50 protein-coding genes, 3 tRNA genes and 1 other RNA gene (1 of these 54 cut by a window edge) are annotated in these 56,661 nt (G+C 70.5%); 26 read left to right on the forward strand and 28 right to left on the reverse strand.

Annotated features, from left to right (window positions below; translation table 11 throughout):
• A protein-coding gene (locus ADK66_RS12690) for an ArsA-related P-loop ATPase (protein WP_053654855.1) crosses the window boundary here: on the forward strand, nt 1-847 show its 3' portion. Its footprint begins 302 nt before the window's first position; only the last 847 of its 1,149 coding nucleotides appear in the window; its start codon lies beyond the left edge, outside the window; the stop codon is at nt 845-847.
• A gap of 6 nt (nt 848-853) precedes the next feature.
• Here ADK66_RS12690 and ADK66_RS12695 read toward each other — a convergent pair whose 3' ends face one another.
• The gene (locus tag ADK66_RS12695) at nt 854-1,174 is read right to left on the reverse strand and encodes a WhiB family transcriptional regulator (protein ID WP_053654856.1); all 321 of its coding nucleotides are present in this window, start codon (nt 1,172-1,174) and stop codon (nt 854-856) included.
• A 404-nt stretch (nt 1,175-1,578) separates the two neighbouring features.
• Between ADK66_RS12695 and ADK66_RS12700 the strand changes: the two genes are divergently transcribed.
• Nucleotides 1,579-4,032, forward strand: a complete 2,454-nt coding sequence (locus ADK66_RS12700) for a transglycosylase domain-containing protein (protein ID WP_053655073.1) — start codon at nt 1,579-1,581, stop codon at nt 4,030-4,032.
• 120 nt (nt 4,033-4,152) lie between these two features.
• Here the strand turns inward: ADK66_RS12700 and ADK66_RS12705 are convergent, their stop codons facing one another.
• The gene (locus ADK66_RS12705) at nt 4,153-4,608 is read right to left on the reverse strand and encodes a GatB/YqeY domain-containing protein (protein WP_053654858.1); all 456 of its coding nucleotides are present in this window, start codon (nt 4,606-4,608) and stop codon (nt 4,153-4,155) included.
• A 25-nt stretch (nt 4,609-4,633) separates the two neighbouring features.
• Here ADK66_RS12705 and ADK66_RS12710 point away from each other — a divergent pair, with 25 nt between their 5' ends.
• The 4 genes from ADK66_RS12710 to ADK66_RS12725 all read left to right on the forward strand — a co-directional run bounded on the left by ADK66_RS12710 (nt 4,634) and on the right by ADK66_RS12725 (nt 9,704).
• The gene (locus ADK66_RS12710) at nt 4,634-5,527 is read left to right on the forward strand and encodes a metallophosphoesterase (protein ID WP_053655075.1); all 894 of its coding nucleotides are present in this window, start codon (nt 4,634-4,636) and stop codon (nt 5,525-5,527) included.
• 225 nt (nt 5,528-5,752) lie between these two features.
• A tRNA-Pro gene (locus tag ADK66_RS12715) sits at nt 5,753-5,829 on the forward strand.
• A 389-nt stretch (nt 5,830-6,218) separates the two neighbouring features.
• Nucleotides 6,219-8,804: an AAA family ATPase gene (locus tag ADK66_RS12720; protein ID WP_053654860.1), complete on the forward strand. Its 2,586-nt coding sequence runs from the start codon at nt 6,219-6,221 to the stop codon at nt 8,802-8,804.
• A gap of 75 nt (nt 8,805-8,879) precedes the next feature.
• A complete protein-coding gene (locus ADK66_RS12725; RefSeq protein ID WP_053654862.1) occupies nt 8,880-9,704 on the forward strand; it encodes a class I SAM-dependent methyltransferase in 825 nt (274 codons plus the stop codon).
• Between the two features lie 55 nt (nt 9,705-9,759).
• Here ADK66_RS12725 and ADK66_RS12730 read toward each other — a convergent pair whose 3' ends face one another.
• The 3 genes from ADK66_RS12730 to ADK66_RS12740 all read right to left on the reverse strand — a co-directional run bounded on the left by ADK66_RS12730 (nt 9,760) and on the right by ADK66_RS12740 (nt 13,052).
• Complete coding sequence (locus ADK66_RS12730; RefSeq protein WP_231640010.1) at nt 9,760-10,233, reverse strand: hypothetical protein; 474 nt, start codon at nt 10,231-10,233, stop codon at nt 9,760-9,762.
• Between the two features lie 194 nt (nt 10,234-10,427).
• Nucleotides 10,428-12,134 carry a bifunctional UDP-sugar hydrolase/5'-nucleotidase gene (locus tag ADK66_RS12735; RefSeq protein WP_053654868.1) on the reverse strand — a complete coding sequence of 569 codons (1,707 nt, stop codon included), beginning with the start codon at nt 12,132-12,134 and terminating at the stop codon, nt 10,428-10,430.
• 207 nt (nt 12,135-12,341) lie between these two features.
• Entirely contained in the window at nt 12,342-13,052 is a 711-nt protein-coding gene (locus ADK66_RS12740) for a hypothetical protein (RefSeq protein WP_053654869.1), read from the reverse strand.
• Between the two features lie 179 nt (nt 13,053-13,231).
• On the opposite strand from ADK66_RS12740, the gene ADK66_RS12745 reads away from it, so the two are divergent.
• Nucleotides 13,232-14,653: a diguanylate cyclase gene (locus ADK66_RS12745; protein WP_053654871.1), complete on the forward strand. Its 1,422-nt coding sequence runs from the start codon at nt 13,232-13,234 to the stop codon at nt 14,651-14,653.
• A gap of 170 nt (nt 14,654-14,823) precedes the next feature.
• Here ADK66_RS12745 and ADK66_RS12750 read toward each other — a convergent pair whose 3' ends face one another.
• Both ADK66_RS12750 and ADK66_RS12755 read right to left on the reverse strand, forming a co-directional pair.
• A complete protein-coding gene (locus ADK66_RS12750; protein WP_053654872.1) occupies nt 14,824-15,885 on the reverse strand; it encodes an aspartate-semialdehyde dehydrogenase in 1,062 nt (353 codons plus the stop codon).
• A 6-nt stretch (nt 15,886-15,891) separates the two neighbouring features.
• Nucleotides 15,892-17,157, reverse strand: a complete 1,266-nt coding sequence (locus tag ADK66_RS12755; protein ID WP_053654874.1) for an aspartate kinase — start codon at nt 17,155-17,157, stop codon at nt 15,892-15,894.
• A 266-nt stretch (nt 17,158-17,423) separates the two neighbouring features.
• On the opposite strand from ADK66_RS12755, the gene ADK66_RS12760 reads away from it, so the two are divergent.
• On the forward strand, nt 17,424-18,212 hold the full coding sequence (locus tag ADK66_RS12760; RefSeq protein ID WP_231640011.1) for a hypothetical protein: 789 nt from the start codon (nt 17,424-17,426) through the stop codon (nt 18,210-18,212).
• Nucleotides 18,213-18,296: 84 nt separating this feature from the next.
• Nucleotides 18,297-18,827: a nitroreductase family protein gene (locus ADK66_RS12765; protein ID WP_053654876.1), complete on the forward strand. Its 531-nt coding sequence runs from the start codon at nt 18,297-18,299 to the stop codon at nt 18,825-18,827.
• Nucleotides 18,828-18,839: 12 nt separating this feature from the next.
• Here the strand turns inward: ADK66_RS12765 and ADK66_RS12770 are convergent, their stop codons facing one another.
• Entirely contained in the window at nt 18,840-19,835 is a 996-nt protein-coding gene (locus ADK66_RS12770; protein WP_053654878.1) for an ArsR family transcriptional regulator, read from the reverse strand.
• Nucleotides 19,836-19,903: 68 nt separating this feature from the next.
• Between ADK66_RS12770 and ADK66_RS12775 the strand changes: the two genes are divergently transcribed.
• Together ADK66_RS12775 and leuA are read left to right on the forward strand one after the other, a co-directional pair.
• Entirely contained in the window at nt 19,904-21,175 is a 1,272-nt protein-coding gene (locus ADK66_RS12775) for an MFS transporter (protein WP_053654880.1), read from the forward strand.
• A 239-nt stretch (nt 21,176-21,414) separates the two neighbouring features.
• The gene (leuA, locus tag ADK66_RS12780) at nt 21,415-23,166 is read left to right on the forward strand and encodes a 2-isopropylmalate synthase (RefSeq protein ID WP_053654882.1); all 1,752 of its coding nucleotides are present in this window, start codon (nt 21,415-21,417) and stop codon (nt 23,164-23,166) included.
• 70 nt (nt 23,167-23,236) lie between these two features.
• Here the strand turns inward: leuA and ADK66_RS12785 are convergent, their stop codons facing one another.
• Nucleotides 23,237-24,730 carry an MFS transporter gene (locus ADK66_RS12785; protein WP_053654884.1) on the reverse strand — a complete coding sequence of 498 codons (1,494 nt, stop codon included), beginning with the start codon at nt 24,728-24,730 and terminating at the stop codon, nt 23,237-23,239.
• Nucleotides 24,731-24,838: 108 nt separating this feature from the next.
• On the opposite strand from ADK66_RS12785, the gene ADK66_RS12790 reads away from it, so the two are divergent.
• Both ADK66_RS12790 and ADK66_RS12795 read left to right on the forward strand, forming a co-directional pair.
• Nucleotides 24,839-25,498, forward strand: a complete 660-nt coding sequence (locus ADK66_RS12790; protein ID WP_053655078.1) for an HNH endonuclease family protein — start codon at nt 24,839-24,841, stop codon at nt 25,496-25,498.
• Nucleotides 25,474-25,872, forward strand: a complete 399-nt coding sequence (locus tag ADK66_RS12795) for a hypothetical protein (protein WP_053655080.1) — start codon at nt 25,474-25,476, stop codon at nt 25,870-25,872. Before ADK66_RS12790 ends, ADK66_RS12795 begins: the two co-directional genes overlap by 25 nt.
• Nucleotides 25,873-25,954: 82 nt before the next feature.
• Here the strand turns inward: ADK66_RS12795 and ADK66_RS12800 are convergent, their stop codons facing one another.
• From ADK66_RS12800 to ADK66_RS12830, 7 genes are all read right to left on the reverse strand, one after another.
• The gene (locus ADK66_RS12800) at nt 25,955-27,058 is read right to left on the reverse strand and encodes an ABC transporter ATP-binding protein (protein ID WP_053654886.1); all 1,104 of its coding nucleotides are present in this window, start codon (nt 27,056-27,058) and stop codon (nt 25,955-25,957) included.
• Nucleotides 27,055-28,068, reverse strand: coding sequence for an ABC transporter ATP-binding protein (locus tag ADK66_RS12805; protein ID WP_053654888.1), 1,014 nt, complete (start codon nt 28,066-28,068; stop codon nt 27,055-27,057). Before ADK66_RS12805 ends, ADK66_RS12800 begins: the two co-directional genes overlap by 4 nt.
• Before the next feature lie 8 nt (nt 28,069-28,076).
• Nucleotides 28,077-29,039 (reverse strand): ABC transporter permease, encoded by a 963-nt coding sequence (locus ADK66_RS12810; protein WP_053654889.1) that lies wholly within the window; start codon nt 29,037-29,039, stop codon nt 28,077-28,079.
• Nucleotides 29,036-30,040 (reverse strand): ABC transporter permease, encoded by a 1,005-nt coding sequence (locus tag ADK66_RS12815; RefSeq protein ID WP_053654892.1) that lies wholly within the window; start codon nt 30,038-30,040, stop codon nt 29,036-29,038. Before ADK66_RS12815 ends, ADK66_RS12810 begins: the two co-directional genes overlap by 4 nt.
• 82 nt (nt 30,041-30,122) lie before the next feature.
• Nucleotides 30,123-31,784, reverse strand: a complete 1,662-nt coding sequence (locus ADK66_RS12820) for an ABC transporter substrate-binding protein (RefSeq protein ID WP_053654894.1) — start codon at nt 31,782-31,784, stop codon at nt 30,123-30,125.
• Between the two features lie 325 nt (nt 31,785-32,109).
• Nucleotides 32,110-32,703, reverse strand: a complete 594-nt coding sequence (recR, locus tag ADK66_RS12825; RefSeq protein ID WP_053654896.1) for a recombination mediator RecR — start codon at nt 32,701-32,703, stop codon at nt 32,110-32,112.
• Nucleotides 32,704-32,711: 8 nt separating this feature from the next.
• The gene (locus ADK66_RS12830; RefSeq protein WP_030489880.1) at nt 32,712-33,020 is read right to left on the reverse strand and encodes a YbaB/EbfC family nucleoid-associated protein; all 309 of its coding nucleotides are present in this window, start codon (nt 33,018-33,020) and stop codon (nt 32,712-32,714) included.
• 212 nt (nt 33,021-33,232) lie between these two features.
• Between ADK66_RS12830 and ADK66_RS12835 the strand changes: the two genes are divergently transcribed.
• Nucleotides 33,233-33,967, forward strand: coding sequence for a DUF998 domain-containing protein (locus ADK66_RS12835; RefSeq protein ID WP_082377413.1), 735 nt, complete (start codon nt 33,233-33,235; stop codon nt 33,965-33,967).
• A 65-nt stretch (nt 33,968-34,032) separates the two neighbouring features.
• On the opposite strand, the gene ADK66_RS12840 is transcribed toward ADK66_RS12835, so the two are convergent.
• Both ADK66_RS12840 and ffs read right to left on the reverse strand, forming a co-directional pair.
• On the reverse strand, nt 34,033-36,936 hold the full coding sequence (locus ADK66_RS12840) for a DNA polymerase III subunit gamma and tau (protein ID WP_053654898.1): 2,904 nt from the start codon (nt 36,934-36,936) through the stop codon (nt 34,033-34,035).
• A 191-nt stretch (nt 36,937-37,127) separates the two neighbouring features.
• Nucleotides 37,128-37,217, reverse strand: an RNA gene (gene ffs / locus ADK66_RS30720) — signal recognition particle sRNA small type.
• 82 nt (nt 37,218-37,299) lie between these two features.
• Between ffs and ADK66_RS12845 the strand changes: the two genes are divergently transcribed.
• Together ADK66_RS12845 and ADK66_RS12850 are read left to right on the forward strand one after the other, a co-directional pair.
• Nucleotides 37,300-37,384: transfer RNA gene (locus ADK66_RS12845), tRNA-Ser, on the forward strand.
• Nucleotides 37,385-37,460: 76 nt separating this feature from the next.
• The gene (locus ADK66_RS12850) at nt 37,461-38,297 is read left to right on the forward strand and encodes a class I SAM-dependent methyltransferase (protein WP_053654900.1); all 837 of its coding nucleotides are present in this window, start codon (nt 37,461-37,463) and stop codon (nt 38,295-38,297) included.
• A gap of 287 nt (nt 38,298-38,584) precedes the next feature.
• On the opposite strand, the gene ADK66_RS12855 is transcribed toward ADK66_RS12850, so the two are convergent.
• On the reverse strand, nt 38,585-39,223 hold the full coding sequence (locus ADK66_RS12855; protein ID WP_053654902.1) for a DUF1349 domain-containing protein: 639 nt from the start codon (nt 39,221-39,223) through the stop codon (nt 38,585-38,587).
• Between the two features lie 122 nt (nt 39,224-39,345).
• Between ADK66_RS12855 and ADK66_RS12860 the strand changes: the two genes are divergently transcribed.
• Together ADK66_RS12860 and ADK66_RS12865 are read left to right on the forward strand one after the other, a co-directional pair.
• The gene (locus ADK66_RS12860) at nt 39,346-39,900 is read left to right on the forward strand and encodes a hypothetical protein (RefSeq protein ID WP_053654904.1); all 555 of its coding nucleotides are present in this window, start codon (nt 39,346-39,348) and stop codon (nt 39,898-39,900) included.
• A gap of 93 nt (nt 39,901-39,993) precedes the next feature.
• Nucleotides 39,994-40,485, forward strand: a complete 492-nt coding sequence (locus ADK66_RS12865; protein ID WP_053654906.1) for a hypothetical protein — start codon at nt 39,994-39,996, stop codon at nt 40,483-40,485.
• A gap of 70 nt (nt 40,486-40,555) precedes the next feature.
• On the opposite strand, the gene ADK66_RS12870 is transcribed toward ADK66_RS12865, so the two are convergent.
• Nucleotides 40,556-40,642 (reverse strand) — tRNA-Ser (locus ADK66_RS12870).
• 75 nt (nt 40,643-40,717) lie between these two features.
• On the opposite strand from ADK66_RS12870, the gene deoD reads away from it, so the two are divergent.
• The 3 genes from deoD to ADK66_RS12885 all read left to right on the forward strand — a co-directional run bounded on the left by deoD (nt 40,718) and on the right by ADK66_RS12885 (nt 42,691).
• Nucleotides 40,718-41,425, forward strand: coding sequence for a purine-nucleoside phosphorylase (deoD, locus tag ADK66_RS12875; RefSeq protein ID WP_053654908.1), 708 nt, complete (start codon nt 40,718-40,720; stop codon nt 41,423-41,425).
• A gap of 133 nt (nt 41,426-41,558) precedes the next feature.
• Nucleotides 41,559-42,197, forward strand: a complete 639-nt coding sequence (locus ADK66_RS12880) for a TetR/AcrR family transcriptional regulator (protein WP_053654910.1) — start codon at nt 41,559-41,561, stop codon at nt 42,195-42,197.
• Nucleotides 42,194-42,691, forward strand: a complete 498-nt coding sequence (locus tag ADK66_RS12885) for a thioesterase family protein (RefSeq protein ID WP_053654912.1) — start codon at nt 42,194-42,196, stop codon at nt 42,689-42,691. Before ADK66_RS12880 ends, ADK66_RS12885 begins: the two co-directional genes overlap by 4 nt.
• Before the next feature lie 26 nt (nt 42,692-42,717).
• On the opposite strand, the gene ADK66_RS12890 is transcribed toward ADK66_RS12885, so the two are convergent.
• From ADK66_RS12890 to ADK66_RS12900, 4 genes are all read right to left on the reverse strand, one after another.
• Complete coding sequence (locus ADK66_RS12890) at nt 42,718-43,194, reverse strand: nucleoside deaminase (protein ID WP_197281508.1); 477 nt, start codon at nt 43,192-43,194, stop codon at nt 42,718-42,720.
• Between the two features lie 127 nt (nt 43,195-43,321).
• Complete coding sequence (locus tag ADK66_RS12895; RefSeq protein WP_053654914.1) at nt 43,322-43,849, reverse strand: tRNA adenosine deaminase-associated protein; 528 nt, start codon at nt 43,847-43,849, stop codon at nt 43,322-43,324.
• Between the two features lie 117 nt (nt 43,850-43,966).
• Complete coding sequence (locus tag ADK66_RS31870; protein WP_167946672.1) at nt 43,967-44,134, reverse strand: hypothetical protein; 168 nt, start codon at nt 44,132-44,134, stop codon at nt 43,967-43,969.
• Nucleotides 44,135-44,248: 114 nt separating this feature from the next.
• Entirely contained in the window at nt 44,249-44,641 is a 393-nt protein-coding gene (locus ADK66_RS12900) for a hypothetical protein (RefSeq protein WP_369814781.1), read from the reverse strand.
• A gap of 63 nt (nt 44,642-44,704) precedes the next feature.
• On the opposite strand from ADK66_RS12900, the gene ADK66_RS12905 reads away from it, so the two are divergent.
• Together ADK66_RS12905 and ADK66_RS12910 are read left to right on the forward strand one after the other, a co-directional pair.
• Complete coding sequence (locus tag ADK66_RS12905; RefSeq protein ID WP_053654916.1) at nt 44,705-45,454, forward strand: M23 family metallopeptidase; 750 nt, start codon at nt 44,705-44,707, stop codon at nt 45,452-45,454.
• 29 nt (nt 45,455-45,483) lie between these two features.
• On the forward strand, nt 45,484-46,554 hold the full coding sequence (locus ADK66_RS12910) for a PHP domain-containing protein (protein WP_053654917.1): 1,071 nt from the start codon (nt 45,484-45,486) through the stop codon (nt 46,552-46,554).
• 47 nt (nt 46,555-46,601) lie between these two features.
• Here the strand turns inward: ADK66_RS12910 and ADK66_RS12915 are convergent, their stop codons facing one another.
• The gene (locus ADK66_RS12915; protein WP_197281499.1) at nt 46,602-47,615 is read right to left on the reverse strand and encodes a DMT family transporter; all 1,014 of its coding nucleotides are present in this window, start codon (nt 47,613-47,615) and stop codon (nt 46,602-46,604) included.
• A gap of 119 nt (nt 47,616-47,734) precedes the next feature.
• Between ADK66_RS12915 and ADK66_RS12920 the strand changes: the two genes are divergently transcribed.
• On the forward strand, nt 47,735-49,405 hold the full coding sequence (locus ADK66_RS12920) for a DUF885 domain-containing protein (RefSeq protein ID WP_053654920.1): 1,671 nt from the start codon (nt 47,735-47,737) through the stop codon (nt 49,403-49,405).
• A gap of 153 nt (nt 49,406-49,558) precedes the next feature.
• On the opposite strand, the gene ADK66_RS12925 is transcribed toward ADK66_RS12920, so the two are convergent.
• Both ADK66_RS12925 and ADK66_RS12930 read right to left on the reverse strand, forming a co-directional pair.
• On the reverse strand, nt 49,559-51,052 hold the full coding sequence (locus ADK66_RS12925; RefSeq protein WP_053654922.1) for a DUF6114 domain-containing protein: 1,494 nt from the start codon (nt 51,050-51,052) through the stop codon (nt 49,559-49,561).
• Between the two features lie 80 nt (nt 51,053-51,132).
• A complete protein-coding gene (locus tag ADK66_RS12930) occupies nt 51,133-51,693 on the reverse strand; it encodes a DUF6230 family protein (protein ID WP_053655084.1) in 561 nt (186 codons plus the stop codon).
• Between the two features lie 434 nt (nt 51,694-52,127).
• On the opposite strand from ADK66_RS12930, the gene ADK66_RS12935 reads away from it, so the two are divergent.
• The gene (locus ADK66_RS12935) at nt 52,128-52,862 is read left to right on the forward strand and encodes a class I SAM-dependent methyltransferase (protein ID WP_053654924.1); all 735 of its coding nucleotides are present in this window, start codon (nt 52,128-52,130) and stop codon (nt 52,860-52,862) included.
• 109 nt (nt 52,863-52,971) lie between these two features.
• Here ADK66_RS12935 and ADK66_RS12940 read toward each other — a convergent pair whose 3' ends face one another.
• The gene (locus ADK66_RS12940; RefSeq protein ID WP_053654926.1) at nt 52,972-54,012 is read right to left on the reverse strand and encodes a DUF3068 domain-containing protein; all 1,041 of its coding nucleotides are present in this window, start codon (nt 54,010-54,012) and stop codon (nt 52,972-52,974) included.
• A gap of 135 nt (nt 54,013-54,147) precedes the next feature.
• On the opposite strand from ADK66_RS12940, the gene ADK66_RS32695 reads away from it, so the two are divergent.
• Nucleotides 54,148-55,632: an acyltransferase family protein gene (locus ADK66_RS32695; RefSeq protein WP_369814787.1), complete on the forward strand. Its 1,485-nt coding sequence runs from the start codon at nt 54,148-54,150 to the stop codon at nt 55,630-55,632.
• Nucleotides 55,633-56,661 lie beyond the last annotated feature (1,029 nt).

Below are 56,661 nucleotides of genomic sequence, written 5' to 3' on the forward strand. Positions count from 1 at the left end.
CACCTTCGACGACGTGGTGCTTCAGCACACCGATCCGGCGAAGGCCGCCGAGATCTTCGCGAACCCCTTCTACCAGGCCATGAGCTCGACGTTCGCCGGCACGCAGGAATACATGGCGATGGAGAAGCTGGGCCAGCTGCACGCCCGCGGCGAGTGGGACCTGATCGTGGTCGACACCCCGCCGTCCCGCTCGGCGTTGGATTTCCTGGACGCGCCGGCACGGCTCTCCCGTTTCCTCGACGGCCGGATGCTGCGGCTGCTGCTCGCACCGGCACGCACCGGTGGGCGAAGCATGTTCAGCCTGGTCACGGCCTCGTTCGGGATGTTCTCGAAGGTGGTGCAGAAGGTGCTCGGCGCCCAGCTGCTCACCGACCTGTCCGGCTTCGTGGCCGCCCTGGATTCGATGTTCGGGGGCTTCCGGCAGCGCGCCGAGCAGACGTACCGCATCCTCCAGGCACGGGAGACGGCCTTCGTGCTGGTCGCGGCCCCGGAGCCGGACGCGGTCCGGGAGGCCGCCTACTTCGCGGGCCGGCTGCGGGAGGAGAAGATGCCGCTTGCCGGTCTGGTGCTCAACAGGGTGCACCGTCCGGCGGTTCCGGAGTTGGACGCGGAGCAGAGCCGGGCCGCCGCGGAGCGGCTGACCGAGCTGGGAGGGCACGAGGCTACCGCCGACGTGCTGCGGGCGCACGCCGCGTTGGCCCGCCAGGCGGTACGCGAGCAGCAGGTCGCCGCACGGTTCACCGAGGCGTTCCCGGGGGTGCCCGCGGTGTCGGTGACGGCGCAGCCCGCCGACGTGCACGACGTCGACGGGCTACGGACGATCGGCGCGGCGATCAGCCGGCCGTGACCGGCGTCAGTTGGCCGCGCTGACCAGGATTTTGTCCTTGGCGGCCTTGTCCTTGCTGTTCTTCTTCATCGCCGCCTCGAACATCTTGCGCCAGCTCGTTACCTGCGGGTGACGACGCAGCAGCGCGCGGCGTTCACGTTCGGTCATGCCACCCCACACACCGAACTCGATCCGGTTGTCCAGCGCGTCGGCCAGGCACTCGTACCGAACTGGGCAGCTCCGGCAGATCCGCTTCGCCACGTTCTGTTCGGCGCCCTGTACGAACAACGCGTCCGGGTCCCCGTTCTGACACGCCGCCAGCGACGGCCAGTCAGTGATCATGCCCATGTGTACACGTCCCCCCTTGCATACCTACCGACCTCGTTGCACGGCAGCCGGCAATTCCCCCCGGTCGTCCGGCCTGGCCTTCCCCAAGGCGGCACGAACGACATGTGGCGCTGTCGCCGCCATCATCATGCTCTGTAGTCGACCGATTACGCAACGTTGTCGGCGAAATCCATCATTCCGGACACTCCCGGCTTCCCGGGCTTTCGACCGCCGGTTACCCCGCCGAGGTCCGTGAAAACGCTGCGCCGTTCCCTCCGATCGGAGGAGACTCACGCCAGGTCACACGCAACCTCGTACGGGGGGTCATGCGTTTAGCACAACGAGGGCAGCGCACGCAGGAAATGGGGAAAGAACGCCCCAGCGCCCCTCGTTCCCTACTCGCGTACCCTGTCGAGGTGACCTGGATGCGGAAACGTGACCACAATGTGCTGACCAACGCCGCATCGCTGCTCGTATGTGGCCTGTTGGCTGGCGTGGTGGTCGCTGCGGCGGCCTTCCCCGCGGTGGCGATGTCCGGCTTGGCCGCAAAGGCCGGCGCCGAGACCTTCGGTGCCCTGCCCACGGAGCTCACGGTGGCCCGCGCGCCACAGATCAGCTACCTGCTGGCGTCGGACGGCAAGACACCGCTCGCGACGATGTACGACGAGAACCGGCGCGACGTGAAGCTCGCCGACATCTCCCCGTACATGCAGAAGGCCATCATCGCGGCCGAGGACCACGACTTCTACAAGCACAACGGTGTCGACATCAACGGTGTCGCCCGCGCGTTCGTCAACAACCAGAACGAGAGCGCCGGCCGTCAGGGCGCCTCGACGCTGACAATGCAGTACGTCCGGCTGGCCATCGCCTACTCGGCCACCCACCCGGCCGACGTGGTCGCCGCGACGGAGGACACCAGCGCCCGCAAGCTCCGCGAGATGCGGCTGGCCCTGCAGGTCGACAAGGAGTTCTCGAAGGACGAGATCCTGACCCGCTACCTCAACCTCGCCTCGTTCGGCAACGGCGCGTACGGCATCTACGCCGCCAGCCAGGTCTACTTCGGTAAGCCGCCGAGCAAGCTCAAGATCGAGGAAGCGGCTCTGCTGGCCGGCATGGTCAAGGCGCCGACGACGAACGACCCGACCACCAAGAGCGGCTACCCCCTCGCACTGGACCGACGTAACTACGTCATCCAGAACATGGTCACCACCAAGGCCATCACCCAGCAGGAGGCAGACGCCGCCAAGGCGACCAAGCTGGTCGTGAAGGACCGGCGCACCCCGAACGGCTGCGTCGCCGCCAACGTCAACAGCTGGGGCTTCTTCTGCGACTACTTCTACCGCTGGTGGATGCAGCAGGAGACGTTCGGCTCGACGTCGTACGACCGTGAGCGCCGGCTCAAGAGCGGCGGCTACACCATCGTCACGTCCATCGACGTCCAGGCGCAGAAGGGCGCGGACAAGGCGGTCCGCAAGGCCAAGAGCGAGAACAGCAAGGAAGCCGCAATGGTCGCGGTGGTGGAGCCCGGCACCGGCCGGGTCCGCGCGCTCGCCGTCAACCGGCAGTTCAAGCTCGACGACCCGAAGAACCCGAAGAACAAGATCTCCAGCGACCCCGCGAAGGCCAAGAAGAAGATCCGGGGCAACTACCCGGCGACGGTCAACCCGCTGCTCACCGGCGGCGACGGCATCACCGGCTACCAGGCCGGCTCGACCTTCAAGATCTTCAGCATTGTGGCCGCGCTGGAGAAGGGCATCCCGCTCAGCTACCCGTTCAACGCGCCGCAGCAGTTCAAGTCGGAATACATCATCGACAGCAGCAGCCCGGCCGCCTGCAAGGGGACGCACTTCTACTGCCCGACCAACTCCGGCCTGAAGGCCGGCGGCATGCAGAACATGTGGAGCGCCTTCGCGCAGTCGGTGAACACCTACTTCGTGCCGCTCCAACAGCAGGTCGGCGCGGAGAACGTGGTCGACGCCGCTAAGCGGGCCGGCATCCAGTTCCGGGCCAGCAACGACGCCAAGTTCGCCGCCACCAAGGAAGCGGCGCACCAGTGGGGCGCCTTCACACTGGGCGTCTCCTCCACCACGCCGCTGGACCTGGCCAACGCGTACGCGACCCTCGCCGCTGACGGCAAGTACTGCGAGCCGATCCCGGTGCAGGAGATCCGCGACCCGGAGGGCAACAAGCTGGACATCGCCAACCCGCGCTGCGAGAAGCGGTTCAGCACTGACGTGGCCCGCGCTGCCGTGGACGCCGCCCGCTGCCCGGTCGGTGACAACTCCAAGACCAGCAAGTGCGGCGGCAGTCGCACCGCCGGCAACGTACGGGGCATCGTCGACGCGCCGGTGGCCGGCAAGTCCGGCACCACCGACTCGGAGAAGACCGCTGCCCTGGTCGCGATGACCAAGCAGTACTCGGTGGCCGGCATCATGGCCGACCCGGACTGGCCGCAGACAAACGTCAAGATGAAGCACAAGGAGAAGGACGGCATCAACCCGCCGGTGTACGAGACGCTGCGGGACGCCATGAAGGGCAAGCCGCGGATCAACTTCGAGCCGCCCGGCCAGAAGATCTCCGAGGGCGACCAGCGCAGCATCCCTGACGTGAAGTGCCAGCCGATCGAGACCGCGAAGTCCCGGATCAAGGGCGCGGGCTTCATACCTGTCGTCTCCGACGGAAAGGTGGCTTCGAGCTGCCCGGCGGGCACCGCCGCTGGCACCAACCCGAACAACCGTCAGATCAAGGGCGGCGTGGTGTCCATCGACGTCAGCAGCGGCGGCGGCACCCCGGCCGGCACCAACACCCCGGGGCAGCCCGGTAACGGGCCGGGCAACCCGCCTGGTCGACCCGGTGGCGGCGGCCGCCCGGGCGGCTGAGCCGACACGTAGAGCGCACGAACGGGCGGTCACCCCTCGGGGTGGCCGCCCGTTCGCCTGTCCGGACTATCGCTGGAAGCCGGCACGTCCCGGCCCCGCTGGCCGGTGTGCGCGGACGGGTCAGAGGCCGAGCTGACGACGTACCTCGGCGGCCACCCGGCCACCCTCGGCCCGGCCGGCCACCGCGGCCTGGGCCGCCTTCATCGCCGGGCCCATCTGGGCCTTGCCGCTGAAGCCGCCCGCGGCCAGCGCCCCCGAGACCAGCTCGGTCAGCTCGGCATCCGAGAGCTGCTTGGGCAGGTAGCGGTCCAGCACCTCACCCTCGGCGGTCTCCTTCGCGGCCTGCTCGGTACGGCCCGCGTCGGCGAAGGCGGTGGCCGCCTCTCGGCGCTTCTTGGCCTCCTTGGTGAGCACCGCGAGCACCTCGTCGTCGGTGAGCTCACGCTTGGCCTTGCCAGCGACCTCGGCGGTGCCAACGGCGGCCAGAGCCATCCGCAGCGTGGAGGTGGTCAGCTCGTCGCGCGCTTTCAGCGCGGAACGCATGTCGGCAGTGAGGCGGTCCTTCAGCGTGCTCATGGACGGTGAAACTACCCTGAACGCCATGCGAAAGCGCACACTATTCCGGCTCGCCGCCGGAACCGCCACGATCGGCGCGGCAACCCTCGCGTACGCGTCGCTCGTCGAGCGCAACATGTTCACCCTGCGGCGGTACGACGTGCCGGTGCTGCCTGCCGACTCGGAGCCGCTGCGCGTGCTGCACCTGTCGGACCTGCACATGATGCCCGACCAGGCACGCAAGCAGCGCTGGGTGGCCTCCCTGGCCGCCCTCGATCCCGACCTGGTGGTGGTGACCGGCGACAACATGGCGCACCCCGACTCGGTGCCCGGTGTGCTGCGGGCCATGCAGCCGCTGCTGGACTATCCGGGAGCGTTCGTGTTCGGCTCCAACGACTACACCGGCCCGGTGCTGAAGAATCCGTTCACCTACTTCCTGCCCGACCGGGAGTACACCGAAGGCGCCGAACTTCCCTACGAGGAGCTGCGGCAGGTGTTCACAGGCGCCGGTTGGGCCGACCTCAACAACGCGCGGACCACACTCAAGGCCGGCGGTCGCCAGATCGACCTCGTCGGCGTGGACGACCCCCACATCGAGCGGGACGACTACCCGTCGGTGGCCGGCGAGGTCTCGTCCTCGGCCGACCTGTCCATCGCGCTGTCGCACTCGCCCGAGCCACGGGTGCTCGACCAGATGGCCGCGGACCGCTTCGGGCTCCTGCTGGCCGGGCACACCCACGGTGGGCAGGTCTGCGTGCCGGGGTACGGGGCGCTGGTTACCAACTGCGGCCTGCCCCGCTCGATGGCGCGCGGGCTGCACCGGTGGCCCGGTTCGGACTCCTGGCTGCACGTCTCCGCCGGCCTCGGCACCCACCCGACCGCCCCGATCCGCTTCGCCTGCCCCCCGGAAGCGAGCATCCTCACGCTGATCCCCCGCTGAACCACCCGGCCCCTCGGCGCGCACCCACGGCGCGCCCGTCGGCGTGCGCCCGTCGGCACCCCGTCAAGATCTGCGCAACTTCAGGGAAAGTGCGGTCTCCACACGCCGTGAGGCCACTACATCCCTGAAGTTGCGCAGATCTTGGCCGCTCTGGGTGGGGTCCGGCCGGCAGGGGTACCGAGTTTGACCATCGGGGCGGGTGGGCTACTATTTGTCGGCACGCCTCGGGGTGTGGCGCAGCTTGGTAGCGCGCTTCGTTCGGGACGAAGAGGTCGTCGGTTCGAATCCGGCCACCCCGACCAGGTCAGAGGGCACATCCGATCCATGGATGTGCCCTCTAGTGCATCCTGGGCGACCACCTGAGTGACTACGCCTCAGCGGCGACGAAGCGCCGCATGGCCCTCGCTGCCGGGGTGCCCTTTTCGCCATCGGATTGTCCCTATGCGTTGCGGCTGTCTTCGTCGGGCCGTTCTGGATCTTCGCTGGCCAGCTACTCGCGCTGGCAGGCGGCCGGATCGCGGGAAGCGTCCTTCTGCCGGGACGCGCCTCGGGCCGTACAGTCCCGCGCCCTGGCGATCACTGATCGCCGAGATCGGCTGTTACCGCAGGTCAGCGCCGCCTACTGAACGGCGCGGATGTCACCGTCGCGGCCGATGCCTGTGCGGTGTCCCGCTGACTAGCATCGACCTCGATGGAGTTGCTGGAGCGCGCGGATGCGCTCGCCACCCTGGACGGGCTGCTGGCCTCTGCCGGCGGCGCGATCGCGCTCGTCGCAGGTGAGGCGGGCGCGGGTAAGTCCGCCCTGGTCGGCGCGTTCGCGGCGACAGCGAGGGCGAGGGTGCTCTGGGGCAGTTGTGATCCCCTGCTGACACCTCGGGCGCTCGGCCCGTTGCACGACGTCGCTCGCCAGGTCGGTGGGGTGCTCGCGGACCGACTGGCCACGCTGCACGCAGGGCCGGAGGCCGACCGTCGGGGTGCCGTGTTCGACGCGCTCCTCGACGAGCTGACGGATTCCCGCCCCGGCCGCCGCACCGTGATGGTGGTGGAGGACGCGCACTGGGCGGACGGGGCCAGCCTGGACCTGATCGCGTACCTGGGGAGGCGGCTGATCCGCCATCCGGCTCTGCTGGTGCTGACCCTGCGCGACGACGAGGTCGGGGTGGAGCATCCACTGCACGCCGTCCTGGCGGGCCTGCCCCGCCAACTGGTCCGCCGGGTGCCGTTGCCGGCGTTGTCGACCGACGCCGTCGCGGCGTTGGCCCGCGCCGCCGGCCGCGCTCCGGACGGGTTGTACCAGGCCACCGGCGGCAATCCGCTGCTGGTCACCGAGGTGCTGGCGGCAGCCGGCCCCGGTGTGCCGCCGACCGTACGTGATCTGATGCTGGCCCGGCTGGCCGCGCTGCCGGTGGCTGCCCGGGAGGTCGCCGCTCTGGTTTCGGTGGTGCCGTCCCGGGCCGAGCCGTACCTGCTGGACGGTCACCTGCCGGATGCCGTGCAGGAATGCCTGGACCGGGGCGTGCTGGTGTCCGTGGGCAACGCGGTGGCGTTCCGGCACGAGTTGCTGGGCCGTGCGGTACGCGAGTCGTTGTCCCCAGTCCGGCGGGTGGCGCTGCACTCCGCCGTACTGGCCCGGCTCACACCACGCGCCGACGTGGACGCGGCCCGACTGGTGCACCACGCGCACCACGCCGACGACCCGGCGGCCGTGCTGCGCTGGGTGCCCGTGGCGGCCGAGCGGGCCAGCCGGGCGGGTGCGCACCGGCAGGCGGCCGACCACTACGCCGTGGCGCTTCCGCACGCCGCAGACCTGCCCGCGCCGCGCCGGGCGGAACTGCTGGAGGCGTACGCCACGGCGGCGTACCTGGCCGGGTTCGCCGCGCGGGCGCTGGAGGCCCGCCGGACCGCGCTGGTCCTGCGGGAAGCCGACGGCGATCCGCTGCGGATCGGCGACAACCTGCGCTGGATTTCCCGGCTCTGCTGGTGGACCGGGGACAGCCCGGCGGCCCGGACGGCGGGCACCCGTGCGGTCGAGGTGCTGGAGTCCGCGCCTGCCGGTCGGCAGTTGGCGATGGCCTACAGCAACATGTCGCAGTTGCTCATGCTCGCCGACGACAACCGTCAGGCCATCGACTGGGGCGACCGGGCACAGGCGTTGGCCCGCCGTCTCGGCGACGCCGACACCGAGGCGCACGCCCTGGTCAACGTCGGATCGGCGCGTCTACAGGGCGGTGATGTCGCGGGCCTCGTGGAGCTGGAACGTGGCTACGCCCTGGCCGTCGCACACCACCTTGACGACCACGCGGCACGCGCGCTTGTCAACATGGCCACGATGGCGGTGGAGTGGCACCGGGTCACGCCGGCAGTCGAGGCCCTGGACCGGGCGTTGCGGTTCACCACCAGCCGGGACCTCGACGGGTACGCCCGGCACCTGCTGGGCTACCGGTCCCGGTTGCGGGTGACCATCGGTGACTGGGTCGGTGCGCGTACTGACGCCGAGCGGGCGTTGGCCGGCGCTGCGCAGCCCGGCGGGAGCCTCGTCCCGGCCCTGGTCGCGCTGGGCCGGCTCGGTGCCCGCCGCGACGAGCCGACCCCGCACCTGGACACGGCGGCAGACTGGGCGGCGCAGAGCCGGGAACTCCAGTTCGTGGTGCCGGTCGCGGCGGCGTTGGCGGAACGGCACTGGCTGGCCGGCGACGCGGCGCCGGCGGTCGCCGAGCTGCGGCGCGCGTACCAGCTCGCGGTGCAGGCGGGCCAACCCTGGTTCGCCGGGGAACTGGCGTACTGGCTGTGGCGTGTCGGCGAACCGGTCGGGGACGCCGACGCGCTGGCGTCGCCGTACCGCCGGCTGATCGAGGGCGACTGGGCCGGTGCGGCCGACGAATGGCAGCAGCTCGGCTGCGCGTACTCCCGGGTGGAGGCGCTGGCCTGCGGCGACGGCCCGGCGGCCGGTGAAGCACTGCGGATCCTGGACGGTCTTGGTGCGGTGGCCGTGGCCCGACGGGTCCGCGCCGACCTGCGCGGACGCGGAATGGCCCGGGTGCCGAGGGGGCCGCGGCCGGCGACGGCCGCGCACCCGAGCGGTCTGACGGCGCGGCAACGGGAGGTGCTCGCCCTGCTCGTCGACGGGCTCAGCAACGCCGAGATCGCCGCGCGGCTGTCGCTCTCCACCCGCACCGTCGACCACCACGTGTCGGCGGTGCTGGACAAGCTCGCGGTGCCCAGCCGGGGCCAGGCGGCCGCGACGGCCCGCCGTCGAGGGCTGGTGCCGCCAACATAGGTGTTTCTGCCGATTACCGGGGGTGTCGCCCTGCCTAGCGTCGATGGCACAACGAGCCGTCCGAGGGAGACACCGATGACCACCGCACTCGATCTCAACGCCGTGAAGACACGCCAGCAGGTGACCTGGGCCAGCGGCGACTACGGCGCGGTCGCCGCGCTCATCCACCCGATCTCCGAGTGGCTGGTTGCGGCAGCCGACCTGTCGGCCGGCACCCGGGTGCTGGACGTCGCGACCGGCACCGGCAACGCCGCCATCGCCGCCGCCCGCTGCGGCTGCGTCGTCACCGGCGTCGACTACGTACCCGAACTGTTGGAACGGGGCCACGCACGCGCCGCGGCGGAACGCCTCCCGGTCACGTTCGTCACCGGGGACGCGGAGCGGCTGGCGTACGCCGATGGCTCCTTCGACGCGGTGCTGTCCGTCGTCGGCGTGATGTTCGCGCCGGACCAGGAGCAGGCGGCGGCGGAGCTGGTCCGGGTCTGCCGACCCGGCGGCACGCTGGCGTTGGCGTCGTGGACGCCGCAGGGCTTCATCGGCGACCTGTTCCGCACGGTGGGGCGGCACGTACCGCCACCGGCAGGGCTACGCCCGCCGGTCCAGTGGGGCGACGAGGGCCGGCTCCGCGAGTTGCTCGGCGACGCGGTGGGTGAACTGCGGGCGGTACGCCGGGAGTTCGTCTTCCGCTTCGGCACACCGGAGGAGTTCGCCCACTTCTTCCGGGCCAACTACGGGCCGACGTTGAAGGCGTTCGAGGCGCTGCCCGAGGAACGACGACCGGAGTTGCACGCCGACCTGGTGCAGCTGGCCCGTACGAACAACCGCGCCACCGACGGCACGGTGCGGATCCCGGCGGAGTATCTGGAGGTGGTGGCCGAGCGGACGCCCTCGCCAGCCTGAGAGCAGCGGCGGCCCGGGCCACCTGAGGGTGTACGAAGAGCATGGGCGGGGCCGGTCAGTCGTGCCGTTCGGTCCGCTCGATCTCGACGAAGGCGGCAGCCAGATAGCCGTCGAGCGGCCGACCGGCGGCTGACACCAGGTCGGCGACGAGTAGCGGAGCGTGACGGGCAACCGCCGCCGGACTGGGCGGATTGTCGTCGTCGCCGGGGTCGTACACGCCGAGCGCCCCGGCGAGGAGCACCAGCATCACGTGCGGATCGACGTCCGCGCACCATTCGGCGGCCGAGCGAACGCAGCGTTCCAGCACCTGGCGGACGTCGTCACCGTCGAGCCCGTCCGGATGTGTCTCCTCCAGCAGCAACCGGACGACGACGCCGAGCACCAGGCCGGACCGGTCTGCACCGGTGAGCCGTTCGACCGCCACCGCGTACGTCGTGGGGTCGCGCTGCTGGGCGGCGGTGACGGCCTCGCCGGCCGCGTTGGCGATCTCACGGGCCGATGCGGGCAGGTGCCGCCAGGTCACGCTCACCGGGCCAGCATGGCAGAGCACACCGACAGCCACCGTGCCCCGCCGGCAAGGAGCCACCTGGCCCCGCCGGCCGAGGTGCGGCCATGTTCGAGCGATCTCCCGGGCCGCCAGGGACAGGCAGGGGCAAGGACGGGCAGGGACGGGTCGGGCCCCGGAGCGGGTGCTCCGGGGCCCGACTGTCGAGAGGCCAGCCGTCAGGCGGCGGGGACCTCGGCGGTGGTGCGGATGCGGTCGAGCGTCGGGGCGGAGACCGGCGACTGCGCGGTCAGGTACGCCACGAACGCGTCCAGGTCGATCTGGCCGGTGACCAGGTTCGTCCCGCCGGTGAGGGCGCTGAAACCGTCACCGCCGCCGGCCAGGAAGTTGTTCACCGTCACCCGGTAGGTGGCGGCGGTGTCGACGGCGGCGCCGCCGATGGTGAGGCTGCCCCGGACCACGCGGGTGCCGGCGCACGGGTCGGCGACGGTGCCGGTGGTGCCGGCCGGGTCGACGACGTAGCCGACTGTCGACGACGGGTACAGCGTCCGGCCGGTGACGAACTGCTGCTCCAGTACGCAGTAGAGCTGCGCACCGGTCAGGTCGAGTGTCACCAGGTTGTTGGCGAACGGCTGGACCGTGAACGCCTCCTCGTAGGTGACCGGGCCGGCGTCGAGGTCGGCCCGGACCCCGCCCGGGTTCATGAAGGCGGCGACGGCGTTCTGTTCGTCGTCGGTGGCGGCGAGTTGCGCGTCGGCGATCAGATTGCCCAGTGGTGACTCACCCATCGTCGTACCGAAGAGGGTTTCCTGACTCCGGGTGATCGCCGTGGTGGTCTCGCCGACCTGGCGGCCGGCGACCGGGCCGAGCACCGTCTTGTAGCGGTCGATGAGGGCCGTCTGCTTCGGGTCCTTGGCGACGTCGCGGGTGACCACCATGTTCTCCGCCTTGGCGGAGATGACGTCACCGGTCCGGCGGTCGATCTTCAGGTCGATGTCGGTGACCAGGCGGCCGAACGAGCTGGCGCTGGTGACGAGCTTGCCGTTGATGTCGCAGTTGTACGCCTGGTGGGTGTGGCCGCTGACCACCACGTCGATCGACGGGTCCATCCGGTTGGCGATGTCCACGATGGGCCCGGTCATGCCGACGCAGTCGTTGATGCCACCGGTGGCGGCCTGGGTGCCGCCCTCGTGCAGCAGCACGACGATCGCCTCCACGCCCTTGCGCCGCAGCTCACGGGCGTACCGGTTGGCGGTGTCGGCCTCGTCGGCGAAGGTGAGGCCCGCGACGCCCTGCTGGCTGACGATCTCCGGGGTGCCCTCCAGGGTCATCCCGATGAAGCCGACCTTGACGCCCTGCACCTTGTGGATCGCGTACGGCGCCAGCAGCGGCTTGCCCGTGGCGGTCTTGAAGGCGTTGGCGGACAGGTACTTGAAGCCGGCGCCCCGGTACGGGGTGCCGTCGGCGCAGCCGTCCACCGGATGGCAGCCGCCGTTCTGGATCCGCAGCAGCTCGGCGGCGCCCTCGTCGAACTCGTGGTTGCCGACGCTGGCGTAGTCCAGCCCGGCCATGCTCAACGCCTCGATGGTGGGCTCGTCGTGGAACGCGGCCGAGAGCAGCGGAGACGCGCCGATCAGGTCACCGGCGGCGACGGTGATGGTGTTCTTCTTCTTGGCGGCGGCGCGCAGCTCGGCCAGGTGGGTCGCGAGGTATTCGACGCCGCCCGCGGTCTGCCCGGCGATGGTGCCGCTGGACCCGCTCGGCGGTTCGAGGTTGCCGTGGAAGTCGTTGAGTGCCAGCAGTGTGACGTCGACCGGCTTCGGTCGTGCGTCCGCCTGCTCGGGGGTGGTGGCGACCGCGCCGAGCGCTGCCACCGCGAGCGCGGTCAGGGCGACGCCGGCCCGACGCATCCCGGGAATGGACATGGGACTCCTCGTGAGAATCGGCGCGTGTGCGGTGCCCGGCCTGTGGGTCGACCGGGTCGCCGACCGACGCCGTCGGAAGTGTCGATCGTGGATGGCGGCGCATCGGGGGTCGCCGCTCTCCGACAGCCTCTCATCCGAACGCCGACCGGTCGAGCCGGGCGCTCGGCGTGACCCGCACGGCCCGTCGCGGTCTTCGCGCCGCCCTTGTCAGTCGGCGGTGAGCGCGTCGGTGACCAGGGCCGCGACGGCGTCGGGCGTGCAGCCTTCGGCGACCCCGGGTCGCTGGGCCAGGTAGTCGGCGATCCGCGCTGCCGGCCATCCGTACGACTCATGCAGTCCCCGGGCGATCATGCCGAGGTAGAGCGGCGCGGGTGGCCGGCACTGTACGGCCGACGACGGCTCGGGAGCGGTGAAGGTGAGCAGCGGGGCTCCGGCGAGGTGCCCCGGGCAGATCAGCGTCTCGTAGCGTCCGGGGCCGAGCGTGGCCCGGCCGTCGGCGACGGCGGTGTCGACAGCCTCGACGGTCGCCGGAAGTAGGCCGGTGTGGTCGCCCGCTGGGCGGTACATCTCCTGGGCCGCGATGTCGGTGAACTGCTCGATCGTGACCAGGTAGGCCCGGGCTGCGGCCACCCCGGGCAGCTGCGGGTCGTAGAACGCCATCCCGCCGGTCCACGCGCCGGACTCGCCGGCGAAGTAGATCCCGCCGGGCAGGGAGACCGGCACCGACCGCCGGGGCGGACGGGGGTTACGACAGCCCGGGTACGTCCGTCGGCCGCCGGGCGGGCACCCGCCACCGATGTACCACGCCAGCCGGGCGGCGTGCATGTTCGAGCCGTACGCGACGTACCAGACGAGCTTTTCCTCGGCGGTGACCACGACGGGCGCCGCGGGCGGGACGGCGCTCGGGTGCGCGGGCATTGTCGCCTCCTCGGTGCCGGGGGTCCCACGCTAACGGCGGCCGGCGGCTGAACCCACAGGCTGCGTCCACAGGCTGTGGATAGAACGTGTGTACGAAGGTCGTCAACCGCCGCCGTGAGTACGCTTGATCGTGTGGCTCGGCGCTGGCCGAACCCTCCCCTACCTGGAACGACGTGCGAGTGGATCATCAGCGAGTCATCCGTGACGTCACCGTCCGCCTGACGATGGCGTCGAGCGTGCCGGAGGCCTGTCGGTGGACGGTCAGCGCCCTCTCCCAACACACCTCGGCGACCATTTCCGTGCTACTCGACGTCCATGACCGGCTGCGCTGCGTGGCTGCGACCGGCGCCTGGCAGGTCTTCGCCACGGTGCCGGCACGCACCGGCATCGTCGGCCGGGTGTACGCCACCGGGGCCACCGCAGCGGTCCCGGACGTCACCGTCGACCCCGACTACCTTCCGGTACGCCCGGACGTGACCACGGAACTGTGCGTACCGGTGCTGGACCCGTCGGGCCGGACTGTCGGCGTCCTCGACCTCCAGTGGAGCGGGCCTGTCGACCTGGAGCCGTGGCGGGAGACCGCGCAGCGCCTGGCAGCCCTGCTCGGTGCGCGGATCGCCGCACTCGGCGGCCCTCCGGCGGAGAGCCGCAGCGAGAAGCTGCTCCGGCACGCCGCCGCCCTCTCCTCGGCCGAGACCGAGGAGGCGGTGATGAGCGCGGCGACCTGCGCCGCGCGTGAGGTCTCCACCCTCTCCACGGCGGTGCTGCTGATCGGAGGGCCGGACGGCGCGCGGCTCGGGCCGTCCCGGACGGCCCCCGGCGAGTTGGAGACCCGCATCCGGGCGGAGCTGGCCGGGGCGGGTCCGGAGACGCTGGGCCGGATCGTGGAGCGGGCACACCGGTACGGGGCCGGCTACACGCTGGGCGAGGTGGGACATCCGCCCACGGAGGACTACCAGGCACTGACCCGGGCCGGGGTACGCACGCTCATCGCCGTTCCGGTCGGCCCGTCCGACACTGGCGGGGCGCTGCTCGTGGCCGACGCGCGGGTGCTGCGCCCCGATCCGACGACGGTCAGCCTCATGGAACTGCTCGCCGGGCAGGCGTGGACCAGCCTGGAACGGCTGCACACACTGGCCCGCCTCCGGGAGCAGGCCAGCTCGGACCCGCTGACCGGGCTGCGGCACACAGGCCCGTTCGGGCAGCGGATCGCGGCGGCCACCCCCGGGCGTACGGCGCTGCTGGCGATCGACGTGGACGGCTTCAAGACTGTCAACGACACGTACGGCCACCAGGCCGGCGACCGGGTGCTTGTCGGGCTGGCCCGGGCGCTGGAGGGGGCGTTGCGGCACGGGGACGAGCTGTACCGGATCGGTGGTGACGAGTTCGTCGCGGTGATCGAGGTGAACCGTCCGGAGGAGGCGGTCCGGATCGCCGAACGGCTGGCCGAGGCCGCCCGCCGCATCGGGCGCACGATCAGCGTGGGTGTTGCGCTGCCCCGCCCCGGCGAGTCCCCCGACGGCACCCTGCGAAGAGCCGACCAGGCCCTCTACGCGGTAAAACGCCAAGGCCGAGACGGAGTCCACCTAGCAGCGGCCTAGCCAAATCTGGCCCTCGCGCTGCTCCCCCGCGCCCGCGCGCCCTCCCTTTGCGGCGTCGATCATGGAGTTGTGGTGCCTCATAAACCGGGCATCACGACACCATCTGCCCACCACAACTCCATGATCGACGGGGGCGGGGGGCAGGGCAGGGGCAGGGGCAGGGGCGCCGGTTACTGGTTTTTTAGCTCTTTGGCTATTAGTTCGGCTATCTGGGCCGTGTTGAGGGCTGCGCCCTTGCGGAGGTTGTCGCCGGTGACGAAGAAGTCCAGGGCGCGCGGGTCGTCGAGGGCGCGGCGGATCCGGCCCACCCAGGAGGGGTCGGTGCCGACCGCGTCGATCGGCATCGGGAACTCCCCAGAGGCGGGGTCGTCGACGAGGATCACGCCGGGCGCGTTGCGCAGCGCCTCGCGGGCGCCTTCGGCGTCCACCTCGGTGGCGAAGACGGCGTGCACTGCCACCGAGTGTGCGGTGACCACAGGCACCCGGACGCAGGTGGCGCTGACCTTGAGGTCGGGCAGGCCGAGGATCTTCCGCGACTCGTTGCGGATCTTCATTTCCTCGGACGACCAGCCGTCGTCGGCGGGTGAGCCGGCCCAGGGCACCACGTTGAGCGCCAGCGGGGCCGGGAACGGGCCGAGGTCGTCGCCGACGGCCTGGCGGACGTCGCCGGTGCGCGAGCCGAGCGCGCGATCACCGGCGACCTTGGCGAGTTGGTCGTGCAGGATGTCCACCCCGGCTTTGCCTGCTCCGGAGACCGCCTGGTAGGAGGCGAGCACCAATTCCCGCAGGCCGTACTCGCGGTGCAGCGGGGCGACCGCGACGATCATCGCGAGGGTGGTGCAGTTGGCGTTCGCGATGATGCCCCGGGGCCTGTTGCGTACCTCCTCGGGATTGATCTCGGGAACGACGAGCGGGACGTCCCGGTCCATCCGGAAGGCGCCGGAGTTGTCGACGGCGATCGCGCCGCGGGCGACGGCGATCGGCGCCCACTCGGCGGAGACCTCGTCAGGCACGTCGAACATCGCCACGTCGACGCCGTCGAAGGCCTCCGGTGTCAACGCCTGGACGACGAGTTCCTCGCCCCGGCACTGCACCCGCTTGCCGACCGACCGCTCGGAGGCGAGGAGCCGGATCTCACCCCAGACGTTGCGACGCCCGGTGAGCAGCTCACACATCACGGTGCCGACGGCACCTGTCGCTCCGACCACGGCGAGGGTGGGCAGCGCCGTCATGGGGCGCTACCTACCCGTCCCCGCGTAGACAACGGCTTCGCTGTCGCCGCCCAACTCGAACGCGTCGTGGATGGCGCGCACCGCGGCGTCGAGGTCGGTGTCCCGGCAGACGACGGAGACCCGGATCTCGGAGGTGGAGATCATCTCGATGTTGACACCTGCCGCGCCGAGCGCGGCGAAGAAGCCGGCGGCCACACCGGGGTGCGAGCGCATGCCGGCGCCGATCAGCGAGACCTTGCCGACGTGGTCGTCGTAGAGCAGGCCCTTGAACTTGACCGGCTCCTGGATCTTGCTGAGGGCGGCCATCGCGGTCGGGCCGTCGGCCTTGGGCAGCGTGAACGAGATGTCCGTCCGGCCGGTGCCCTCGGTGGAGACGTTCTGCACGATCATGTCGAGGTTGATCTCGGCACCGGCGACGGTGTCGAAGATCCGCGCGGCGGCGCCCGGCTCGTCGGGCACACCGACGATCGTGATCTTGGCCTCGCTGCGGTCGTGTGCGACCCCGGTGATCAGTGCCTGCTCCATGGAAAGGTCCTCCATCGATCCGGTGACCATCGTGCCGGTGTTGGTCGAGTATGACGAACGGACGTGGATCGGCAACCCCGCCCGGCGGGCGTACTCCACGCTACGAAGGTGCAGCACCTTGGCGCCGCACGCGGCCAACTCCAGCATCTCCTCGTAGGTGATCTGCTGGATGTGCCGCGCGTTGGGCACGATCCGCGGGTCGGCGGTGAAGATGCCGTCGACGTCGGTGTAGATCTCGCACACGTCGGCGTGCAGCGCGGCGGCGAGCGCCACGGCAGTGGTGTCCGAACCGCCCCGACCCAGCGTGGTGACGTCCTTGGTGTCCTGCGAGACGCCCTGGAAACCGGCCACGATCACCACAGCGCCCTCGTCGAGCGCGCCCTTGAGCCGCCCGGGGGTGACGTCGATGATCCGTGCGCGACCGTGCACCGAGGTGGTGATCACGCCGGCCTGCGAGCCGGTGAACGAGCGGGCTTCGTACCCCAGGTTGTGGATCGCCATGGCCAGCAGGGCCATCGAGATCCGCTCCCCGGCGGTGAGCAGCATGTCCAGCTCGCGGCCCGGCGGCAACGGGCTGACCTGATTGGCCAGGTCGAGCAACTCGTCGGTGGTGTCTCCCATCGCGGAGACCACCACCACGACGTCGTCGCCAGCTTTACGGGCGGCGACGATGCGCTCGGCCACCCGCTTGATGCGCTCGGCATTGGCGACGGAGGACCCGCCGTACTTCTGCACCACGAGTGCCACGACGGTGCACTCCCTCCCAGCGTCCCTGAGCGTGCCGACGCCGCCGGAACCGGGGCCGGCGGCGCGTGTCAGACCCCATGAGGGTATCCGGCGGGTCAGGACGCCGGGTTGTGTGATCCCACCATCCGGCCCGCGCGGGCCAACGGCCAGCGCGGGTGACCAGGTCCGCAAGCCCGCACGGTACGTCGGCACGCCGCGCCCGACACGCCGAGGGCACGCCGCGCGCCGCTCCCCCGCGATCCTGCGGCACCCATCAGAATGAGCCGGTGCCCGTCCTCATCCGCTCGGCCGGCCGCGTGCTCGGGCCGCTCGTGTTCGCCCTGCCTGCTGTCCTGGTCTCCTGCACCAGCGAGCAACCCGCTCCCCCACCGCCTGTCGATCCCGGGCCGGTGAGGGTGGACGCCGCCCGGGACGAGCTGGCCGCCCTGGCCGCGGCCGCGCAGGATCGCCACCTCGTGGCGCAGTACGTCTTCAGCCAGCCCGGCCGACCGGACCGCAGCATCGTGTTCGCAAGCGCGAACGACGGCAGTTGGCGGGTCGACGTGCCAGGTGGTGCGCTTGGCGGCACCGTCGACGTCTCGCTGGCGGCCACCACCGACGGGCTGTTCCAGTGCGCCCTGCCGTCGAGCGCTCGACCGGAGCCGGCGCACTGCGTACGCCTCGGGGATCGCGACGACGCGCTCCCGCGCCGGTTGGACCCTCGCGTCCACCATCCGCTCACCGACTGGCTGGCTGTGCTTACCGACAGGCGTGCGCCGTTGGCGGTGGCTCCGGCCAGCCCGCAGGAGGGCGTCACCGGCGCCTGCTACTCGGTGGAGTCCACCTCGGCTTCGCTGAACGCCCCGTTGGACGTCGGCATCTACTGCTACGACCGGGACGGCACGCCGACAGGTGTCCGGACGGCGGCCGGGACGCTGCGGCTGGCCGCCCCGCCCGGTCCCGCGCCGGCGAGCGTGCAGTTGGCCGGGCCGGTGGTGGTGGACGTGGAGCCCCTCGGCACGGCGGCGCCGCCGACTCCTGACCCGTCGGACAGCCCAGGCGCGGGAACGTCTTGACCTTCGTCCCGTTACGGGTGTCATTGACCACATTTGGGGAGCCCATCCTGAGCGGCGAATCACCCATACAGGACGATTCTCGGCATGGCTGACCTCACCCCGCTGCTCGCCTTCCGCTGGAGCCCCTGGGCCTTCGACCCCCGCGCCGAGCTGACCCCGGACGAGGCGGCCTCACTGCTGGAGGCCGCGCGCTGGGCGCCGTCGGAGGAGAACGGGCAGCCCTGGCGGTTCGCCCTCGGTCACCGGGACGACGAGAACTGGAAGCGGATCATGGTCAGCCTCCCGGACGACGACCAGTGCTGGGCCCGGCACGCCGCAACACTGGTGGTCGGCGCGCACACCGGCGGGGACGCCGAGCGTGCCGCGTACGACCTCGGTCAGGCGATGGCCCACCTGACCCTTCAGGCCACCGCGCTCGGCCTGCACGTGCGTCAACTCACCCGCTTCGACCAGGTCAGCCTCGCCACCGAGCTCAACCTGCCCGTCGGCGTACGCCCGCTGGTTGTCGCCGCCGTCGGCCGTCTCGGGGACCCGTTCGCCCTCCCGGCCGACCTGCGCGCCCGCGAAACCGGCCTCCGTCACCGCCGCCCGGTCACCGACCTGCTGCTCTGCTGAGCGCCCCTCGGATCACCCGCCACGGCTTGCCCGGAGCAGGACCTTCGCGGCCTCGGTATTGCCGTAGAGGACGTGCCGGCCCTGCCGAACCCGGTGGACCAGGCCGGCGGCGTGCAGCGCGGCCAGGTGCTGGGAGACGTTCCCGGCGGACATCCCGGTGAGTCGGGCCAGATCGGTGGTGCTGGTCGCGGTGTCGAGCAGGTGCAGCAGCGCCGCCCGGCCCGGGCCGACCACCCGTGCCAGCGAGTCACCAGGTGGCGACGGGGTCGCCTCCCAGAGCGTTCCGACAGCCCGGACCGGGTACGCGCCGGCCGGCAGCGAGTCCTCCAGCAGGTTCCACAGCACCCGCCGCTCGGTGAACACCGTCGGGTTGAGCGCCAACCCACGACCGCGCAGGTCGAAGTCCCGCTCGAACGGGTCGTCGCTGACCACCCGGTCACCGAGCCAGCGCAGGCTCGGGTGGAGCTGCTCGAAGAACCGGCCGGCACCGCCCTCGGCGAGCTGAGCGGCGCGGTACGCCACATCGGCGTCGAGAAGCGCCCGCATCCGCGGCCAGTCCGGGGCGATCGCCTCGTCGTACCAGACCCGTACGGCGTCGACGAGCTGCGGCAGCAGCCTGCGGGGATCGGCGAGCAGCGCCAACCCGAACGGGCTCAGCGGCCGGCGCGGGGTGGTCGTCGCCAGCAGGTCCTGGACCACCACGGCCGGCGGCGTCGCGGCGATCTGGTCCAGTTGCTCGGCCATCTCCACGTTCGGTCGGGCCGCCGGGGTGAGGAAGTCGGGCAACCAGCAACCCGCCCGGGCCAACTCCGTGAGCGGGCGAACCCGGGCGGCCACCTCGGGACGACGCACCGTCACCCGGGCCCTGTCGATCCAGGGCAGGTGCACCGCATAGCGGACCGGGCTGCCAAGCGCCCACATGCTCATGACCGTCTCGTTGACCGGCGACACGGCGAGCCGCACTCCCGCGACGTCGGCCAGGCTGAACCGCAACTCCGACACACGCACCCCCGCACGATTCGGCCCAGCCTAAAAGGTTCGACCGATGCCGTGGGGGCACGATTCACTCAGCAGCCATGGGGGCCAGAGACATCATCCGCACCGCCGTCCAAAACGTCGTACCGCCGCCCGGGCTGACCCGCGCCCTGGCCGTGCAGGCAATGGTCTACGCCGTCGGTAGCGGCCTGTTCCACGCCGGCAGCGCCGTCTTCTTCACACGGGCGCTCGGGCTCAGCGCCGCCCAGGTCGGGCTGGGGCTGTCCATCGCGGCGGGGGTGTCGCTGCTGGGCACGGTCCCGCTGGGCGGGCTCACCGACAGGTACGGACCGCAGCGGGTCTGGGTGTTCGGGCTGGTGCTGGACGCGATGCTCTTCGCGACGTACCCGTTCGTCGGCGGCTTCGCGGGCTTCCTCGCCGTGGTGGTGGCGCTGGCGACCGTGGACGCCGCCACCGGCGTGGCCCGTCAGGTCTACTCGATCAACGCGCTCCCTCCGGCGGAACGGGTCACGGGGATGGCGTACCAGCGTTCGTCGCTGAACGTCGGGTTCGGGCTGGGCGCGGTGATCAGCGGCGTGGTGCTGGCGGTGGACACGATGGCGGCGTACCGGGGGATGGTCTGGTTCATCTCGTCGGTGATCCTGGTGACGGCCCTGTTCGTGCGGCGACTGCCACGGCTGCCCCACGTGGTCCGGCCCACGGAGCCGATGAGCCGGCTCGCCGTGCTGCGGGACCGGCCGTTCCTGGCGGTGTCCCTGCTGTCCGGGCTGCTCACCGCGCACGGGGTGCTGTACCTGACGGTGATGCCGCTCTGGATCCTCACCCACACGGATGCCCCGAAGACGGTGATCGCCGCTCTGGTGCTGCTCAACACGGTCCTGATCGTGCTGCTCCAGGTACGCGTCAGCCGGGGCGCCGACACCGCTGCGGGCGCGGCGCGGGCGTCGCGCCGGGGCGGCCTGCTTATCGCCGTGTTCTGCCTGGTCCTGCCGATCTCCGGCGTTACCCGGGGTGGGCTCACCATCGTGGTGCTCGTGGCCGCCGCGACGCTGCTGATCCTCGCCGAGTTGATCGAGTCGGCGGGCACCTGGGGCCTCACGGCCACCCTGCCACCGACCGACCAGCGCGGCGCCTACGTGGGGGCGTTACGCCTGGGCACGCAGGTGCAGTTCCTGATCGCCCCGGCTGGGCTGACGGCGCTCGGGGTGACCACCGGCGGCTGGGGCTGGTATCCGACGGCGGCGATCTTCGTTCTGGTCGGGCTCGCGATCGTGCCCGTGGTGGCCTGGGCTGAGCGGACGCCGAGGCTGGGTGCCATGGACCCGGAGGAGAACATGACGTCGGTCCCATAGTCCGGACGTTCCTTTCCACCCCCAGTTCCATCACGTAGGGTGACCTGGTCATGTGGCAGGCGCTTCTTCTCCTTAGCCGCCGCGACGAGGCCTAACCGGCCGGCACCTCGTCGCGGAGTCGCATCGCGCCGTCCAGCACATCCGAGCTTCTCATCGGCAGTCGCGTGGGCACCGCAGCCCGACGCCTCGCCGACACCTTCCGATCTGCTGACGCCACATGTTCCAGGGAGCACTCTGAGATGGCTCAACCTGTCACCGACGCTGAGACCGATCCCTTCGCCCGGCAGCGCCCGAGCGGAATGCCGTACCACCGCTACCAGCCGTACCAGGAGCAGTTCCGCATCGACCTGCCGGATCGCACCTGGCCCACCCGCCACGTCGAGGCCGCGCCGCGGTGGTGCGCGGTGGACCTGCGCGACGGCAACCAGGCGCTGATCGACCCGATGTCGCCCGAGCGCAAGCGCCGGATGTTCCAGTTGCTGGTGCAGATGGGCTACAAGGAGATCGAGGTCGGCTTCCCGTCGGCGAGCCAGACCGACTTCGACTTCGTCCGGCAGCTCATCGAACAGGACATGATCCCGGACGACGTCACGATCCAGGTCCTCACCCAGTGTCGGGAGCACCTGATCGACCGGACGTTCGAGTCGCTGCGCGGCGCGAAGCGGGCCATCGTGCACTTCTACAACTCGACGTCCACGCTCCAGCGCCGGGTCGTCTTCGGCCTGGACCGCGACGGCATCGCCGACATCGCCACCAGCGGCGCCCGGCTCTGCCAGAAGTACGCAGAGATCCACACCCCGGACACCGAGATCTTCTACGAGTACTCGCCGGAGTCCTACACGGGCACCGAGCTGGAGTACGCGCTGGAGGTCTGCTCCCGGGTGATCGACGTGATCGACCCGACGCCCGACCGCCCGCTGATCATCAACCTGCCGGCCACCGTCGAGATGGCGACGCCGAACGTGTACGCCGACTCGATCGAGTGGATGCACCGGCACCTGCCGCGCCGCGACAGCGTGGTGCTGAGCCTGCACCCGCACAACGACCGGGGCACCGGTGTGGCCGCCGCCGAGCTGGGCCTGCTCGCCGGCGCGGACCGCATCGAGGGCTGCCTGTTCGGCAACGGCGAGCGCACCGGCAACGTCGACCTGGTGACGCTGGGGCTCAACCTGTTCTCCCAGGGCATCGACCCGATGATCTCCTTCTCCAACATCGACGAGATCCGGCGGGCCGTCGAATACTGCAACCAGCTGCCCGTGCACGAGCGCCACCCGTACGCGGGCGACCTGGTCTACACCGCTTTCTCCGGCTCCCACCAGGACGCCATCAAGAAGGGCTTCGACGCCCTCAACGCCGACGCGAAGGCGGCCGGCGTACCGGTGGACGAGCAGACCTGGGCGGTGCCGTACCTGCCGATCGACCCGAAGGACCTGGGCCGCACCTACGAGGCGGTCATCCGGGTCAACTCGCAGTCCGGCAAGGGCGGCGTCGCGTACATCATGAAGAGCGAGCACCAGCTGGACCTGCCCCGGCGGCTCCAGATCGAGTTCTCCGGTGTGGTGCAGCAGGTCACCGACCACGACGGCGGCGAGGTCGAGCCGGCCGCCATGTGGGAGATCTTCGCGACGCACTACCTGCTCGACCACCAGCCTGACCCGGCGGTCCGGCTGGCCGGCTACACGATCGGCACCACCGACGGCAAGGTCGAGATCGAGGCCCAGGTCGGCGTCGGCGCCGAGGAGCGGTCGCTCACGGCGATCGGCAACGGCCCGATCGATGCGTACGTCAACGCGCTCCAGTCGATCGGCGTCGGCGTCCGGGTGCTCGACTACCACGAGCACGCGCTGTCCTCCGGTGGGGACGCGCAGGCCGCCGCGTACGTGGAGTGCGAGGTGGACGGTCACACGGTGTGGGGTGTCGGCACCGACGCCAACATCGTCACCGCCTCGATCAAGGCGGTCACCAGCGCCGTCAACCGCGCCCGCCGCTGAGCTGTAAGGAAGGGCCCCTTGTTAGCGCCCAGGCGTTAACAAGGGGCCCTTCCTTACATCGGGGCGTTTCCTATCGCGGAGGTGTCGCGGCGGGCATCGAGTGGCAGGGCTGCGACGGCGGGGCCGCGCGGGGCGGTCGGTGGACCAGCACGAGCGCCAGCGCGGCGCCGGCCAGCAGCAGGCCCGCACACCACAGCAACGAAGCACGGTACGCGTCGGTGAGCGCGGCCTTCTGCTCGTACCCGCCACCGGAGAGGCCGACAAGCAGCGGCAACGCGGCGACCGCTAGCAGACCGCCGGCCCGGGACGCGGCGTTGTTGAAGCCGCTGGCCACCCCGGAGAACCGATCCTGCACCGCCGCCAGCACCGACGCGGTCAGGGGCGCCACCACAAGGGTCAGCCCGAGACCGAAGAGCAGCACTCCCGGCAGTACGTCCCGCCAGTACGACGCGCCCGGCCCGACGCTGCGGAGCAGCAGCAGACCGGCGGCGGCCACCACCGGCCCGACGGCAAGCGGCAGCCGCGGGCCGATCCGCGCGGACAGCGCACCGGCCCGTGCCGATCCGACGAGCAGTAGGACCGTCATCGGCAGCAGCGCGATCCCGGTGCGGAAGGCCGACCACTCGACGACGTTCTGGAGATAGACGGCGAAGAAGAAGGTGAAACCGCCGAGCGCCGCGTAGACCACCACTGTGAAGATGTTCAGCACCGAGAAGAGTCGACTGCTGAAGAGCCCGGTGGGCAGCATCGCCGTGTCGCCGCGTCGCCGTTCCAAGAGGACGAACGCCACTGCGGCCAGCACTCCGACGAGCGCCGCGACAAGCACCGGGGCGGAGGTGTGGCCGCGCGCGGGCGCGTCGATGAGGGCGTACGTGATGCCGGCGAGTGCGAGCGCGCCGAGCAGCGCCCCGGCCACGTCGAACCGGCGTCGGGTGCGCCCCGGTCCCTGCGTCCGCGAGACGTTCTCGTCACGGCTCTCCGGCACCCACCGCACGGCGGCCAGCACCACGAGTACGGCGAGCGGCAGGTTCAGGAAGAAGATCCACCGCCAGGACAGGGCGTCGATCAGCCAGCCGCCGATGAACGGACCCAATGCCGTGGAGACACCGGACAGTCCGGCCCAGGCACCGATCGCCCGCCCTCGGTCGTCGGGGTGGAAGCTCGCCTGGAGCACCGACAGGGACCCGGGGGTGAGCAGCGCGCCGCCGATACCCTGGAGGAACCGGGCCGCGATGAGCGCGCCGGTGCCCTGGGCCAGCCCGCACAGCACCGAGGCGACGGTGAACCACACCACCCCGATCAGGAAGACCCGACGCCTGCCGAAACGGTCCCCGAGTGCCCCGCCGAGCAGCACGAACGCCGCCAGCATCAGCAGGTAGCCGTTGACGGTCCACTGAAGATCGGCCACATTGGCATCGAGATCCTGGCCGAGTTTCGGCAGCGCCACGTTGACGACGGTGCTGTCGAGGAAGACCATTCCGGAGGCGAGGACTGCGGCGAGCAGCGTCCCCCGACCGGCGGCGGTGCCCATCCGCAGAGCGGGCGCGGGTGCGGAGGCGGTCATCTCACCAATCTGCCCTGCAGGATGTGGGAGACGCCACGAAACGCCGAAACCGTTCCCCGGGTACTGTGCGCAATCGCCGGGAGCCCGCAAGCTGGAGAGGTGTCGTCTGTGCGTACCAGATCAGGATCGCGCGCGGCGGTGACCGCGCTCGTCGCGGCGCTGGCGCTTGGCGTTGCCGGTTGTGTCCCACCGGATGAACCGGAGGCTGCCCCGTCGTCGGGTGGCGGCGGCAACACGGCCCAGCAGTTGGGTGAGCTGACCGTCGCCGAAGCAGGCTCGATGAAGGGCTACAGCCGGAGCCGTTTTCCGCACTGGCGGAACACCGGCAAGAACTGCGATGTGCGGGACACCATCCTGCAGCGCGACGGCGAGGACGTGAAGCTGTCGGGCTGCAACGTGGTCGGTGGTCGGTGGGAGAGCGTGTACGACGGTCGCAGCGCCGCCGACCCCTCCGACGTGGACATCGACCACATGGTGCCGTTGGCCAACGCGTGGCGCTCGGGTGCCGACGAGTGGGACGACGCGAAGCGCGGCGATTTCGCGAACGACACCACACGACCGCAGCTCTTCGCGGTTTCGGCGTCGTCGAATCGGTCGAAGGGTGACCAGGACCCGTCCCAGTGGAAGCCAGCAAACCGGTCGTACTGGTGTCAGTACGCGGAAGACTGGGTAGCCGTCAAGCACTACTGGCGACTGACGGTGACCAGTGCGGAGAAGTCCGCTCTGACCGACATGTTGGAGGGCTGCAGGGTGGGGAGCAATTCGTGACAGAGGCCGAGGGGGCTGGTGACAAGACCCCGGCCACAGCAGGCATGACCGCGGACGGTGCCGCCGAGACCCCGGCCGCCGTGCCGGGGGCCGGCATGGTCGCGGATTCCGACGGTGCCGGCGGCGCGCAGAGCCGTACCGCCGACATCGTGCCGGGGCCGGGCGGGGTGATGACCGACGAGGTCGGCGTCGTCACCGGCGAGTTGACCCTGCGCACCGATTACGCGGACGGCAAGGTCACGCTGCAGGTGCAGTACAAGGACGCCGACGAGTGGTACGCGGTGACCGGCGGGTCGGTCCCGCTGGGCGACCCGGCAGGGCTGGACGCGGTGCACGGTGTCGCTGTGGCACTGCTGCACCGCCCGGAGGGCTGACCGCGCCCGACAAAGTGATACCTCTGAGTCATCTTGATGACTCAGAGGTATCACGCTCACGAGGCAACGGCCCCGCGCCCCGTCAGACGTACGAGCCGGGCTCGCTGGGTGCGGAGACCACGCCCGGTGACTCGCCCTCGCCCTCGGGGCGGACGATCTGCACGCTGACCTTGTGCGGGCGCAGTTCCCCGCTGGCGATCTGCTCGGCGAAGTGGCAGGCCACCCGGCTGGTGCCGATCTCCCGCAGCACCGGCCGCTCGTCGGCGCAGCGGGTGGGCTGCGCCCACGGGCAGCGCGTGTGGAAACGGCAGCCGGACGGCGGGTTGGCCGGCGAGGGCAGGTCGCCCGCGAGCAGGATCCGCTCCCGCCGGTCCTCCACATCCGGGTCCGGCACGGGCACCGCGGACATCAACGCCCGGGTGTACGGATGCAGCGGCTCGGTGTAGAGACGGTCGCTCGGCGCTTCCTCGACAAGCGCGCCCAGGTACATCACGCCGACAGTGTCGGAGATGTGCCGCACGACCGCCAGGTCGTGCGCGATCACCAGGTAGGTCAGCCCGAGGCTGTCCTGTAGCTCGTCGAGCAGGTTCACGACCTGGGCCTGGATCGAGACGTCCAGCGCCGAGACCGGCTCGTCGGCGACGATCAGCTCCGGCCCGAGCACCACCGCACGGGCGATGCCGATGCGCTGGCGCTGCCCGCCGGAGAACTCGTGCGGGTAGCGGGACAGCGCCCAACGGGGCAGCCCCACAGCGTCAAGGGTCTCGCCGATGATCCGCCGACGGTCGTTGCGGTCGGCGCCGATCCCATGGGTCTGGAGGCCCTCGGTCAGGATCGACTCGACGTTCTGCCGGGGGTCGAGGCTGGACATCGGGTCCTGGAAGATCATCTGCATCCGGCGCCGCATGGTGCGCAGCTTGCCCGCCGGCAGCTTCGTCAGCTCGACGCCGTCGAAGTTCACCTCGCCCGCGGTCGGCGGTGTGAGCTGGAGCAGTGCACGACCGAGCGTCGACTTTCCGCAGCCGGACTCACCGACCAGCCCGTACGTCTTGCCGCGCGGGATGCTCAGGTCGACCCCGTCGACGGCCTTCACATGCCCGACCACCCGGTCGAAGAGCACTCCCCGTCTGATCGGGAAGTGCACCTTCAGGTCGCGTACCTCGACGAGGATGTCGTTGTCGCTCACGCTGGCTCCTCCTCGCGTGGGGCGGGCACCGTGCCGGGCACGGGCTCCGGGTTGACGCACCGGTAGCTCCGCCCGTCGTAGGTGTGTACCAGCTCCGGCGGCTGCCCCACACACTCGTCGATCCGGCGGGCGCAACGCGGGGCGAAGGCGCAGCCATCCGGCCAGGGCAGCAGATCCCGGACCGAACCGGGAATCGGGGTGAGCTTCTCGCCCCGCCCGGCGTCCAGGCGCGGCACCGAACCGAGCAGACCCACTGTGTACGGGTGACGCGGCTCGCGGAACAGCGGACGACGGCGGGCCGTCTCCACGACCCGGCCGGCGTAGAGCACGTTGACGGTGTCGACCATGCCGGCCACCACACCGAGATCGTGCGTGATCATCAGCAGCGCGGTGCCGGAGTCCCGGACCAGTTCCTTGAGCAGCTCCAGGATCTGGGCCTGGATGGTGACGTCCAGCGCGGTGGTCGGCTCGTCGGCGATCAGCAGCCGAGGCTGGCAGGCCACCGCCATCGCGATCAACGCCCGCTGCCGCATCCCGCCGGAGAGCTGGTGCGGGTACTCCTTCAGCCGGCGCTTCGGGTCCGGGATGCCGACCCGGTCCAGCAGCGACGCAGCCTCCTTGGCCGCGGTCTCGCCCTTCATCCCCCGGTGCCGGGCGAGCACCTCGGTCACCTGCAACCCGATCGGGATCACCGGGTTCAGCGAGGAGAGCGGGTCCTGGAAGATCATCGCGATGTCCCGGCCCCGGATGTCACGCCGGGACCGGTCGTCGAGCTGGAGCAGGTCGGTGCCGTCGAAGACGGCCTTGCCACCGACGCGCAGGCCAGGCTGCTTCGGCAACAGGCCCATGATCGCCAGTGACGTGACGCTCTTGCCGCAGCCGGACTCGCCGACCAGGCCGACGACCTCACCGGCGTCGACGGAGAAGGACACGCCGTCGACCGCGTGCACGGCCCGCTGGCCCCGCCGGGCGAACGTGACGGACAGATCGTCCACTTCGAGCAGTGCCATCAGGGGGCCTACTTCCGCAGCTTCGGGTCGAGGGCCTCGCGCATCGCCTCACCCAGCAGGGTGAAGCCGAGCGCGGTGATGATGATCGCGACCGCCGGGTAGATCGCCAGTGACGGTCGGATGCCGAGGTACTGCTGCGCGTCGGCGAGCATGACCCCCCATTCCGGTACGGCGGTGTCGGGGTTGCCCAGACCCAGGAACGAGAGCGCCGCGGCCTCGATGATCGCGGTGGCCAGGGTCAGGGTGGCCTGCACGATCACCGGGGCGAGGGAGTTCGGCACCACGTGGGTCAGTGCGATCTTCGACTTCTTCACGCCGAGCGAGGTGGCCGCCAGCACGTAGTCGCTGTTGGCCTGGGAGATCATCGAGCCGCGCAGCAGCCGGGCGAAGACCGGCACCGAGACCACGCCGACCGCGATCATCACAGTGGTCAGGCTGGCACCGAGCAGCGCGGCGATGCTTACCGCCAGCAGCAGGCTCGGCATCGCCAGCAGCATGTCGACGAACCGCATCAGGGTGGTGTCGATCCACCGCCCCCACCGGCCACCGAGGCCGGCCGCGGCACCGGAGACGCCGCCGATGAGCGCGCCGACCGCCAGGCCGATCAGTGTGGAGACCACGCCGACCAGCAGAGTCTGCCGGGCACCCACAATCATCCGGCTGAACTCGTCACGACCCTGGTGGTCGTAGCCGAACCAGTGGTCGCCGTTGGGGCCGGGGATGACACCCGGCTTGATCAGACCCTCACGGATGCCGATCGTGTCGGTCGGCGCGTACGGCACGAGGAACGGCCCGATCACCGCGACCAACACGAAGATCGCCAGGATGACCGCACCGACGACTGCCGCCGGGTTACGGCGCAGCCGGCGGAAAGCCTCCTGCCACAGGCTGACGCCACGCTCGTCGTCGCGGGCGGCCAACTCCGAGAGCCGGTCGATCTTTTCGCGCTTCTTGCCCGGGCTGAGGGTCATCGCACCCTCACCCTCGGGTCGATGAAGCTGTAGGAGAGGTCGACCAGAAGGTTCACCAGCACGTACACCACCGCGATGATCAGAATGAAGCCCATCAGCACCGGATAGTCGCGTTGGCCGATGGCCTCGGCGACGAAGGCCCCGATGCCGCTGAAGGCGAAGACGGTCTCGGTCAGTACGGCGCCGGAGAGCAGACCGCCGGCGAGCAGGCCGATCGACGTGGCCACCGGCAGCATCGCGTTACGCAGCACGTGCCGGGTACGGACCGTCCGCTCGGTCAGACCCTTGGCCTCGGCGGTCCGGACGAAGTCCTCGTTGAGCACCTCCAGCACGCTCGCCCGGGTGATCCGGACGATGATCGCCAGCGGGATGCTGGCCAGCGCGATGGCGGGCAGCACGAGATGCCAGAGGGCGTCGGCTGCCGCGTCCCACTCGCGGGTCATGAGCCCGTCGAGGACGAAGAAGTTGGTGATCCGGGTCGCGCCGAGCGTCGGGTCCTGCCGACCGCTGGACGGGAACCAGTGCAGGTTCTCCGAGAAGATCGCCTTGAGCACGTAGCCGAGGAAGAAGACCGGGATACAGATGCCGATCAGCGACCCGCCCACCGAGGCGTGGTCCAGGAACCGGCCCCGACGGCGGGCGGCCAGATAGCCCAGCGGGATGCCGACGCCGATCGCGATCACCATCGCGGTGATCGTCAGCTCCACGGTTCCGGGGAAGCGCTCGATGAACTCGGTGGTGACCGCCCGCTTCGTGGAGGTCGAGGTGCCCAGATCGAGCTTGATCATCCGGCGTACGAACCGCCCGTACTGCACCAGGATGGGCTCGTCGAGGCCCATGTTGCGGCGGATGGCGGCACGCATCTCGGGCGTACCGCGCTCGCCGAGGATCGCGGTCTCCGGGCCGCCGGGCAGCCGGCGGAGCCAGATGAAGAGCAGAAGGGAGAGCCCGAACAGCGTGGGTATCAGCTGAAGCAGGCGCCTGACGATGAACCGGAACACGGCGGCCTCGAAGGGGTGCGGAGGGTTGCGGGCGGGCGCTGTGCGACAGCGCCCGCCCGCGTTCCTTGCGTCAGATCAGGACTTACTTGAACTCGGCGGTGGCGAAGCGCTCGTCGGTGAGCGGGCTCGCCTTGACGCCGGTCACGTCCTTGCCGAACACGATCGCCGGCGGCGAGTGCGAGATCGGCACACCAGGCAGGAAGTCCATCACGGACTTGTTCAGGGCCTTGTACTTCTCGGTCCGGGCCGCGATGTCGGCGGTGCCGTCCGCGTCCTTGAACTGGTCGAACAGGGCCTTGTTGTTGAAGCCCCACTCGTCCTTCGGCCGGTCGAAGAACGTACCGATGAAGTTGTAGGCGTCGCCGTAGTCACCGGTCCAGCCGAGGAAGTGCAGATCGTGCTTGTTGCCCGAGGTAGTGGCGTTGAGGTAGTCCGGGCTCCACTTGAGCGGGATCGCCTCGACCGTGATGCCGACCGCCTTCAGGTCCGCCGAGAGCAGCTCGAAGATGTCCTTCGGGTTCGGCATGTACGGCCGGGTGACCTCGGTCGGGTAGTGGAACTTCAGCGTGAGGTTCGACGCGCCGGCCTCGGCCAGCAGCGCCTTCGCCTTGGCCGGGTCGTAGGTGTACTTGGTGACGTCGCCGTTCCAGCCCTCGACGGTGTCGGGCATGAAGTTGTCGGCGACCTTGGCGCCCGGGGGCAGCTTCGAGTCGACAAGCTGCTGACGGTTCAGCGCGTACGCGATGGCCTGCCGGACCTTCAGGTCGGCGAGCTTCGGGTTGCCCTTCTGGTTGATCGCCAGGTAGAGCACGTTGAACGCCGGGCGGGTGAGCATGTTGAAGCCCTCGCTCTTCAGCGGCTCAACGTCGGCCGGGCCAACCAGGTCGTAGCCCTGGATGTCACCGGAGCGCAGCGCCTGCTTGCGAGCGTTCTCGTCCGAGATCGTCTTGAAGATCAGGGTCTTCAGCTTGGCCTTGGTGCCGGCGTAGTCCTCGTTGCGCTCCAGGGTCAGCGTCTTGTTCGCGACGTCCCAGGACTTGAACTTGAACGGGCCGGTGCCGGTCGGGTGCTCAGTGGCGTACGACGGGTACTTGATGTCGTCCGCGGTGCCGCCCACGTTGCTGGCGTCGAACTCCTGCAGCGCCTTCGGGCTGTGGATGGAGAACGAGGGCAGCATCAGCGCGGCCGGGATCTTGCTGGAGACCCGCGTGAACGACAGGTCCACGGTGGTCGCGTCCTTGGCGGCGCAGGACTTGAAGAGGCTCGGCGGCAGGTCCGCGTTCTCGTTGGCGGCGAAGCCACCCATGACGTCCTGCCAGTACGCGGTCACGTCCGGGCTCTGCATGAGGCCCTTGGCGTTGTACCAACGGTTGAAGTTGACGCAGACGGCCTCGGCGTTGAAGTCGGTGCCGTCGTGGAACTTCACACCGGAGCGGAGCTTGAAGGTCCAGGTGGTGCCGGCGGCGTCCGGGGTCCAGGACTCGGCCAGACCGGGGGTGACCTTGGTGCCACCCTCCTCCGGGCGGACCAGGGTCTCGAAGACCTGACGCGCCACACGCAGCGACTCGCCGTCGCTGGCGAAGCTCGGGTCGAGCACCTTCGGGTCTCCGGCGACGCCGAAGACGAGGGTGTCCTTCTTACTATCGCTGGAACTGTCGTCGCGGTTGCTCTCGGCGCAGCCTGCTACCGCGAGGGCCGCGACCGCGACGGCCGCGATCGCGACCTTCGGCCTGGGTGCACGCATCGTGCTTCACCTCGTCCTTGGGGGTACGGACAACGTGGTGACAGGGGTCACCGATGGCGGTGACCATAGCTCCCGTGGCGTCCAGCCGGAAACAGGCGGGTGGACGGTTGGTATCGGATCGTGCCCCAACAGCCGTTTGACATTCGAATCGAAGGCCAACGTCGCTCTGCACCGAACAATCTGAATCCACGATGCCAAACTGTTACGTCTAATCGGCCCGATGAGCACGCAGGTGTCAGATCATTTCAGGGCAGCGACAAGGGCACGACGTGGCGATGGTCGGCACCCGGACCGGGTACCGACCATCGGCTGCGCGAAACGGATTTCAGACTGCCCGGCGCCCCTCGAAGGCCCGACCAAGGGTGATCTCGTCGGCGTACTCCAGGTCGCCCCCGACCGGCAGCCCACTGGCCAACCGGGTCACCGCGATGCCCATGGGCTTCACCATCAGCGCCAGGTAGGTGGCGGTCGCCTCGCCCTCGGTGTTCGGGTCGGTGGCAAGGATCAACTCCCGCACTGTCCCGTCACCGAGCCGGATCAGCAACTCCCGGATACGCAGGTTGTCCGGCCCGATCCCCTCCAGCGGATTGATCGCGCCGCCGAGCACGTGGTAGCGACCCCGGAACTCGCCGGTCCGCTCGATGGCCACCACGTCCTTGGGCTCCTCGACCACGCACAGCACCTCGTTGGTGCGGCGCGGGTCGCGGCAGATCCGGCACTGCTCGGACTCGGCCACGTTGTAGCAGGTCGTGCAGAACCGCACCAGCTCCTTGACCTTGCGCAGCGCGCCGGCCAGCCGGTTGACGTCGGCCGGATCCGCCGACAGGACGTGGAACGCGATCCGCTGAGCGCTCTTCGGGCCGACGCCCGGCAGCCGACCGAGCTCGTCGATCAGGTCCTGGATGGCACCTTCGTACATCTGCCGGCTCAGAAACCGGGCAGGCCGAGGCCGCCCATGCCACCGGCGACCGGGCCCATCTTGCGCTCGGTCAGCTCCCGTGCGGCCTCGGCGGCGTTGTGCACGGCCGCAACCACAAGGTCCTCAAGCGTCTCAACGTCGTCCGCGTCGACGGCCTTCGGGTCGATCTTGATCGCCTTCAGCTCACCGGAGCCGGACACGGTCGCGGTGACAAGTCCACCGCCCGCCGTACCGGTCAGCTCGGCCTCGGCCAACTCGGCCTGCGCGGCGGCGATCTGCTGCTGCATCTTCTGCGCCTGCTTCAGCATCTGCTGCATGTTCGGCTGTCCACCTGGGCGCACGGATGGCTCCTTCTCGCACTCGTCTGCTCGGCCGCCGCCCAGCCTAACCGCTGTGGCCGCCCCCGCCCCGCCCGGTGCGCGCGCCCACGCCGAGCAGCCGGAACGACCCCGGGTACGGCTACCACCACCCGCAATCGGCCATCTGGCGGTAGTGCGCCGGGCACCGCCGCACTGGTCTGCTCGACGTCATGAATCTCAACCGCACCGGCCGCGTCGGCGCGTTGTGCTTGGTGGCCGCGGCACCGGTCTTCCTGGTCGCCAACCTGGTGACCGGCCTGCGCTGGCAGGACCCCACCTACAGCTGGGCCACAAACAACATCAGCGACCTCGGCAACGTCCACTGCGGGATCTGGGACACCACCCGCCCCCGCTACGTCTGCTCGCCCTGGCACCCGCTGATGAACACCGCGATGCTGGCCACCGCCGCACTCCTCGCCGTCGGCCTCCTGCTGACCTGGCGCATCCTCGGTCGCGGCGGTGTGGTCCGCTCGGCCCAGGCGCTGCTACTGCTGGCCACCATCGGGTACGCCCTCGCCGCCCGCTACCCGGCCGACGTCGACGAGAACCTGCACGTCCTCGGCGCATTCCTGATCATGGGAGTGGGCAACATCGGTCTGCTCCTCGCCGGCTTCGCCCCAGGCAGCACGCTGCTCGGCCGGTGGCGGCGGCTCACCCTCGCCGCCGGGCTCACCGCGCTGGTAGGAACAGTGCTGTTCGCCGCCCAACAAGGCGTAGGGATCGGGGTGGGAGGCATGGAACGCATAGCCGTACTCCCGTTCCCCCTGTGGGCCTGCTGCGCAGGAGTCCTACTAGCCGAAACTCCAACCCCAGCCCCCGGCGCCCCTGCCCCGCCTAGCCCCGCCCTGCCCGTCCCACCCTCGCCCCGTCGATCATGGAGTTGTGGTGCCCGCTTTGATCAGTGAGGGGTGGTTTGTCCCCCACCACAACTCCATGATCGACGCGCGAGGGTTGGGCGCGCACGGTTTGACTAGCGGGCGTCGACCTCGTCGATCTTCTCGGCGCCGAACGTCTCGCGGAGCAGCCGTACCGCCTGCTCCTCGCTGGACTCCCGCGCGGTCTTCTCGTCGATGACCTCGTCCAACGGCTCGTCGCCCGGGTCGAACCCCTCGTAGGTGGGCGTCGCCGCCGGTGCCGCCGCGCCGGGCCGCCCGCCCCGCAACGGTCCGTCGAAGTCCGGGTCGTAGGGCGGTTCGCCGGCCCATTCGGCGTCCGCGGGAGGCCGGCCTGCCGATGCGGTACGCGCACCGCGCCCCGCGGCCGCCGCGCGAGCTGCGGCGATGGCACTGCTCACCGGGGCGCCACCGGCTGAAGCCGGCTGCCGGGCCGCCGGTGCCGAGTTCCCGCGCGCCCCCGGGTTACCGCCGCTGGCGGCTGGACCGGAATTACCTGCTCCAGCGCTGTGCGCGCCGGTGCCGTGACCGCCGGCACCGTTGCTGCCCGTGCCGATAGTGCCCGTGGCGTTGCTGCCGGTGCCGATAGTGCCCGTGCCGTGCGTGCCGGTCGCTGTAGGCGCCGAGCCGGAGCCGTCAAGTGCGCCGGAGCCCGCGTCGCTTCCGGCCGACACGCCACCCGGACGGGCGGCCTCCGGCCAGTCCTCGTCATCCGCCGCCTCGGCAGCGGCGGCATCGCCGCCGGGGCGGGCCGCCTCCGGCCAGTCGTCATCGTCATCCGCCGCGGCCGCGGGCGGCGCTCCACCCTGCCGGCCCGCACCGTGGCCACCGGAGCCGTGCCCGCCGGAGCCCTGACCACCAGAGCCGTGTCCACCAGCACCCTGGCCGCCGGGCGTGCCCGTTGCAGCAGCTACGCCGCCGCCGGCACCCGGGCCAGCGACGCCTGACGGATTCGCTGGGGCAGACGGCGCGCTGGTCGGGCCGGAAGCAGCGGTTGATGTCCGACCGGTGGGCTGAGCGCTCGGCGGCGCAGCAGCAGTGTCGAGGCTCGTCACGGGCTGCGCGCTCGGCGGTACTAATGCGGCAGACGGATTCGGTGCCGACGGCTCGGCAGGTGCGGCCGGCGGTGCGGCGGGACGGGCCGGTGCGGCTGGCTGCGAGCGCGGCGGGCCGGACAGCGACGCAGCGCCCCGTTCGCCGGCCACCTCGCAGCGGATCTGCCAGCGCCCGCCCAACTCCTCGTAGAGCGCATCGGTGAGCACCGCCGCGTGGTCGGCCATCATCTTGGCCAGCACTGTCGACTTCACCGTCAACACCAGCATGTCGCCGTCGAGTTCGCGTACCACGGCGTCGCGCATGAGGGCTGCGATCCGCTTGTTGGTCCGGTTGACCTTGCCGACCACGTCGGGCCAGACCCGTCGGACCGCTACCGCGTCCAGCGCAGCGGCCGGCGCACCCGGTCGAGGCGGCTCGGGCGTGGCCGGGTCGGGTAGCACCGCCGACGGCGGCACCACACGGCGTGGGGCCGGCGAGCCGGTGCCCGGCCCGGCGGGCGAGACGGGTACGGCCCGATCGGCGACTGCCTGCCCGCCGGCTGACGCGCCGGGCGACACCGCGATCGGCGAGTCGACACCCGCAGCATGCGACGCGGCAGAGCCGGAATCGGTAGCACCCGAGGCAGCGGTGGTCTGCGCCGAGGGCGCCACCGGGTCGACGGACCACGGCGGTGCAGAGGTCGGTGCGGCAGCCGGAACCGGAGGGGCTTGCTGTGGGCGTACCCCTGGGTTGGTTGCGGCGGCCGGCGGCGCGTCGGTGCCGGTCAGGGTGAGACGGCGTTCCATGCGTTCCAGGCGTTGGAGCAGGCCGCGGGTGGAGTCGTCGGCGCCGGGCAGGAGCATCCGGGCGCAGATCAGCTCCAGCAGCAGGCGGGGCGCGGTGGTGCCGCGCATCTCCACCAGGCCGTCGTGGACGATGTCGGCGCAGCGGGACAGCGTGCCCGGGCCGAGCTGGGAGGCTTGGGCGGCCATCCGCTCGATCTGGTCGGCGGGGCCGTCGATGAGGCCCTTCGCCGCGGCGTCGGGCACCTGCTGGAGCACGATCAGGTCGCGCAGCCGCTCCAGCAGATCGGCTGCGAACCGGCGTGGGTCGTGGCCGGCCTCGGCCACCCGGTCGACCGTGGCGTACGCGGCGGCGCCGTCCCCGGCGGCCAGCGCGTCGCACATCTCGTCGATGAGCGCGGCGTCGGTGACCCCGAGCAGGGCCGCGGCCCGCGCGTAGCTGACGCCTTCGGGGCCGGCGCCAGCGATGAGCTGGTCGAGCACGGAGAGGCTGTCCCGGGCGCTGCCGCCACCGGCACGGACCACGAGCGGGAAGACCGCCGGTTCGACGGCGACGCCCTCGGCCTGGGTGAGTTGCTCGAGGTACGGGCGGAGCACCTTCGGCGGGATCAGCCGGAACGGGTAGTGGTGGGTCCGCGACCGGATAGTGCCGAGGACCTTCTCCGGTTCGGTGGTGGCGAAGATGAACTTGACGTACTCCGGGGGCTCCTCGACGAGCTTGAGCAGGGCGTTGAAGCCCTGTGTCGAGACCATGTGCGCCTCGTCGATCACGTAGATCTTGAAGCGGCTGCTGGCCGGCGCGAAGAACGCGCGCTCGCGCAGCTCACGGGCGTCGTCGACACCGCCGTGGCTTGCGGCGTCGATCTCGATCACGTCGATGGAGCCGGCGCCGTCGGTGGCCAGCGAGCGGCAGGACTCGCACTTGCCGCACGGCTCGGGGGTGGGGCCCTGCTCACAGTTGAGCGAGCGGGCCAGGATCCGGGCGCTTGACGTCTTACCGCAGCCACGTGGGCCGGAGAAGAGATAGGCGTGGTTGAGCCGGCCGCTGCGCAGCGCCTGCGACAGCGGCTCGGTCACGTGCTCCTGACCGATGACCTCGGCGAAGGTACGCGGCCGGTACTTGCGGTAGAGCGCCAGCGTCACTCGTCCCGCCTCCTCTCGACCGAGCCATTCTGCGCCGGTCGGGCGCGGGTGACCACCCACCACCCCGGCGCGCTGGGGTTGCCGGAGGTTGCCGCGCTTGATCGACCCGGCTTCCTGGAAATCGGGGTGTCCGCAGGCCCGGGACACCCCGACATCAAGGATGTCGAGTGGATCAACCGGCCCGCAGACAAAAAGGCCTCCCGTGCACCCGGCAGAGCTCGCTTATCCTTGCTGCCTTCCGGCCCTGGGGAGGTTCACGAGATACCGCCGCACGGGAGGTGACGCCCAGCCTACCCGACGGCCCGTCGATCTTCAGGGGGTGGTGGGGTGGCCCAGCCGACGAGGGCCTGTATCCTGGCTCGCGGAGGATTCGCCTAGAGGCCTAGGGCGCACGCTTGGAAAGCGTGTTGGGTTTACACCCTCACGAGTTCGAATCTCGTATCCTCCGCTCGCTTGAGCAGCACCAACGCCCGGCAGACCTTTATCGGTCGGCCGGGCGTTCGTCTTGTGGTCTCATCGATGTCGTGACCGACGCGGCTTGGCAGTGGGACGAGACGTTGTACGCGGGCAGCGCCAGTCACTACAGCGTCGGACGCATGCCGTACCCGCCCAGCCTCGCGGACGCCGTCGCGACGGCACTCGGACTCGATGGCACCGGCCGGCTCCTGGACGTCGGCTGCGGGCCGGGGTCGTTGACGCTGCTGCTCGCGCCCCTGTTCGAGGCGGCGGTGGGCGTCGACGCCGACCGGGACATGCTCGTAGAGGCAGGCCGCAGGGCGCGCGAGGTGGGACTGACAAGCGTCGAGTGGCGACATTTACGCGCCGAGGAACTGCCGGCCGATCTGGGTACGTTCCGGGTGGTCACGTTCGCCCAGTCGTTCCACTGGATGGACCGGCCGCTGGTGGCCGGTCGGGTCCGGAGCATGCTCGTGCCCGGCGGGGCGTGGGTCCACGTCCACGCCAACACGCACCAGGGCGTGGCGGGGGACGACCCGCTGCCGTACCCCCGGCCACCGTGGCGGCAGATCGACGACCTGGTCGCCAGCTATCTGGGGCCGGTCCGCCGGGCGGGGCAGGGGTGGCTGCCGGCGGGCACCCCGGGCGGCGAGGACGAGATCATGCGGCAGGCGGGCTTCACCGACCCCACCCATCTCACGATCGACCAGGGAATGGTCGTGGAACGCCGCGTCGAGGAGGTCATGTCGGCGGTGTTCTCGCTGTCCAGTTCGGCGCCGCACCTGTTCGGTGGACGGCTCCCCGCGTTCGAGTCGGACCTCCGTTGCCTCCTGGCGGCGACGGCACGCGACGGCCCGTTCGCCGAGCGGCGGCGCGAGGTGGCCGCGTCGATCTGGCGCACCTGACCGCCTTGCGCCTCCTTCGTCGTGCCCCACGAGGACCTCGGCGCGACCCAGGGCCTGACCAGCCGCCTGGCCTCAGGCGCGTCGCAGGCCTGACCAGCCGCCTGGCCTCAGGCGCGGTCTAGGGACACGAGATCTTGGACCGTTTCCGTTAGCCGCTAACGGAAACTGTCCAAGATTCGCTTAGATTCACCGTCCCGGCCGGCCAGCAGGTTGAGCGCGCCGGGGACGACGCCGACCCGGGGCGAATCCGTCGTACACATGTTCTATCCACAGGCTGTGGACGGCGGTCAGGAGCCGTCGCGGAGGTCGGCGAGCCGTTCCGGCCGGAAGCTGATCTTATCGAAGGTCGCGCTGCACCCCTCGCCGGTCGGTGACTGGCCTACGAAGCCGATCCGGTCGCCGGACGGGTCGCCGTCGAACCCGAAAACACGGATCAACTGCCAGGTCGTGCCGTCGACCGAGGCGTGGTACGCGTAGACCCGGCCGATCCGCGAGACCCGCAGCCACACCGTCCGGTCGGGTACGACGAAGGCGTTCGCGTCGTCGGCGACCCCTCGACAGATGACCGACACGATCATGGGCTCGGCCTCGGGCGAGGACTCGAAGCACAACTTGCCCCAGCACCGCTCGTCGCGCCAGAGCAGGAGCACTCCGGCGTCGAAGGTCGAGGCGAACTCCACTGTGACCCGGGCGCTGAACTGGAAATCACCCACCGGAGGCAGGTCACCGAGCAGCGTCGCCGCGTTGAGGACAGGCGCGGGGCCCCCGCCCGCCTCGACGCCATCGCCGCTCGGGTCGATGAAGATGTCCGTGCGCGGCTCCGCCGACACCGTCACCGCACCCGCTGACTCGTCGATCCGCCACAGCCCCGCGGACGAGGGCGTGAGCAGGGACGGCATGCCGGGGACGGTCAGTCGATCAGCCATTGGCCGACCGTACAGCCCGCCGCCGGGCAGGACGCCAGACCGGGTACGGTCCGGGATATCGACGCCGGGCGACGCCGTCGTACACATGTTCTATCCACAGGCTGTGGACGGCGGAGGGTTCGATGGGTTACCAGCTCAGCGCGGTCGTCGCGGACGCCGAGCTGCTCCGCGAGCACACCGCCGAGCTGGACCACGCGGTCCTCGGCGAGCTGCGGCAGGACTTCGCGCTGCTGCCGGTGACCCCGCAGTTGGTGGTGGAGCTGACCGGGTCACTGCCGGACTTCGCGGTGGACGACCGCACGGCCGAGCATCCGTTCGGCCTGGTCCTGTCGCCGGTGCTGACCGAATTGCTGAGCGGATGGTCAGGTCTGGGGCCGGTGGCGTACGTCGAGGCGGAGTTCGGCGGCGGCGCCGGCTACCAGTCGGCGATGGTGTGGCTCGGCGGCGCGGTGTCGTGGGGTCCGTGCTTCGACGACGTGCTGGACGGGCCGCGCGAGCAGTGGCCGATAAACGCGGCACTCCTCCGGCTCGGCGTCGAGCGGGGCGCGTGGATCGATCCGTTCGCCGAGGTGGGCTTGCACCTGGAGCGCAGCACCGACGGTTGGCTGGCGCATGGGCGGCGGAGGCTCAGTGCCGACTACTGGGACGAGCTGGTCGAGCAGTGGGAAAACCAGTAATCCGGCGACTGGCAGCAACCTGAGCGGCCCGCTCCCGTTGGGGACCGGGGGGATTCCATGAAATTGCGACAATTCGCGTTTATTGCCACGCTGATGACTGCTGCCTCGATCGCCGGCAGCGGCGCGCCACCACCCGGGTCGACCCCGGCCAACTGGCCCGCCACCAACGAGGTCGTCGACCTGAACGGCCTGCGCAACATCGAGTTCGGCGACACCGAGGACGAGCTGACCCGCCGGGGCATCCTGCGTACCGACCTGGACGGCTGCGGGCCGACGCTCACCGGCCACGACACGGTGAGCCCTGTCTTCGTGGAGACCAAACTGGTGCTGCTGTGGGCCGGCGACCCCATGCGGACACCCGAGGGCATAACGGCCGGCTCACCCGTCGACCAGGTCTGGTCGCGCTATCCAACTGTCACCAGGCTGCCCGCTCCACAGGGGACACACCGCCTCGACGGGCTGCTCGCCCGCACCGGCGACCGCGCGTACCTGTTCCTGCACGACGGGCGCACGGTCCAGAAGACCATCGCGGGGTACGCCGACTGGGCCCGCCGCCTCTTCGACGAGGGAGCGGGCCCCTGCTGAATCGTGGGGCAGAACGCGGAACGCCCGGTCGATCCTCGCGGATCTGCCGGGCGTTCTCGCTGTTCACGAGCGGTGGCGGCGGGATTTGAACCCGCGGAGGGCGTAAACCCTCACACGCTTTCGAGGCGTGCTCCTTAGGCCACTCGGACACGCCACCGCCGACGAGGGTACAGGACCGCCGGTTCCCACGCCGAACCGGTATCACCCGAGTCGGCCTGGCAGGATCTTTGCCATGAGTACGCACATCGGCGCGAAGCCGGGCGAGATCGCTGAGCGGGTCCTGATGCCGGGCGACCCCCTGCGGGCCAAGTGGATCGCGGAGACCTACCTCGAGGGCGCCACCTGCTACTCGACGGTTCGGGGCATGCTGGGTTTCACCGGCCGCTGGAACGGCGTCGAGGTCTCCGTCCAGGGCTCCGGCATGGGCATGCCGTCCGCCTCCATCTACGCCCACGAGTTGATCAACGAGTACGGCGTGAAGACCCTGATCCGGGTCGGCTCCTGCGGCGCTCTCAGCGCCGACCTGCAGCTGCGGGACGTGGTCGCGGCGATCGGCTCGTCCACCGACTCGAACATGAACCGGATGCGGTTCGACGGGTTGATCGACTACGCGCCGGTGGCCGATTTCGGGCTGCTGCGTACCTCGGTCGAGGTGGCTGAGCGGCGCGGCATCGCGATGCGCGTCGGGCCGATCCTGGCGGCGGACGCCTTCTACACGGATCGGCCGGACCTCTACGACACGCTTGCCGACTACGGCGTGCTGGCGGTGGAGATGGAGTCGGCGGCGCTCTACACGATCGCCGCCCGGTTCAAGGCTCGCGCGCTCACCGTGTTGACCGTCAGCGATCACATCAAGACCGGCGAGAAGACCACGTCGGCGGAGCGGGAGCAGACCTTCGGCCAGATGGTCGAGATCGCCCTCGACACGATCGTCGCCTGACCCTTCGTCGCATCTCTGCCGCCCCGCCGTCCGGATGGACGGCGGGGCGGCGTGTTTCCGCGGGGCGAGAGGGTGACGACGGTCACCGACTAAAACAATACGACCGATCGTGCTTATTGAGTACGGTGTCCGCATGACCGTGGACGGACGCCTCGCCCGAGGTGAGCGCAGCCGCAATGCCGCGCTTGACGCGGCAGTTGTGCTCGCCACCGAGTCCGGCCTGGACGGGCTCAGCCTCGCCCAGCTTGCCGACACACTCGGCGTGAGCAAATCGGGCCTGTTCGCGCACTGGCGGTCGAAGGAAGCCCTGCAGCTCGCCGCGATCGACAGGGCGGTGGCGCTCTGGCGGGAGCGGGTGATCGCACCGGCGTTGCTCGCCCCGCAGGGCGTACGACGGCTCCGCGCGCTGCACGACGCCCGCCTCGACTTCTACGCCACAGGCGTACTCCCCGGCGGCTGCTTCTTCGCCAACACCCAGTTCGAATTCAACGCCCGCCCCGGCCCGGTCCGCGACCGGCTCGCCGAGGCGTACACACGGTGGACGGCGTTCCTCGAAAACCTCGTGCAGCAGGCGGTCGACGTCGGCGAACTCCCCGCCGACCTGGACGTCCCGCAGTTGGCGTACGAGATCGACGCGCTCGGGATGGCAGCAGCCATGAGCTCCCGGATGCTCAACCCGGACGCCGCCTACCGGCATGCCCGCGCCGGCCTGCTGAACCGCCTACGGGCGCTCTGCCCCGACCCCGCCCTGCTAACGGAAGGCCCCACATGAGCAACGCAGTCGCCGACCAGCCCGCCATCGCCGACCAGCCCGCGGTCACCGGCCAGCCCGCCGTCGAATTCGGGCACGTCGAGCACGTCACTGTGCACTTCGACGACCTCGACGCGATGGGAATCCTGCACAACGCCCGGTACGCGGTGCTGCTGGAACGTGCCCTGACGCCGTACTGGACCGAGCGCGGGCTTGCCTACCGGGGCAGCGCCACCCCGCCGGACCTGTTCCACGCGGTCCGCGAGTTCACCATCAGCTACCGGGCGCCGATCGTCACAACAGGGCCGGTGGCGGTGCACTTCTGGCTCGAACACTTCGGTGCCAGCAGCGCCGAGTACGCCTTCCAGTTCCGCTCGGTCGACGGCAGCAACGTGCACGCCGAGGGGCGTCGGGCGATCGTCCGCCTCGACCCGGCGACGCTACGGCCGGCACCGTGGACCGAGGCCGCGCGGGCGGTGGCCGCCACCCTGCTCCGCCCCGCCGCCGTGGCCTGAGCAGCGTCCGTCCCAAAGGAGAAGGATCAGCGGAAGAACGCCCGCAGGACGGCTGCGGTTTCGGCTTCGAGTACGCCGCCGTACACCTCGGGTCGGTGGTTGAGCCGGCGGTCACGCAGCACGTCCCAGAGGGAGCCGGCCGCGCCGGTCTTGGGTTCCCAGGCGCCGAAGACGACTGTGGAGACCCGGGCCAGCACCAACGCCCCCGCGCACATGGTGCACGGCTCCAGGGTGACAACCAGGGTGCAGCCGTCCAGCCGCCACCTGCCGGCGAGTTCGGCACCCCGGCGCAGGGCCAGCACCTCGGCGTGGGCCGTCGGGTCGCCGGTCAGCTCCCGTTCGTTGCGCCCGATCGCGAGTTCGGTGCCGTCCGGCCCGTAGAGCACGGCACCCACCGGCACGTCGTCGACGTCGGCTGCGCCCGGGTCGTCGGTGGTCGGGCCGGTGACGGCGACCTCCAGGGCCCGGCGCATCCACAGCTCGTGTCGCTGCCGCCGGCCCATCTGCCCCGGCTCGGCCAGCCCTTCGTGAGCACCCGGCCCGGCCCGACCGAGTACGCCAGTCGTCTCCAGCAGAGGATCAGTGGCGTCGGCCGGCTCCGCACCGCCGGTCGGCACCGACCCGACTGGATCAGACCTCACGCAGCTCCTCGACCTCGTCGGAGCAGCCGAGCACCTCGCAGATCTCGGCGGTGACGTCCGCCGGCAACATCCCCTCGTGGGTGCAGAGGTTCAGCAGCTTCTGCGCCGGGATGCCCAGGTTGGCCAGCAGGTCCGCCTCGCCCACCGGGTCGGCCTCCGGGTCGACGGCGGGCTGCTCGCTCTCCTCGTCGCCGCTGGCCGCCGGCCGGGGCTCGTCGTCGCCGTCGAGCCCGGTGACCGAGGTCTTCAGGTCACCCACAAGCAACTGACCAAGCCGGGACTCCTCGGCGAACGCCGAGTCCGACCCGAACACCCGCAGGTCCTCGCCCTCGTCGAGGCGCAGGATCACCAGGTACGCGTCGTCGGCCTCGACGAAAAGCAGCGACACGTCGGCCTCCAGGTCGACGTCGCGCAGCCGATCGGCGATCTCGTCGATGTCGGTGGCGCCCCGCAGGTTGACCTCAGCGGCGGTCCAACCGCTGTCGTCGCGCACCACGGCCGCAGCGAAGTACGACACGGTCCCCCCAATAGCCCTCGGCACAGCGCCGACTTCTTACGCGTGCACGTTAGCCGGTCGGGTCGGCAGGCGACCGGTCAACGCCCCGACAGGCCGGCCAAACCTGACAAAATTGGATCAGCTGGCGACGCGGCGACGGGTGGCGATGAGCTGACGTAGACGCTCCGTGCGCAGGCGCTGCGGCCGGGTGCGCTGTCGTACCGACCGAGCGCCCGCCAACTCGGCGAGCAACTGGAGGCGACGGCGGCTTCGATCCGGGTCCTGCCGCGAGGTGGTCCAGGCCATACCGCCGAGGGTGCCGAGTCTCGGCGGCCACGTCAAGACGGCGTTCGCTACGCAGCCAACCGGGCACTCGGCGCAGTCATCCGCGCCCGCGCGACCCGCTCACAGGAGGCCCACTCACCACAACGGCCAGTCACCGGTGCCCGCCCAGCGCACCGCCACCACGGCGGCGGCGATGCTCCAACCACCTGCGGTGACAATTGCCACGCCGGTGCCGACTCCCCGATCGCCGTAGCGGACCAGCACCAGGGCGGTCGCCCAGGCCAGCAGGCCGGCGAACACCGTCCACCACACGTAGGTGGCCAGGTCGGTGCCGAGCAGGCCGAACAGCAGCAGCCATGCCGCCGCCATGCCGCCGCCTGCCGCGACGCCGCCGCCGGTCACCGGGTGCGGTTCGCGGTAGGTGGGCCTTGTCGGTGGCCCCGCCGGAAACAACCCCGAGGGGGTACGCGGCAACGGGTGCGCGGCGAAGCCGGTATCCCGGTCGGGGCCGGGTCGGGCGATGGTCACCGTCGCTGCCCTCCCTCACGCGCGTCGCTCGTGCCCACGGTACCGGTCTGCCAGGATGACCGGATGCCCTCGCCGACGATCCGCCGCGTGCGTCCGGCGTACCTGATTCTGCTGGTGCTCGCCCCGGTCCTGGCTGGCGGCTGCGCGACCACGCGGCCTGGGGTTCCGGCGGGCAGCGCCACGCCGACCGCGCCTGCGGTCTGGGAGACCGCCGACCAGCCGCCGGCGCCCTCGGCGAGCGGGCCAGCAAGCCCGGCGCCGTCGTCGGCCGCGCCGTCGTCGACAGCGCCCCGCGCCGGGCTGCGGCACGTCTTTCCGGTACGCGCCGACGACGTCGCCTATCACCCGACGCACGGCGCGTACCCGGCGACGGACATCTTCGCCGACTGCGGGGAGCCGTTCGTGGCGGTGACCGACGGGACGGTGCTGGAGGTGAGCCGGGTCGACAGGTACCGCAAGCGCGGGCCGCAGGGGCCGGACAACGGCGGCCTGTCGGTGGCCCTGCTCGGCGACGACGGGGTGCGCTACTACGGCTCGCACCTGAGCGCGGTGACCGCGGGTGTCGACGCCGGGGTGCGGGTCCGCGCCGGGCAGCAGCTCGGCAAGGTGGGCCGCACCGGAAACGCCAACAACGTCTGTCACGTGCACTTCGGCATCTCCCCGCCGTGTACGGGCAAGGACGGTTGGTGGATCCGGCGCGGCGTGCTCTGGCCGGCGCGTTACCTGGACTCGTGGCGACGCGGCGACAATCGTGAGCCGGCCGCCGAGGTGACCGCGTGGCAGCGGAAACACGGCTGCCCGAAGGCTCCCTGACGAGCCCCGTACCCGCTAGGTTCGGTGGGATGAACGCCCGGGACCCCATCGCCGACCTACGCCGGATCGCGTTCCTGTTGGAGCGGGCGAACGAGGCCACGTACCGGGTGCGGGCGTTCCGGTCGGCGGCGAAGGCGCTCGCCGGACTGCCGGCGGCCGAGGTCGCCGAGCGGGCCGGCAACGGCACGCTCACCACATTGGCCGGGGTGGGTGATGTGACGGCCCGGTGTGTCGCGGAGTCCCTGGCCGGTGAAGAGCCCGTCTATCTGCGCAGGCTCGTGGCAACCGAGGGCAGCGACCTGGATGCCGAGGCGGCGGCGCTGCGCGCCGCCCTGCGCGGTGACTGCCACACGCACTCCGACTGGTCCGACGGCGGCTCCCCCATCGAGGAGATGACGCTCGCCGCGGTGGAGTTGGGCCACGAATACATGGTGTTGACCGACCACTCGCCCCGGCTGACGGTGGCGCGCGGGTTGACCGCCGACCGCTTGCGTCGCCAGTTGGACCACGTGGCGCAGGTGAACGCGGCGCTGCCGGAGGGCTTCCGGATCCTGACCGGGATCGAGGTGGACATCCTCGCCGACGGCTCGCTGGATCAGGACGAGGAGCTGCTGGCCCGGTTGGACGTGGTGGTGGGATCGGTGCACAGCGGCCTGAAGGACGAGCGGGCCAAGATGACCCGGCGAATGCTGACCGCGGTCGCCAACCCGCACCTGGACATCCTCGGCCACTGCACCGGGCGGATGGTGTCGTCCCGACCGGCCGGCGTGACCGGCCCAGGTGACCGGGGGCATCGGGCCCGCACCCGGGGCGAGAGCGACTTCGACGCGGACGCGGTGTTCGCCGCCTGCGCCGAGCACGACACCGCCGTCGAGATCAACTCCCGACCGGAGCGGCAGGACCCGCCGAAGCGGCTGATCCGCCGCGCCCTGGAGGCCGGCTGCCGGTTCGCCATCGACACGGACGCGCACGCACCCGGTCAGCTCGACTGGCAGCGGTTCGGCTGCGAGCGGGCGGCCCTCTGCGGCGTTCCGGCCGACCGGGTGGTCAACACCTGGCCAGCGGACCAACTGGTGGAGTGGACCCACAGCCGAGGCTGACTGCCCCTCGGCAAAGGCGCTTGATCGACGCTGCTTGATCGACTCGGTCAGCCGCGGGCGGGCTCGGCCGCAGGCACGGCCCCGGGGGCGGCGGGCTCGGTGCCGGGTGCGGCGGGTGCGCCGACACCGATCACCGGGCGGGGCTTCCGGCGGCCGAAGGCTCCCTGCGCGACCGCGACACCCAGCAGCACGATGAGCGCGCCGACCGGTTGGTGCCAGTTGAGCCGTTCGCCGAGCACGACAGCGCCGATCAGCACCGCGAAGATCGGGATCAGGTAGGTGACTGTGGACGCGGTACTCGCGCCGGCCACCCGGATGTTCCGGATGTTGATCACAAAGGCGAGCCCGGTGCCGAGGGCACCGAGAGCCAGCACGCTGCCCACCACCTTCGGCGACAGGTCGGTGGGCAGCGGCGGGGCGCCCGCCACGAACGGGGTGACGACGGCGAGTTGCCCGGCGGCCAGCAGCACCTGCACCGTGGAGAGCGACAGCCCGGAGTGCGTGCTGCCGGCGACGAACCGCTTCTGGTACGGGATGGCGACGCCGTAGCAGGCGGCCGCTCCGAAGCACATCAACTGCCCGACGAAGTGCGCGCCGCCGATGCCCTCCCAGACCCCGAGCACCACGAGTACGCCGAGGAAGCCCAACCCGAGCCCGACCCCACGGCGGACGGTCAGCCGCTCGGTGCGGAAGACGAGCACCGCCAGCGGCAGCACGATGAGGGGCGTGGTGGCGTTCCAGATGCCGGCCAACATCGACTCGACCCGTTGCTCACCGTAGCCGAAGAGGGTGAACGGCACGGCCACGCCGAATGCGGCGACGACGAAGAGATGCGCCCAGATCCGAGGCTCGCGGGGCAGCCGGTCGCGCAGCACCGCGAGGACGACAAGCAGCGTCACCGCACCGGCGAGGACCCGGTAGAGGGTGAGCTGGACCGGGTGCAGCTCGGCTACCCCGACCTTGATGAACAGGAAGCTGGAACCCCAGATGGCGGCGAGGGCTAGGAACCCCGGCAGCCAGCTGCGCAGCGGCGCCTTGTCAGGAGTGATGTCGGTCGTCACCCCTGACACTGTGCCGGACAGGTGCGACAAAGTCGCGGGACTTTCGACAGCCGAATCGGACACTCGAACACGCCAAATGCCGTCGACATCGGGGCGGGCTGGTCACGTAGTGTCGCAGCGTGGGACAAATTGATGAACTCGCCAACCGCTACGTAGCCGAGTGGGCACCGTTGAGCCCCACCGGCGCGACCTATGTCGGCATCGCCGGCCATGACGACCGGCTCGACGACCTCTCACCTGAGGGCTACCGGGCACGCGCCGACCTGACCCGCCGGACGCTCGCCGAGCTTGACGTCACCGAGCCGGACACCGAGGCGGAGCGCACCGCCAAGGAGGCCATGCAGGAGCGACTCGGCCTGGACCTGGCCCGGTACGACGCCGGCGAGGCGACCAGCGAGATCAGCGTCATCACGAGCGGGCTGCACGAGGTCCGCATGGTGTTCGACCTGATGCCGACGGCGACGGCCGACGAGCAGGCCAACATCGCCGCTCGGCTCAACGGCCTCGCCGGGGCTCTGGAGGGCTACAAGACCACCCTGCGCGAGGCGCTCGCCGCCGGCCAGGTCAGCTCCAAGGTGCAGCTGGTCGAGGTGGCCAAGCAGTGCGACATCTGGACCGACCCGACTGGGGACAACTTCTTCCACGGGCTCGTCGAGCGGCTGGACGCGGACGGCACGCTCGGCGCGGAGCTGCGTCGGGGCGCGGCGTCGGCCACCGCGGCGACAGCCGAGTTCGGTCAGTTCCTGCGCGCCGAGTTGGCACCGCACGGGCGGGACAAGCAGGCCGCCGGGCGCGAGCGCTACGAGCTGGCCTCGCAGTATTTCCTCGGCGCGAAGGTCGACCTCGACGAGACGTACACCTGGGGGTTCGCGGAGCTCGCCCGTCTGGAGGCGGAGATGCGGGTCGTGGCCGGGCAGATCGCCGGCTCGGGCGCCACAGTCGACGAGGCAGTGGCCAAGCTGGACGCCGACCCGGCGCGGACCATCCAGGGCAAGGAGGCGTTCCGCGACTGGATGCAGGCGCTCGCCGACAAGGCGATCACCGAGCTGAACGGTACGCACTTCGACATCCCCGAAGAGGTCCGCCGGATCGAGTGCTGCCTCGCCCCGACCAGTGACGGCGCCATCTACTACACCGGTCCGAGCGAGGACTTCTCCCGGCCGGGTCGGATGTGGTGGGCCGTTCCGCAGGGGATCACCGACTTCTCCACCTGGCGGGAGGTGACGACGGTCTACCACGAGGGCGTACCGGGTCACCACCTTCAGGTGGCGCAGACCGCCGTCCGCGCTGACCTGCTCAACCGCTGGCAACGGCTGCTCTGCTGGGTTTCCGGGCACGGCGAGGGTTGGGCGCTGTACTCGGAGCGGCTGATGGACGAGTTGGGCTACCTCCAGGACCCGGGCGACAGGCTGGGCATGCTCGACGGCCAGGCGATGCGCGCCGCCCGCGTCATCGTCGACATCGGCATGCACCTGGAGTTGGAGATCCCGAAGGACAACCCGTTCGGCTTCCACCCGGGTGAGCGGTGGACGCCCGAGTTGGGCTGGGAGTTCATGCGGGCGCACTGCCGGGTGCCGGACGAGAACCTGCGCTTCGAGCTGAACCGCTACCTGGGCTGGCCGGGGCAGGCGCCGTCGTACAAGGTGGGTGAGCGCATCTGGTTGCAGGCCCGCGAGGACGCGAAGGCCCGCAAGGGCGCCGACTTCGACCTGCGGGAGTTCCACCGGCAGGCGTTGGACCTTGGCGCATTGGGCCTCGACCCGCTGCGCAAGGCGTTGGCCCGGCTCTGAGCCGGTGACGGTTCCGGGCGTCGGCGGTACGTCCGCCGGCGCCGTTCGTGCCCGGTACGCCCGCTGGCGTGCCTGGTACTCGCGGACGTCCACCTGGACGTCCGCGAGTACCGCGACGCGCGTCGACCCCGCCGACCGGGCCGAAGGTGCCGTTCAGCCGAGGGTCAGCGCCAACGCCGGTCGGGCGGTGAGCGTGTTGCTGGTGACGTACGCCAGGTCGATGACCGGGTCGGTGAACGAGACCGGGATGGGCACCGTGACGGGGAGGCCGTCGGGGAACGGCAGGTCCGGCGTGAGCGTGATCTTGATGCCGGCCAGCTTGCCGACGAACCGGGTGGAGTAGAAGGCCACGTCACCGCGCACGGTCAGACGGTCGGTCGCGTACCTCTGGGTGCGGCCCTGCGGACCGTCGGCGGTGAGCAGGAAGTCGTCGGTGACGGCCTCCTTCATGCTGAACTTCAGCACCTTCAGGGTGCCCTTCTGGGTTTCCAGATCGGTGATCCCCTCGAACCGCAGCCCGGTCATTGTCACAGTGGATCCGGTTAGCTTCGACGGGGTCTGCGCCACCCTCGGCAGACCCGGGTCGGCGGCGATACGCGGCAGCGGCTTGCCCGGCTCCACCTTGGCCGGCTTCTCCGGAGTCGTCGTACCCGGCTTACCGGGGGTCGTCGTGCCCGGAGACGGGCAGGCGGTGGGCTTCGGCCGGGCCGTCGGCGTGCTGGTCGGTGTGGGGGTCGGGCTCGCCGACGGCGTCGGGGTGGCCTTGCGGCGTCCACCGGTGAGCAGGTCGCCGATCCCGTCCAGGATGTCGGTGATGATGTTGCCGTCCCGTCGCGGGCTGGCGCTCGGGCTCGGCGTCGCGGCGCTGGGCGACGGCGCGACCGGCCGGGACGGGGTGGGGCAGGCGCTCGCGGTGGGCCGGGCCGGCGCCGCCTGTACCGCTCGCGGCTGTGTTGCCACCCCGGCGGCGGCGAGGCCGAACACCACCAGGACGATGCCGAAGGTACGCGGATTCGCGGACCGGTTGGGCCCGGCGGGCGGAGGGCTCGCGTCAACCGCCGCCGCGACCGGCCGCACGACGGCCGACTGTTCAGCGGTCGGCTGCTCAGCGGTCGGCTGCTCAGCGGTCGGCTGCTCAGCGGTCGATTGCTCGACGGCCGGCTGGTCGGCCGTCGGCTGGTCGGCCGTCGGCTGGTCGGCCGTCGGCGGCTCGACAGCTGGCTCGGCGTCGGCCTCGGCGGGCGGGGGTGCTGCCGGGCGGGCGGGTGCCCAGGCGAAGGCGAGCGCGCTGCCGATGATGCCGAGCAGCAGGCCGACGAAGAAGCCGCCGAGGTTGAGCCCGATCAGTGAGTAGACGGCCGTGACCGCAGCGACGACCGAGTAGAACAGCCGCTGCGCGGGGCTGAGCCAGATCAGCAGGCCACAGGTCACCAGGATGACCGGGATCAGCAGTGACAGCAGGCCACCGGCTCCGCTGTGGAAACTCAGGCCGTTGATGGTCATGCGCGTGGAGGCGAACATCTCCACACCCGCCAGGATGGTGAAGAGGCCACCCCAGAATGGCCGGCTCCGCTGCCAGCGGCGGAAGCTCCGCCACGCCTGGGCCGCCGTACTCGGGCGGGCGTGGGACGGGTTGGCGGTTGTCACGTACTCCTCCTGGCGGAGCGGGGACGGGGGTGGGCAGCGGCGTGGCCCGCGGTGGTCTGCCACCGCGGGCCGTACTCAGCTCAGAAGCACTCCTTGCCCTTGGCGTCCTCACCCACGTTGACCTTGAGCCGGAGGCCGACCAGGTTGAAGGTGGCCGCCGTGGTGTAGCGGGACACCTGCTGCAGGTTGCGGATGCTGACGCGCTCGGAGTTCTGGCCGAACGAACCCTTCTGCGCCGTCGGGTTGAGGTCGGTGGCGTCCCGGCCGATCTGGATGTTGGTGAAGGTCGCGTTGCCGTTCAGCGAGTCCATCGCGATGAGCAGATCCTTGGCGCGCGCGGGCTCCTTGCCGTCACCGGCGTTGATGGTGAGCACCACGGGCAGGCCGGGCAGGTCGGCGCGGACGGACTGGCAGAGGTTGTACAGCTCGGCGCTGCTGATCTCGGAGAGTGCGATGGGATGGACCTTGCCGTCCTTGCCCTTCTCGCGGACGATCCCGCCGTACTGCTTGAAGCCGTCGCCCTCCAGGCGATCCGCCGCGATCTTGAACGTCTGCCCGGAGACGGTGATGTCGGACGCGATCGCGCCGCTCGACATGCCGAACAGGATGGTGCCGGCGGCGGCCGTGGCGGGCACCATCATGGCGGCGAACCGACGCCACCGGGTACGACCCTGATTGTCCTGCACCGGTTCCTCCTCGGGGTGGGTGTGCGCGGGGCCGGTCTCGATCCGGAAGGGCCCGCTATTACCGGCGGGTAACGATCGGGCTTGATGGTGCACCTGTTGCGACGCAGCTCACAACCCCCCGATTACCCGGCGGTAACACGAGGTTGGCCAACAGGCAAGCGATCTACACGATGCGTCAGGGACATAAGCCGTATACGAGGATCAGACCCGGCAGATGACCTTGTCCGCGCAGCGCAGGGTAGCGGCCCATCGATGGATTACAATCAGGTAACGAATGTAAAGTACGCCGTCCTCTGCTGACCTTTCGGATCGCCGCTCTCGTCCGAACATCCCAGCGTGCGGGGACCGCGTCGATCCCGATCGACGCCTGGATGGCCTAGGGTTTCGGCGTGAACCTGAACGACGTGCGGCGCGACTGGACCAAGCTGGGCGCCGAAGATCCGCTGTGGGCCGTCCTCGTCCAACCCGGCAAGCGCGGCGGGCGGTGGGACGTCGAGGAATTCCTGGCCACCGGCCGCGCCGACGTCGAGGAAACAGCCGGCTGGCTGGGCCAACTCGGCCTGCCCACCCGGTGGGAGCGGGTGCTGGACTTCGGCTGCGGCGCGGGTCGGCTGTCGCAGGGGCTCGCCCCGCACGCTGACGAGGTCGTCGCCGTCGACATCGCGCCGTCGATGCTGGAGGCAGCCCGGCGGCTGGACCGCAGCGCCGGAAACATCCGCTTCGTCCTCAACGATGCGCCGGACCTGAGCCAGTTTCCCGACGGTCACTTCGACCTGGTCTACAGCGCCCTGGTGCTGCAACACCTGCCGCGGCCGGCCATCGACAGCTACCTGGCCGAGTTTCTCCGGGTCCTGCGACCCGGCGGCATCGCCGTCGTCGGGCTGCCGACCGAACCGGCGCGTACGGCCAAGGGCGTCATCTGGCAGGTCGTGCCATTTCGCCTGATCAGCTGGGCGCAGCGTCGGCTGCTCAACTACCCGGCTCCGATGAGCATGACAGCCGTGCCGCACGCCGACATGGTGCGACTGGTGGCGGCTCACGGAGGGGAGATCGTCGGGCAGCGGCCCGATCTTCCGTACACCGAGGACTGGGTGTGCACCCGGTACGCGGTGCGGCGCGTCTGACCCACCGCCGGGCGGCGCCCGGCGACCCTGAGACATGAGCGGGCCGGCCGATCCTGGGGATCGGCCGGCCCGGCCAGCTCGGTGGGGTGATGGTGTTGAGGTGTGGTTGTTACGGCTCGCTGCGCTCCACAGCGTGGCGCCCGCCAGCGGGCGTCGTGGGATCGTCGGCGGGCTCCGCTGACCGCTGCGACGGCAGCTCGGTCGTCGGCTGATCGCCGGACCGTACCGGCGCCCCTGAGGGCCCACGGCGCGTCGCGCGGATGATGATGAACATGCCGAGGAGGACCAGCAGGAGACCGAGGACACCGAGCGCGATCGGCACGGTCCTGGTCAGCAGGTTGATCTGACCGCGGGCATCCTTGGCGGCCTTGGCCTGCTGCTTCTGCGTTTCCTCGTTGAAGATCAAGGTGGCGTCAATGATCTTGACCTTGTCCGTGCCGGTCGCGTCACGCAGCGTCTGGAGTTGCTTCTCCTGACCCTTCACGATCACGCCGCTGTCCGGCTCCACCCACAGGGTGCGGGTGTTGGCGTAGTAGCGGCCAGCGGTGACCGTGGGCTCCGCCGAACCGACCAGGCTGCCCGGGACGTCGATCTCGCTGATCTGGACCGGCTCGGCCGTCATCTCGAACTTGTAGACGGTCAACCCTTGCAGCTTCTCGGTGCCCAGGTACTTGGCGGGGTACGCCTTGCGGGCGGTGTTGTCGAAGTACTGGTAGGTCTTCTTCTCGGTGCCGAACGGGAAGGTGTAGGTCAGGCCCTCGTGCTTGAAGGGCGCACCGTTGATGTCCTCGGCGCAGCAGGCGACCGCCTCCGCGGTTCGCCGGTCGAGGGCAACCCGGTCCGTGCTGACCGTGATCTCCTTGTCGGCGTCGTCGATCACCCGCACACCGACGTTGAAGACCGCCCGGTCGGCGTTGCCGTCGTTGACGTCGCCCCGCACCGCGCGGTGGGCGGTCAGGTTGACGCCACTCCGCTCGGAAAGCGTGCTGAAGTCAAGGACGGTCGCGTTCTGGGCCTCTGAAACCGTTACCGAACTCTGGTCAAGGGGCACCTTGACGAGAGCGGGCGCGACGATCAGCGGCGTCGCCACGGCCCCGACGATCAGGAACGCGCCTGCCGCCACCAAGATGGCACCCGACGTGGGTCGCATGTAACTCCTCCCCTTGTAAAGACTCGACTAGTCGGCTGACAGTACATGACGACGCCGATTTCGGATATGGTCCCGACGCAACCTTCGGGGCGTACCGACTCCGGCACCAAGCAGCCACCTGGCTGCGGGGATCAAATGGATGTTGAGGGAACTGTGAGCCGACCTGTCAGACCGCACTCGATCAGCGCACAGGCGAGCCATTCCGCGCCGAGCACTGGCCGTTCGGATGGCTGGCTGCCCTCTTTGGAAGGGCTCCGAGCCTTGGCGGTACTCGGCGTTGTCGTCCACCATGTCTCCTTTCTCAGCCGCCTCACAAACTCGTTCGAGCCGCTAGCAGGTCCGCTGGCCAGGCTGGATGTCGGGGTCGCGATCTTCTTTGCGTTGTCCGGTTTCCTCCTCTACCGACCGTTCGCGCTGGCCACAATTCAAGGGCAGGCGCAACCGCCCATTCGCAGATACCTCTGGCATCGCGCGCTGCGCATTATGCCCGGGTACTGGGCGATGGCTGCCGTCGCACTCGTATGGCTCAACATCGATTACATGAAGTCGGTCTGGGATTGGGCGATACCCCTTCTGCTGGCACAGATTTATCAGCCATTGCGACTGCCGGTCGGCATGGAGCAGACCTGGAGCCTGGCTACGGAGGCGACTTTTTACCTGGCGCTGCCGGCGATAGCGGTGCTCGGCCACCGAATTGGTGGTCGAACCCCGCTCGTCCGAGCCCGACGCCAACTGGCAATTGGTGCCTTACTCGTCCTTGCCGGCCTTACCTGGAACGCGTACGCGCATGGTCCCGACTCGCCACTACCGGGACTCGCGGTGCTCTGGCTGCCCGCCTTTCTGGACTGGTTCGGCCTCGGAATCATGCTGGCCGTGCTCGCCTCGTGGCCCTCCCGCACGACCTCGCCCCCGTTCCTCACGGACCTCGCTGGAGGCGAGCCCGGGCGCGGTAACGAGGACCTGTGGTCCGCTACGCCGCGCGGTCTGCGCGTCGTCACGTTCGCCCCCGGAACGTCGTGGCTCATCGCCGGCGCGCTGCTGTGGATCGCCAGTACGCCGATCGCCGGCCCGCGCGGGGTCGAAGGCGCCACGCCCGTCGAGTCCGTCACCGAGCACCTGCTGTTCCTGGCCATCACCTGGTGCGTGATCGCCCCGCTCGTGGGCCCGGGCTCGGGCGGGGTCCCGCGTGCGCTCCTCGGCCACCGGGCGGTCCTGTTTCTCGGCCGAATCTCCTACGGCATCTTCCTCTGGCACCTCCTCGCCCTCGAGGCATGCTTCCGCCTGCTCGGATTCACCCGGATGAGCAGCTCGTTCTGGGTTCTGCTCGTGCTCACGATGGCCCTCACCATCCCGGTCGCGACGGCCAGCTACTACCTCATCGAGCGGCCCTCTCGGCGACTGCGGCGAATCTGGCAGCGACGGGCCGACCGCCCCGGACTCGACGTCGGAGCCGACTCCCTGGTCCAGACGCCGGCGCCAGGGCCGCGGGCCACGTCGCCCGTTCCCGCCGGACCGCCGACCCTCGCGGCGCTTCTCGTACCGTCCACGGACACGCCGGAACCGCAGTATCAGGGCGGCGATCGCAACGAGGAGCAGCCCCGTCGGGAGCACGACCAGTAGATCGGCAAGCCGTTCCGAACCGACCCTCGGCAGCCACCACCGTTGAGTCCCGTAGACCGCGAGGCCCAGGGTGGCGGGTATCCAGATCCATCCGGGGCTGGGCATCCGACGACGGTGCAGCACCAGGACAACGGCGGCGCAGCCGAGCCCGACCAGACCGCCCAGCAGCGCCGGCACACCCACCGCGAGCAGCGGCGCGCTCGGCATCGACGCAGGCACGACGGGGTACGCCGGCCGGTGACGTCGCGCGGGGATCAGCGCCGCGACGACCAACAACAGCAGCAGACCCCCGGCGATACGCAGAACGAGGGCGTACTGCTCCCCGGGCGTGAAGACCAGATCGACGCGGCCGGCAGCCCCGGCCGGCACGAACCATGCCTGCTTCCACCCGTCCAGTCGCGTCGGCACGAGCGCCGCTCCGTCGAGGGTCGCCCGCCAGCCGGGGTTGGCGTTCTCCGGGACGACGAGGTAACTGCCCGCGCCCGCCCCGACCTCGACCGACCGGTGCTGGTCGTCCCAGCCGAGGACCGTCACTGCCCGACGGGGCGGCTCAACGCCCGCTGCCGCGGCGGGCAACTCGGCCGGGTCACCGGTCAGGATCACGCTGTCGACGATGAACCGGTCGGGTGGTGCGGAGACCTCGTTCGGGCCAGCCCGCAGCGAGACGCGCTCCGCGCCTGCCTTCGGGGTGGCCTTGGCCCGGCTCGCCGGCTCGTTGTCGAGGACACAGGCGCGGTATCGCAGTGGCCGCAGGTCCCGTAGGTCCCGTAGCGTGCCGGAGGCCGTCGTCGGCACCGATGCCCCGTTGACCACGATCGTCGGGCCCGCGCCACACGGCAACGTCACATTACGGTCGACTCCGCGAGGCTGGTTGGCCTCGGGCACGCCTTGCACATCCACGCCGCTGAGGCCGACCGGGAGCGGCTGCGGCTCGAACAGGGCCGTCGACCGGCTGACCCTCGGCACCGTCGAGGTCACGGCCACGGCGATACCTCGGGTACTCAGGGCCGGGAAGCGGGCCACACCGTC

The sequence above is a fragment of the Micromonospora sp. NRRL B-16802 genome, from assembly GCF_001279555.1.
In the GTDB taxonomy this organism is placed as follows: domain Bacteria; phylum Actinomycetota; class Actinomycetes; order Mycobacteriales; family Micromonosporaceae; genus Micromonospora; species Micromonospora profundi.

Excerpts from the sequence above, each read along its gene's own strand:
- ADK66_RS12695 (WP_053654856.1), bottom strand. The coding sequence starts at position 1,174 with ATGGGCATGATCACTGACTGGCCGTCGCTGGCGGCGTGTCAGAACGGG.
- ADK66_RS12700 (WP_053655073.1), top strand. The coding sequence starts at position 1,579 with ATGCGGAAACGTGACCACAATGTGCTGACCAACGCCGCATCGCTGCTC.
- ADK66_RS12705 (WP_053654858.1), bottom strand. The coding sequence starts at position 4,608 with ATGAGCACGCTGAAGGACCGCCTCACTGCCGACATGCGTTCCGCGCTG.
- ADK66_RS12710 (WP_053655075.1), top strand. The coding sequence starts at position 4,634 with ATGCGAAAGCGCACACTATTCCGGCTCGCCGCCGGAACCGCCACGATC.
- ADK66_RS12720 (WP_053654860.1), top strand. The coding sequence starts at position 6,219 with ATGGAGTTGCTGGAGCGCGCGGATGCGCTCGCCACCCTGGACGGGCTG.
- ADK66_RS12725 (WP_053654862.1), top strand. The coding sequence starts at position 8,880 with ATGACCACCGCACTCGATCTCAACGCCGTGAAGACACGCCAGCAGGTG.
- ADK66_RS12735 (WP_053654868.1), bottom strand. The coding sequence starts at position 12,134 with ATGTCCATTCCCGGGATGCGTCGGGCCGGCGTCGCCCTGACCGCGCTC.
- ADK66_RS12740 (WP_053654869.1), bottom strand. The coding sequence starts at position 13,052 with ATGCCCGCGCACCCGAGCGCCGTCCCGCCCGCGGCGCCCGTCGTGGTC.
- ADK66_RS12750 (WP_053654872.1), bottom strand. The coding sequence starts at position 15,885 with ATGACGGCGCTGCCCACCCTCGCCGTGGTCGGAGCGACAGGTGCCGTC.
- ADK66_RS12765 (WP_053654876.1), top strand. The coding sequence starts at position 18,297 with ATGGCTGACCTCACCCCGCTGCTCGCCTTCCGCTGGAGCCCCTGGGCC.
- ADK66_RS12775 (WP_053654880.1), top strand. The coding sequence starts at position 19,904 with ATGGGGGCCAGAGACATCATCCGCACCGCCGTCCAAAACGTCGTACCG.
- leuA (WP_053654882.1), top strand. The coding sequence starts at position 21,415 with ATGGCTCAACCTGTCACCGACGCTGAGACCGATCCCTTCGCCCGGCAG.
- ADK66_RS12785 (WP_053654884.1), bottom strand. The coding sequence starts at position 24,730 with ATGACCGCCTCCGCACCCGCGCCCGCTCTGCGGATGGGCACCGCCGCC.
- ADK66_RS12805 (WP_053654888.1), bottom strand. The coding sequence starts at position 28,068 with ATGGCACTGCTCGAAGTGGACGATCTGTCCGTCACGTTCGCCCGGCGG.
- ADK66_RS12810 (WP_053654889.1), bottom strand. The coding sequence starts at position 29,039 with ATGACCCTCAGCCCGGGCAAGAAGCGCGAAAAGATCGACCGGCTCTCG.
- ADK66_RS12820 (WP_053654894.1), bottom strand. The coding sequence starts at position 31,784 with ATGCGTGCACCCAGGCCGAAGGTCGCGATCGCGGCCGTCGCGGTCGCG.
- recR (WP_053654896.1), bottom strand. The coding sequence starts at position 32,703 with ATGTACGAAGGTGCCATCCAGGACCTGATCGACGAGCTCGGTCGGCTG.
- ADK66_RS12830 (WP_030489880.1), bottom strand. The coding sequence starts at position 33,020 with ATGCAGCAGATGCTGAAGCAGGCGCAGAAGATGCAGCAGCAGATCGCC.
- ADK66_RS12835 (WP_082377413.1), top strand. The coding sequence starts at position 33,233 with ATGAATCTCAACCGCACCGGCCGCGTCGGCGCGTTGTGCTTGGTGGCC.
- ADK66_RS12855 (WP_053654902.1), bottom strand. The coding sequence starts at position 39,223 with ATGGCTGATCGACTGACCGTCCCCGGCATGCCGTCCCTGCTCACGCCC.
- ADK66_RS12860 (WP_053654904.1), top strand. The coding sequence starts at position 39,346 with ATGGGTTACCAGCTCAGCGCGGTCGTCGCGGACGCCGAGCTGCTCCGC.
- ADK66_RS12865 (WP_053654906.1), top strand. The coding sequence starts at position 39,994 with ATGACTGCTGCCTCGATCGCCGGCAGCGGCGCGCCACCACCCGGGTCG.
- deoD (WP_053654908.1), top strand. The coding sequence starts at position 40,718 with ATGAGTACGCACATCGGCGCGAAGCCGGGCGAGATCGCTGAGCGGGTC.
- ADK66_RS12880 (WP_053654910.1), top strand. The coding sequence starts at position 41,559 with ATGACCGTGGACGGACGCCTCGCCCGAGGTGAGCGCAGCCGCAATGCC.
- ADK66_RS12885 (WP_053654912.1), top strand. The coding sequence starts at position 42,194 with ATGAGCAACGCAGTCGCCGACCAGCCCGCCATCGCCGACCAGCCCGCG.
- ADK66_RS12890 (WP_197281508.1), bottom strand. The coding sequence starts at position 43,194 with ATGGGCCGGCGGCAGCGACACGAGCTGTGGATGCGCCGGGCCCTGGAG.
- ADK66_RS31870 (WP_167946672.1), bottom strand. The coding sequence starts at position 44,134 with ATGGCCTGGACCACCTCGCGGCAGGACCCGGATCGAAGCCGCCGTCGC.
- ADK66_RS12905 (WP_053654916.1), top strand. The coding sequence starts at position 44,705 with ATGCCCTCGCCGACGATCCGCCGCGTGCGTCCGGCGTACCTGATTCTG.
- ADK66_RS12910 (WP_053654917.1), top strand. The coding sequence starts at position 45,484 with ATGAACGCCCGGGACCCCATCGCCGACCTACGCCGGATCGCGTTCCTG.
- ADK66_RS12930 (WP_053655084.1), bottom strand. The coding sequence starts at position 51,693 with ATGATGGTGCCCGCCACGGCCGCCGCCGGCACCATCCTGTTCGGCATG.
- ADK66_RS12940 (WP_053654926.1), bottom strand. The coding sequence starts at position 54,012 with ATGCGACCCACGTCGGGTGCCATCTTGGTGGCGGCAGGCGCGTTCCTG.
- ADK66_RS32695 (WP_369814787.1), top strand. The coding sequence starts at position 54,148 with ATGGATGTTGAGGGAACTGTGAGCCGACCTGTCAGACCGCACTCGATC.